Annotated in this window: 58 protein-coding genes, 3 tRNA genes and 1 riboswitch (2 of these 62 only partly in view); of the genes, 30 read left to right on the top strand and 31 right to left on the bottom strand. The window is 70.6% G+C overall.

Features of this window, described 5'->3' with window-relative positions; translation table 11 throughout:
- Together ABT294_RS23995 and ABT294_RS23990 are read right to left on the bottom strand one after the other, a co-directional pair.
- Positions 1-132, bottom strand: the start of a protein-coding gene (locus tag ABT294_RS23995) for an NAD(P)H-dependent glycerol-3-phosphate dehydrogenase (RefSeq protein ID WP_350808467.1). Its footprint begins 879 nt before the window's first position; 132 of the gene's 1,011 nt are visible here — the first part of the coding sequence; its start codon is at positions 130-132; its stop codon lies beyond the left edge, outside the window.
- 4 nt (positions 133-136) lie between these two features.
- Complete coding sequence (locus ABT294_RS23990; RefSeq protein ID WP_350808466.1) at positions 137-799, bottom strand: lysophospholipid acyltransferase family protein; 663 nt, start codon at positions 797-799, stop codon at positions 137-139.
- A gap of 120 nt (positions 800-919) precedes the next feature.
- On the opposite strand from ABT294_RS23990, the gene cofC reads away from it, so the two are divergent.
- Entirely contained in the window at positions 920-1,555 is a 636-nt protein-coding gene (gene cofC / locus ABT294_RS23985; RefSeq protein ID WP_350808465.1) for a 2-phospho-L-lactate guanylyltransferase, read from the top strand.
- Here cofC and ABT294_RS23980 read toward each other — a convergent pair.
- Complete coding sequence (locus tag ABT294_RS23980; protein ID WP_350808464.1) at positions 1,530-2,735, bottom strand: MFS transporter; 1,206 nt, start codon at positions 2,733-2,735, stop codon at positions 1,530-1,532. The two genes, cofC and ABT294_RS23980, sit on opposite strands and share 26 nt — an antisense overlap.
- A 56-nt stretch (positions 2,736-2,791) precedes the next feature.
- On the opposite strand from ABT294_RS23980, the gene ABT294_RS23975 reads away from it, so the two are divergent.
- Positions 2,792-2,995: a hypothetical protein gene (locus ABT294_RS23975; RefSeq protein WP_350808463.1), complete on the top strand. Its 204-nt coding sequence runs from the start codon at positions 2,792-2,794 to the stop codon at positions 2,993-2,995.
- A 70-nt stretch (positions 2,996-3,065) separates the two neighbouring features.
- Here the strand turns inward: ABT294_RS23975 and ABT294_RS23970 are convergent, their stop codons facing one another.
- The 4 genes from ABT294_RS23970 to leuC all read right to left on the bottom strand — a co-directional run bounded on the left by ABT294_RS23970 (position 3,066) and on the right by leuC (position 5,672).
- Positions 3,066-3,365: an HU family DNA-binding protein gene (locus ABT294_RS23970; protein ID WP_350808462.1), complete on the bottom strand. Its 300-nt coding sequence runs from the start codon at positions 3,363-3,365 to the stop codon at positions 3,066-3,068.
- Positions 3,366-3,464: 99 nt separating this feature from the next.
- A complete protein-coding gene (locus ABT294_RS23965) occupies positions 3,465-3,704 on the bottom strand; it encodes an SCO5555 family protein (RefSeq protein ID WP_350808461.1) in 240 nt (79 codons plus the stop codon).
- On the bottom strand, positions 3,683-4,270 hold the full coding sequence (gene leuD / locus ABT294_RS23960; protein ID WP_350808460.1) for a 3-isopropylmalate dehydratase small subunit: 588 nt from the start codon (positions 4,268-4,270) through the stop codon (positions 3,683-3,685). The genes ABT294_RS23965 and leuD overlap by 22 nt, the downstream gene beginning before the upstream one ends.
- 16 nt (positions 4,271-4,286) lie before the next feature.
- Positions 4,287-5,672, bottom strand: coding sequence for a 3-isopropylmalate dehydratase large subunit (leuC, locus tag ABT294_RS23955; RefSeq protein WP_350808459.1), 1,386 nt, complete (start codon positions 5,670-5,672; stop codon positions 4,287-4,289).
- Between the two features lie 266 nt (positions 5,673-5,938).
- Between leuC and ABT294_RS23950 the strand changes: the two genes are divergently transcribed.
- Positions 5,939-6,655, top strand: a complete 717-nt coding sequence (locus tag ABT294_RS23950) for an IclR family transcriptional regulator (RefSeq protein WP_350808458.1) — start codon at positions 5,939-5,941, stop codon at positions 6,653-6,655.
- Positions 6,656-6,713: 58 nt separating this feature from the next.
- On the top strand, positions 6,714-8,429 hold the full coding sequence (locus ABT294_RS23945; RefSeq protein ID WP_350808457.1) for a hypothetical protein: 1,716 nt from the start codon (positions 6,714-6,716) through the stop codon (positions 8,427-8,429).
- 116 nt (positions 8,430-8,545) lie between these two features.
- On the opposite strand, the gene ABT294_RS23940 is transcribed toward ABT294_RS23945, so the two are convergent.
- From ABT294_RS23940 to ABT294_RS23925, 4 genes are all read right to left on the bottom strand, one after another.
- Positions 8,546-8,618: transfer RNA gene (locus ABT294_RS23940), tRNA-Glu, on the bottom strand.
- Between the two features lie 19 nt (positions 8,619-8,637).
- Positions 8,638-8,713, bottom strand: a tRNA-Glu gene (locus tag ABT294_RS23935).
- A gap of 80 nt (positions 8,714-8,793) precedes the next feature.
- On the bottom strand, positions 8,794-9,306 hold the full coding sequence (locus ABT294_RS23930; protein WP_350808456.1) for a hypothetical protein: 513 nt from the start codon (positions 9,304-9,306) through the stop codon (positions 8,794-8,796).
- A gap of 107 nt (positions 9,307-9,413) precedes the next feature.
- Positions 9,414-9,485, bottom strand: a tRNA-Gln gene (locus tag ABT294_RS23925).
- A gap of 161 nt (positions 9,486-9,646) precedes the next feature.
- Between ABT294_RS23925 and ABT294_RS23920 the strand changes: the two genes are divergently transcribed.
- Complete coding sequence (locus ABT294_RS23920; RefSeq protein WP_350808455.1) at positions 9,647-11,614, top strand: M3 family metallopeptidase; 1,968 nt, start codon at positions 9,647-9,649, stop codon at positions 11,612-11,614.
- 64 nt (positions 11,615-11,678) lie between these two features.
- Here the strand turns inward: ABT294_RS23920 and ABT294_RS23915 are convergent, their stop codons facing one another.
- Positions 11,679-12,836 (bottom strand): cytochrome P450 family protein, encoded by a 1,158-nt coding sequence (locus ABT294_RS23915; protein ID WP_350808454.1) that lies wholly within the window; start codon positions 12,834-12,836, stop codon positions 11,679-11,681.
- 305 nt (positions 12,837-13,141) lie between these two features.
- On the opposite strand from ABT294_RS23915, the gene ABT294_RS23910 reads away from it, so the two are divergent.
- The 3 genes from ABT294_RS23910 to ABT294_RS23900 all read left to right on the top strand — a co-directional run bounded on the left by ABT294_RS23910 (position 13,142) and on the right by ABT294_RS23900 (position 15,139).
- Entirely contained in the window at positions 13,142-13,630 is a 489-nt protein-coding gene (locus ABT294_RS23910) for a MarR family winged helix-turn-helix transcriptional regulator (RefSeq protein WP_350808453.1), read from the top strand.
- 333 nt (positions 13,631-13,963) lie between these two features.
- Complete coding sequence (locus tag ABT294_RS23905; protein ID WP_350808452.1) at positions 13,964-14,401, top strand: GNAT family N-acetyltransferase; 438 nt, start codon at positions 13,964-13,966, stop codon at positions 14,399-14,401.
- 198 nt (positions 14,402-14,599) lie between these two features.
- Entirely contained in the window at positions 14,600-15,139 is a 540-nt protein-coding gene (locus ABT294_RS23900) for a hypothetical protein (RefSeq protein ID WP_350808451.1), read from the top strand.
- A 220-nt stretch (positions 15,140-15,359) separates the two neighbouring features.
- On the opposite strand, the gene ABT294_RS23895 is transcribed toward ABT294_RS23900, so the two are convergent.
- The 5 genes from ABT294_RS23895 to ABT294_RS23875 form a co-directional block, all read right to left on the bottom strand.
- On the bottom strand, positions 15,360-15,875 hold the full coding sequence (locus ABT294_RS23895; RefSeq protein WP_350808450.1) for a GNAT family N-acetyltransferase: 516 nt from the start codon (positions 15,873-15,875) through the stop codon (positions 15,360-15,362).
- 351 nt (positions 15,876-16,226) lie between these two features.
- Positions 16,227-16,928, bottom strand: coding sequence for an alpha/beta hydrolase (locus ABT294_RS23890; protein WP_350808449.1), 702 nt, complete (start codon positions 16,926-16,928; stop codon positions 16,227-16,229).
- A 225-nt stretch (positions 16,929-17,153) separates the two neighbouring features.
- Entirely contained in the window at positions 17,154-18,323 is a 1,170-nt protein-coding gene (locus ABT294_RS23885) for an rRNA adenine N-6-methyltransferase family protein (protein WP_350808448.1), read from the bottom strand.
- A gap of 7 nt (positions 18,324-18,330) precedes the next feature.
- Positions 18,331-19,242 carry a radical SAM/SPASM domain-containing protein gene (locus ABT294_RS23880; protein WP_350808447.1) on the bottom strand — a complete coding sequence of 304 codons (912 nt, stop codon included), beginning with the start codon at positions 19,240-19,242 and terminating at the stop codon, positions 18,331-18,333.
- Positions 19,239-19,541, bottom strand: a complete 303-nt coding sequence (locus ABT294_RS23875; protein ID WP_350808446.1) for a hypothetical protein — start codon at positions 19,539-19,541, stop codon at positions 19,239-19,241. Before ABT294_RS23875 ends, ABT294_RS23880 begins: the two co-directional genes overlap by 4 nt.
- Before the next feature lie 334 nt (positions 19,542-19,875).
- Here ABT294_RS23875 and ABT294_RS23870 point away from each other — a divergent pair, with 334 nt between their 5' ends.
- From ABT294_RS23870 to ABT294_RS23860, 3 genes are all read left to right on the top strand, one after another.
- Positions 19,876-20,613, top strand: a complete 738-nt coding sequence (locus ABT294_RS23870; RefSeq protein ID WP_350808445.1) for a helix-turn-helix domain-containing protein — start codon at positions 19,876-19,878, stop codon at positions 20,611-20,613.
- Positions 20,610-21,104, top strand: coding sequence for an NUDIX domain-containing protein (locus ABT294_RS23865; protein WP_350808444.1), 495 nt, complete (start codon positions 20,610-20,612; stop codon positions 21,102-21,104). Before ABT294_RS23870 ends, ABT294_RS23865 begins: the two co-directional genes overlap by 4 nt.
- A 334-nt stretch (positions 21,105-21,438) precedes the next feature.
- Positions 21,439-21,873: an MATE family efflux transporter gene (locus ABT294_RS23860; protein WP_350808443.1), complete on the top strand. Its 435-nt coding sequence runs from the start codon at positions 21,439-21,441 to the stop codon at positions 21,871-21,873.
- Here ABT294_RS23860 and gltX read toward each other — a convergent pair.
- Complete coding sequence (gene gltX / locus ABT294_RS23855) at positions 21,767-23,098, bottom strand: glutamate--tRNA ligase (protein ID WP_502912113.1); 1,332 nt, start codon at positions 23,096-23,098, stop codon at positions 21,767-21,769. The genes ABT294_RS23860 and gltX overlap by 107 nt on opposite strands.
- 34 nt (positions 23,099-23,132) lie before the next feature.
- Positions 23,133-23,909, bottom strand: a complete 777-nt coding sequence (locus ABT294_RS23850) for a fumarylacetoacetate hydrolase family protein (RefSeq protein ID WP_350808441.1) — start codon at positions 23,907-23,909, stop codon at positions 23,133-23,135.
- 203 nt (positions 23,910-24,112) lie between these two features.
- Here ABT294_RS23850 and ABT294_RS23845 point away from each other — a divergent pair, with 203 nt between their 5' ends.
- The 5 genes from ABT294_RS23845 to ABT294_RS23825 are packed head-to-tail and all read left to right on the top strand — an operon-like array spanning position 24,113 to position 26,427.
- A complete protein-coding gene (locus tag ABT294_RS23845; protein ID WP_350808440.1) occupies positions 24,113-24,604 on the top strand; it encodes an Asp23/Gls24 family envelope stress response protein in 492 nt (163 codons plus the stop codon).
- Positions 24,601-24,894 (top strand): Asp23/Gls24 family envelope stress response protein, encoded by a 294-nt coding sequence (locus tag ABT294_RS23840; RefSeq protein ID WP_350808439.1) that lies wholly within the window; start codon positions 24,601-24,603, stop codon positions 24,892-24,894. Before ABT294_RS23845 ends, ABT294_RS23840 begins: the two co-directional genes overlap by 4 nt.
- Positions 24,891-25,286, top strand: a complete 396-nt coding sequence (locus ABT294_RS23835) for an Asp23/Gls24 family envelope stress response protein (RefSeq protein WP_350808438.1) — start codon at positions 24,891-24,893, stop codon at positions 25,284-25,286. The genes ABT294_RS23840 and ABT294_RS23835 overlap by 4 nt, the downstream gene beginning before the upstream one ends.
- On the top strand, positions 25,283-25,855 hold the full coding sequence (locus ABT294_RS23830; RefSeq protein WP_350808437.1) for a DUF6286 domain-containing protein: 573 nt from the start codon (positions 25,283-25,285) through the stop codon (positions 25,853-25,855). The genes ABT294_RS23835 and ABT294_RS23830 overlap by 4 nt, the downstream gene beginning before the upstream one ends.
- Positions 25,852-26,427, top strand: coding sequence for an alkaline shock response membrane anchor protein AmaP (locus ABT294_RS23825; protein ID WP_350808436.1), 576 nt, complete (start codon positions 25,852-25,854; stop codon positions 26,425-26,427). Before ABT294_RS23830 ends, ABT294_RS23825 begins: the two co-directional genes overlap by 4 nt.
- Here ABT294_RS23825 and ABT294_RS23820 read toward each other — a convergent pair.
- Positions 26,424-27,020, bottom strand: a complete 597-nt coding sequence (locus ABT294_RS23820; protein WP_350808435.1) for an HD domain-containing protein — start codon at positions 27,018-27,020, stop codon at positions 26,424-26,426. The genes ABT294_RS23825 and ABT294_RS23820 overlap by 4 nt on opposite strands.
- 108 nt (positions 27,021-27,128) lie before the next feature.
- Between ABT294_RS23820 and ABT294_RS23815 the strand changes: the two genes are divergently transcribed.
- Positions 27,129-28,763, top strand: a complete 1,635-nt coding sequence (locus ABT294_RS23815; protein ID WP_350808434.1) for a heparinase II/III family protein — start codon at positions 27,129-27,131, stop codon at positions 28,761-28,763.
- Positions 28,764-28,773: 10 nt separating this feature from the next.
- Here ABT294_RS23815 and cimA read toward each other — a convergent pair whose 3' ends face one another.
- Complete coding sequence (gene cimA, locus ABT294_RS23810) at positions 28,774-30,351, bottom strand: citramalate synthase (RefSeq protein WP_350808433.1); 1,578 nt, start codon at positions 30,349-30,351, stop codon at positions 28,774-28,776.
- A 180-nt stretch (positions 30,352-30,531) separates the two neighbouring features.
- Positions 30,532-31,176 (bottom strand): DsbA family protein, encoded by a 645-nt coding sequence (locus ABT294_RS23805; protein WP_350808432.1) that lies wholly within the window; start codon positions 31,174-31,176, stop codon positions 30,532-30,534.
- A 115-nt stretch (positions 31,177-31,291) separates the two neighbouring features.
- Here ABT294_RS23805 and ligD point away from each other — a divergent pair, with 115 nt between their 5' ends.
- Positions 31,292-32,281 carry a non-homologous end-joining DNA ligase gene (ligD, locus tag ABT294_RS23800; RefSeq protein ID WP_350808431.1) on the top strand — a complete coding sequence of 330 codons (990 nt, stop codon included), beginning with the start codon at positions 31,292-31,294 and terminating at the stop codon, positions 32,279-32,281.
- A gap of 37 nt (positions 32,282-32,318) precedes the next feature.
- Positions 32,319-32,963: an O-methyltransferase gene (locus tag ABT294_RS23795; protein WP_350808430.1), complete on the top strand. Its 645-nt coding sequence runs from the start codon at positions 32,319-32,321 to the stop codon at positions 32,961-32,963.
- Between the two features lie 21 nt (positions 32,964-32,984).
- Here the strand turns inward: ABT294_RS23795 and ABT294_RS23790 are convergent, their stop codons facing one another.
- Together ABT294_RS23790 and ABT294_RS23785 are read right to left on the bottom strand one after the other, a co-directional pair.
- Positions 32,985-34,082 carry a branched-chain amino acid aminotransferase gene (locus ABT294_RS23790; RefSeq protein WP_350808429.1) on the bottom strand — a complete coding sequence of 366 codons (1,098 nt, stop codon included), beginning with the start codon at positions 34,080-34,082 and terminating at the stop codon, positions 32,985-32,987.
- 175 nt (positions 34,083-34,257) lie between these two features.
- Positions 34,258-35,304, bottom strand: a complete 1,047-nt coding sequence (locus ABT294_RS23785; RefSeq protein ID WP_350808428.1) for a 3-isopropylmalate dehydrogenase — start codon at positions 35,302-35,304, stop codon at positions 34,258-34,260.
- 99 nt (positions 35,305-35,403) lie between these two features.
- Positions 35,404-35,540, top strand: a riboswitch (cyclic di-AMP (ydaO/yuaA leader).
- A 52-nt stretch (positions 35,541-35,592) separates the two neighbouring features.
- Here ABT294_RS23785 and ABT294_RS23780 point away from each other — a divergent pair.
- A complete protein-coding gene (locus ABT294_RS23780) occupies positions 35,593-36,150 on the top strand; it encodes a C40 family peptidase (RefSeq protein WP_350808427.1) in 558 nt (185 codons plus the stop codon).
- A gap of 12 nt (positions 36,151-36,162) precedes the next feature.
- On the opposite strand, the gene ABT294_RS23775 is transcribed toward ABT294_RS23780, so the two are convergent.
- Entirely contained in the window at positions 36,163-37,326 is a 1,164-nt protein-coding gene (locus tag ABT294_RS23775) for an ROK family transcriptional regulator (protein ID WP_350808426.1), read from the bottom strand.
- A gap of 101 nt (positions 37,327-37,427) precedes the next feature.
- Here ABT294_RS23775 and ABT294_RS23770 point away from each other — a divergent pair, with 101 nt between their 5' ends.
- Genes ABT294_RS23770 through ABT294_RS23755 form a run of 4 tightly spaced genes read left to right on the top strand, consistent with a single transcriptional unit; the run spans position 37,428 to position 41,319 of the window.
- Positions 37,428-38,513, top strand: a complete 1,086-nt coding sequence (locus ABT294_RS23770) for a sugar ABC transporter substrate-binding protein (protein ID WP_350808425.1) — start codon at positions 37,428-37,430, stop codon at positions 38,511-38,513.
- On the top strand, positions 38,514-39,233 hold the full coding sequence (locus ABT294_RS23765) for an ATP-binding cassette domain-containing protein (protein ID WP_350808424.1): 720 nt from the start codon (positions 38,514-38,516) through the stop codon (positions 39,231-39,233). It abuts the gene before it with no gap.
- Positions 39,230-40,414 (top strand): sugar ABC transporter permease, encoded by a 1,185-nt coding sequence (locus ABT294_RS23760; RefSeq protein ID WP_350808423.1) that lies wholly within the window; start codon positions 39,230-39,232, stop codon positions 40,412-40,414. The genes ABT294_RS23765 and ABT294_RS23760 overlap by 4 nt, the downstream gene beginning before the upstream one ends.
- Positions 40,411-41,319, top strand: a complete 909-nt coding sequence (locus ABT294_RS23755; RefSeq protein WP_350808422.1) for an ROK family protein — start codon at positions 40,411-40,413, stop codon at positions 41,317-41,319. Before ABT294_RS23760 ends, ABT294_RS23755 begins: the two co-directional genes overlap by 4 nt.
- 574 nt (positions 41,320-41,893) lie before the next feature.
- On the opposite strand, the gene serA is transcribed toward ABT294_RS23755, so the two are convergent.
- Positions 41,894-43,483 carry a phosphoglycerate dehydrogenase gene (serA, locus tag ABT294_RS23750; RefSeq protein ID WP_350808421.1) on the bottom strand — a complete coding sequence of 530 codons (1,590 nt, stop codon included), beginning with the start codon at positions 43,481-43,483 and terminating at the stop codon, positions 41,894-41,896.
- Between the two features lie 239 nt (positions 43,484-43,722).
- Between serA and ABT294_RS23745 the strand changes: the two genes are divergently transcribed.
- A complete protein-coding gene (locus ABT294_RS23745) occupies positions 43,723-44,577 on the top strand; it encodes a hypothetical protein (protein ID WP_350808420.1) in 855 nt (284 codons plus the stop codon).
- A gap of 76 nt (positions 44,578-44,653) precedes the next feature.
- Here the strand turns inward: ABT294_RS23745 and ABT294_RS23740 are convergent, their stop codons facing one another.
- From ABT294_RS23740 to ABT294_RS23730, 3 genes are read right to left on the bottom strand one after another with little or no spacing between them, the layout of a single operon-like run.
- Positions 44,654-47,251, bottom strand: coding sequence for an FtsX-like permease family protein (locus ABT294_RS23740; protein WP_350808419.1), 2,598 nt, complete (start codon positions 47,249-47,251; stop codon positions 44,654-44,656).
- Positions 47,248-47,928 carry an ABC transporter ATP-binding protein gene (locus ABT294_RS23735; RefSeq protein ID WP_350808418.1) on the bottom strand — a complete coding sequence of 227 codons (681 nt, stop codon included), beginning with the start codon at positions 47,926-47,928 and terminating at the stop codon, positions 47,248-47,250. The genes ABT294_RS23740 and ABT294_RS23735 overlap by 4 nt, the downstream gene beginning before the upstream one ends.
- Complete coding sequence (locus ABT294_RS23730; protein ID WP_350808417.1) at positions 47,925-48,440, bottom strand: PadR family transcriptional regulator; 516 nt, start codon at positions 48,438-48,440, stop codon at positions 47,925-47,927. Before ABT294_RS23730 ends, ABT294_RS23735 begins: the two co-directional genes overlap by 4 nt.
- 88 nt (positions 48,441-48,528) lie before the next feature.
- Between ABT294_RS23730 and ABT294_RS23725 the strand changes: the two genes are divergently transcribed.
- The 5 genes from ABT294_RS23725 to ABT294_RS23705 all read left to right on the top strand — a co-directional run bounded on the left by ABT294_RS23725 (position 48,529) and on the right by ABT294_RS23705 (position 52,938).
- The gene (locus ABT294_RS23725) at positions 48,529-49,080 is read left to right on the top strand and encodes a DUF1707 and FHA domain-containing protein (protein ID WP_350808416.1); all 552 of its coding nucleotides are present in this window, start codon (positions 48,529-48,531) and stop codon (positions 49,078-49,080) included.
- 137 nt (positions 49,081-49,217) lie between these two features.
- The gene (gene dacB, locus ABT294_RS23720; protein ID WP_350808415.1) at positions 49,218-50,762 is read left to right on the top strand and encodes a D-alanyl-D-alanine carboxypeptidase/D-alanyl-D-alanine endopeptidase; all 1,545 of its coding nucleotides are present in this window, start codon (positions 49,218-49,220) and stop codon (positions 50,760-50,762) included.
- An 89-nt stretch (positions 50,763-50,851) separates the two neighbouring features.
- Positions 50,852-51,115, top strand: coding sequence for a type II toxin-antitoxin system Phd/YefM family antitoxin (locus ABT294_RS23715; protein ID WP_350808414.1), 264 nt, complete (start codon positions 50,852-50,854; stop codon positions 51,113-51,115).
- A gap of 341 nt (positions 51,116-51,456) precedes the next feature.
- Positions 51,457-52,266, top strand: coding sequence for a CAP domain-containing protein (locus ABT294_RS23710; protein WP_350808413.1), 810 nt, complete (start codon positions 51,457-51,459; stop codon positions 52,264-52,266).
- Between the two features lie 261 nt (positions 52,267-52,527).
- A complete protein-coding gene (locus tag ABT294_RS23705) occupies positions 52,528-52,938 on the top strand; it encodes a hypothetical protein (protein ID WP_350808412.1) in 411 nt (136 codons plus the stop codon).
- A gap of 14 nt (positions 52,939-52,952) precedes the next feature.
- Here the strand turns inward: ABT294_RS23705 and ABT294_RS23700 are convergent, their stop codons facing one another.
- Together ABT294_RS23700 and ilvC are read right to left on the bottom strand one after the other, a co-directional pair.
- Complete coding sequence (locus ABT294_RS23700) at positions 52,953-53,327, bottom strand: STAS domain-containing protein (RefSeq protein WP_350808411.1); 375 nt, start codon at positions 53,325-53,327, stop codon at positions 52,953-52,955.
- Between the two features lie 185 nt (positions 53,328-53,512).
- Positions 53,513-54,301, bottom strand: the 3' portion of a protein-coding gene (ilvC, locus tag ABT294_RS23695) for a ketol-acid reductoisomerase (RefSeq protein ID WP_350808483.1). It continues 195 nt past the right edge of the window; only the last 789 of its 984 coding nucleotides appear in the window; the start codon falls outside the window, past its right edge; its stop codon occupies positions 53,513-53,515.

Here is a 54,301-nt window from a genome sequence, read left to right as displayed (position 1 = left end):
GTGGGCCCGGTTCACGGACTCCACCGTCTCCTGGCGCCGCCCCCACAGCGTGGTGCGGTTCCCGGCCTCGGCCAGGATCATCGCGAACGTGGTGCCCCACGAGCCGGTGCCGAATACGGCCGCGTTGGTCATGCCATCACCGCCTGGCGGGGTCGTAGGGAGTGTCGGGCGCCTTCTCGCCGCGCAGCTCGGCGAGCTGCGCGGTGATCGCCGCCGTGATGTCGGCCGTCGCCTCGCGCAGCACGTCCGCGTGCGGCGGCCTGCCCTGGTACTTCGACAGGTCGACCGGCGGGCCCACCTGCACGTGGAACGTCTTGCGCGGGAACAGCCTGGGCTTCTTCTCGCCGTACGGCAGCAGCTCGTGGGCGCCCCAGTGGGCCACCGGGATCACCGGCGCGCCGCTCTCCAGCGCCAGCCGCGCGGCGCCCGTCTTGCCCACCATGGGCCACAGCTCGGGATCTCTGGTGCAGGTGCCCTCGGGGTAGAACAGGATCGCGCCGCCGTCGCTCAGCCGCTCCTCCGACTCCTTCAGCGAGTTGATCGCCTCGCTGCTGCCCCTGGCGACGGGGATGGCGCGCAGGGAGCGCACGGCGTGGCCGAGGAGGGGCACGCGGAACAGCCCGCCCTTGGCCAGGATGATCGGCCAGCGCCCGTGGTTGTACAGGAAGTGCGACAGCAGGACGGGATCGGTCCACGACAGGTGGTTCGCCGCGATGATCACGCCGCCGGTGCGCGGGATGCGCTCGCCTCCCCGCCAGTCGTGTTTGACCAGGAGCCGCGACAGTGGTTTCACGATCACGACGGCCAGGGTCTCCCAGAATCGCGATGGTCGCGTGGGGCGCCTCATGCTCTCCTCCATCGGTTGAGCCCCAAGTCTCCCGGTTGGCCGCGCGGGATGTCGAGGCGCGATGCTTAGCCTATGAGCATCCGCTGGTCACTGGTCATTCCAGTGAAGACGCTGGTCGCGGCGAAGACCCGGCTGGCCGCCGCCACGGGCCCGCACCGCACGCGGCTTGCCGTCGCCGTCGCCTGTGACACCGTCTCGGCGGCGCTCTCCTGCCCGCTGGTGGCGCGGGTAGTCGTGGTGACGGCCGATCCCGCCGCCGCGGGCCCGCTCGCGGCCCTGGGCGCGGACGTCGTCCACGACCCCGACCGCGGCCTGAACACCGCCCTGCGGACGGGCGCCGCGCACGCCGTGGAGGTCGCGCCCGGCGACGCCGTCGGCGCGCTCCAGGCCGACCTGCCCGCGCTGCGCCCCGGCGAGCTGGCCACGGTGCTGGCCGCGGCGGCGGAGTTCGACCAGGCGTTCGTGCCCGACGCGCTCGACGTCGGCACCACCTTCTACGGGGTGCGGCCCGGCCTGCCGTTCACGCCGCGCTTCGGCGGCGAGTCGCGGGCCAAGCACCTGGCGGGCGGGGCCAAGGAGCTGTGCCTCGACGGCGTCGACTCGGTCAGGCGCGACGTCGACACCCCCGACGACCTGCGCGCGGCCGTCGCCCTCGGCCTCGGACGGCACACCGCGGCCGTGGTCAGCCAACTGTGGCCAGCGTCCTGATCCTGGGTGAGGTGACGACCGCCAGGTGCGACAGGCCGAGGACGGCCGCGCCCACGGCGAACGCCGCGTGCGCGCCCAGCCACTCCCCCAGCGCGCCCCCCGCCAGCCCGCCCACCGGCCCCGCGCCCCACATGAGGAAGCGCATGCTGGCGTTGACCCGGCCGAGCAGGTGCTCGGGGGTGACGCGCTGGCGGTAGCTGAGCTGGGTGACGCCGAACACCACGCTGACCGCCCCGAACAGCAGGGAGGCCAGCGGGAAGAACAGCAACCGCCAGCCCGGCCCCGTCGCCAGGGCCGGGAGGTAGAGGACGGTGGCGAGCACGGCGGAGCCGTACAGGGCTCTGCCGGTGCCGAAGCGGGCGGTGACCCGTCCGACGAGCAGCGCGCCCACGAGGGAGCCGACGGCCGAGGCCGACAGCAGCAGGCCGTACTGGGCGGCGCGCACGCCCAGCTCCCTGATCAGGTAGAGCGGGAGGGCGACGGACATGACGCCGTTCGCCATCATGACGAGCGCGCCGCCGACCGCGATCCTGCGCAGCACCCGGTCGCGGGCGACGAACCCGACGCCTTCCGCGACCTGCCGGCGCAGCCGGCCGTCGCCGCGTCCCGGCGTCTCGGTGGCGCGTACGCCTGACAGCAGCAGCGCCGAGAGCAGGTAGCTGGCCGCGTCGGCGAGCAGCGCGAACGGCGCGGTGAGCAGGTTGACCAGCCAGCCGCCGAGGCCCGGCCCGGCCAGGAGGGAGACCTGCCGGGTGACCTCCAGCGTCGCGTTGCCGCGTTCGAGCCCCTCCCTGGGGACGATGGCGGGCAGGAAGCTCATGTGCGCGACGTCGAAGAAGACCGTGCCCAGGCCGAGGACCAGGGCGACCGCGAAGAGCTGCGGCAGGCCGAGCACGCCGAGCCAGGCGGCGACGGGGACGGTGAGCAGCGCCAGGCCGCGCACCACGTCGGACCAGATGAGGATCGGCCGCCGTCGCGCCCTGTCCACCCACACGCCCGCGGGGAGCCCGAGCAGCAGGAAGGCCGCCATCTGGGCGGCCGACAGCAGGCCGAGCTGGAAGGCGCCCGCGTCCAGGGTCAGGACGGCGGTGAGCGGCAGGGCGACGGCGGTGACCTGGGTGCCCATCTGGGTGATGCCGTTCGCCCAGACGAATCGCCGGAAGTCCCCGTTCTGTCGCATGACTGGCGATCCTCGCCCCTCGCTGGCCGGGGGGCAAACCGTTTACGCTGGTCTGCGTGCAGGCGACGGTGCGTACTTTCGACGAGGCGACACGGTCCGGCTCGGTCTTCCTCGACGACGGGACCGTGCTGGAGTTCGACCCGCCCGCCTTCGACGCGGGCCCGCTGCGGCTGCTGCGCACGGGGCAGCGGGTCAACCTGGGAATGACGGGCGACCGGATCACCTACGTCACCCTGTCGACGTTTCCCGTCCCCGGCTGAACGGGCAGCCCCAGGAAAGGCGAACGCCCGAGCGCCATTAAGGCGGCTCGGGCGTCGGCTTCCGTTGCGGTTACTTCTTCTTAGCGGCCTTTTTGCCGCCGGCGTTCACCATTTCCTTGAAGTCGGAGCCGGGGCGGAACTTCGGCGCCCAGCTCTCGACCACCTTGATTTCCGCGCCGGTTGACGGGTTCCTGGCCGTCCTGGCCGGCTTGTGCGCCATCTCGAACGCGCCGAAGCCCGTGATCGAGACCTTGTCCCCATTGGCGACAGCCTTCTGGATGGCGTCGATGACCGCGTTCACAGCCTCCGTGGCCGTCTTCTTGTCGCCCACCCGGTCCGCGATGGCGTCGACGAGTTCCCGCTTGTTCATGAAAGTTGTGCTCCCCCAGTTACGGCGCGGGGTTCCAGCTCACAAGTTCGACGTAGAAACCCCTTACGCGCTCGAAAGTAGGCGGGATTGCGGGGGAACTCAATCACCTAGCGTGTTTTCGGGTGCGCGTGGCGTGTCATCCATGGAAGCGAGAAAGACCAGCAGCCGGGCCGCCGCCCTTTCCGGGTCGCGCTTGGCCAGGTCGCAGATCGCGAGATAGCGGCGGGCCGGCCGCTCCCTTTCGGCGGCGGGCAGCGCTTTGACGCGGCGGTGCGCCTCACGCAACCGCCGCGCCAGCTCGTCGTCTTCGAGGTCGTCTAGACGGTCTTCGGCAGCCATGGCTGCCGACCATTCTCGTACGCCGCCACCTCGTCGGCGTGACGCAGGGTCAGCCCGATGTCGTCGAGGCCCTCCATCAGCCTCCAGCGGGTGTAGTCGTCGATCTCGAACGCGACGACCTCGCCGGCCCAGCGCACCTGGCGGTTCTCCAGGTCGACGGTCACCTGGAGGGCCGGGTCGGCCTCCACGGCGGCCTGCAGGGCCTCGACCTTCTCGCCCGGCAGGACGACCGGCAGCAGGCCCATCTTGGTGGAGTTGTTGCGGAAGATGTCGCCGAACCTGGCGGCGATCACGACGCGGAAGCCGTACTGCTGCAGCGCCCACACGGCGTGCTCGCGCGAGGAGCCGGTGCCGAAGTCGGGGCCGGAGACGAGGATCGAGCCGCCCTCGTACGACGGGTCGTTCAGCACGAACGTCGGGTCCTCGCGCCAGGCGGCGAACAGGCCCCTCTCGAAGCCGGTGCGGCTGACCTGCTTGAGCCAGACGGCCGGGATGATCTGGTCGGTGTCGACGTTGCTGCGGCGCAGCGGCACCGCCGTACCGGTGTGGGTGACGAATGCGTCCATCGGAACGGTTCTCCTGTCAGAGGTCGGCGGGGGCGGTCAGGCGGCCGGTGACGGCGGTCGCGGCGGCGACCTGCGGCGACACCAGATGGGTGCGGCCCCCCTTGCCCTGCCGGCCCTCGAAGTTGCGGTTGGACGTGGACGCGCTGCGCTCTCCCGGCTGCAGCGTGTCGGGGTTCATGCCGAGGCACATCGAGCAGCCCGCCTCGCGCCACTCGGCGCCCGCGGCCTTGAACACCTCGTGCAGCCCCTCCTGCTCGGCCTGCAGCTTGACCAGCATCGAGCCGGGCACGATCAGGGTGCGGGTGGTCACCTGGCGTCCGCGCAGGATCTCGGCGGCGGCGCGCAGGTCCTCGATGCGGCCGTTGGTGCACGAGCCGACGAAGACGGTGTCGACCTCGATCTCGCGCAGCGGCGTGCCCGCGGTCAGCCCCATGTACTCCAGCGCCCGCTCGGCGGCGGCGCGCTCGATCGGGTCGCCGAAGCTCTCGGGGGCGGGCACGGACTCGTCCAGCGGCAGGCCCTGGCCCGGGTTCGTGCCCCAGGTGACGTACGGCGTGAGCGTCGAGGCGTCGATCTCGACGACCTTGTCGAACACGGCGTCGTCGTCGGTGCGCAGCGACTTCCAGTACTCGACGGCCTGGTCCCAGGCCTCGCCGGACGGCGCGTGCGGGCGGCCCTTGAGGTACTCGAACGTGGTCTCGTCCGGCGCGATCAGGCCGGCGCGGGCGCCCGCCTCGATCGACATGTTGCAGACGGTCATGCGGCCCTCCATGGAGAGCTTGCGCACGGCCTCGCCCCGGTACTCGACGATGTAGCCCTGGCCGCCGCCGGTGCCGATCTTGGCGATGATGGCCAGGATCAGGTCCTTGGCCGTGACGCCGGTGGGCAGCTCGCCGGAGACCTCGATGGCCATCGTCTTCGGCCGGTAGGCGGGCAGGGTCTGGGTGGCCAGCACGTGCTCGACCTCGGAGGTGCCGATGCCGAACGCGATGCCGCCGAAGGCGCCGTGCGTGGACGTGTGGGAGTCGCCGCAGACGATCGTCATGCCCGGCTGGGTCAGGCCGAACTGCGGGCCGATGATGTGCACCACGCCCTGCCCGGCGTCGCCCATCGGGTGGAGCCGGATGCCGAACTCGGCGGCGTTCTTGCGCAGGGTCTCGACCTGGGTCTTGGACACCGGGTCGGCGATCGGGCCGAGCACCGTCGGCACGTTGTGGTCTTCGGTGGCGATCGTGAGATCGGGCCTTCGCACGGTCCTGCCGGCGAGACGGAGACCGTCGAACGCCTGCGGGCTGGTCACCTCGTGGATGAGGTGCAGGTCGATGTAGAGCAGGTCGGGTTCGCCCTCGGCACGGCGCACGACGTGCTGCTCCCAGACCTTCTCGGCCAGTGTGCGGCCCATGATCTCCTCCTGCTTATTTGCGATGCTCCGCATCGCGGTTCGGTCGCTCGGACCCGGTCTCTTCCCTTGTCGCTACGGTCGCTGCGCTCCTCAGTCCAGAGACCGGCGCTCCCTCACGGCTTATGTGCGATGCTCCGCATCGCGGTTCGGTCTCTTCCCTTGTCGCTACGGTCGCTCCGCTCCTCAGTAAAGAGACCGGCGCTCCCCCGCGTGTGGAGTTTGCCTCCGACTTGCTTTCTCATATGTCGAGACGGCAGTATCGGTCTATGGACAACTCTAGCGGAGTCGGAGTACTCGACAAAGCCGTTCTGGTTCTCAACGCCCTCGAAGCCGGCCCCGCGTCGCTTGCTCAGCTGGTTCAGGCCACCGGTCTGGCCCGTCCGACGGCCCACCGGCTGGCCGTCGCCCTTGAGCATCACCGCATCGTGACCCGCGACACACAGGGCAGATTCGTTCTCGGCCCGCGTCTGTCGGAGTTGTCCACGGCGGCCGGAGAGGACCGGTTGCTGGCGGTCGCCGCGCCGGTGCTGATGCAGCTTCGTGACCTGACCGGCGAGAGCGCGCAGCTGTATCGCCGCCAGGGTGACGAGCGGGTGTGCGTGGCGGCGGCCGAACGGGCCAGCGGCCTGCGCGACACCGTCCCCGTGGGGTCCGCGTTGCCGATGACGGCGGGGTCCGCGGCGCAGATCCTGCTGGCGTGGGAGGAGCCCGACCGGCTGCACCGCGGGCTGCGGGGCGCCAAGTTCACGGCCGCCACGCTGGCGTCGGTGCGGCGCAGGGGGTGGGCGCACAGCGTGGGCGAGCGCGAGCAGGGCGTGGCCAGCGTCTCGGCGCCGATAAGGGGCAGCGGGGGCAAGGTGGTCGCGTCCGTCTCCGTGTCGGGGCCGATCGAACGGCTGACCAGGGCGCCCGGCAGGCTGCACGCGGTACCGGTGATGGCGGCCGCCGAACGTATCACGGAGGCCATGCGCCGCACGTCATGATCAGCAAAAGCGTTTATTTGGGGAGCCGACTGCCTCGCGGGCGCACTAGCCTGAGTGGGTGACAGATCGCATCGAGGTAGCCGCCACTGAGCTGCGACCCCTGCTCGAAGAGTTCATCATGTGGGCGCGTAAGCACGCGCCTGACAGCGACCCCGAGCTCGTGGGGCCAGCCGCACTCTGGCACCGCCTCGCCTTCTCGCAGGACCTCGGCACGTGGAAGCGTGCCGACCTGCGCAACCTGCTGCTCGACCGCATGCCGAAGGTCGTCGACGATCCCGACGCCGCCGCCGACGGGATGCTGCCCGCCGTCGACGCGTACCTGACGTTCCTCGACCAGACGGGCAGGCTGAGCAAGGGCTCGCACTCCCTCGCGGAGCTGCGGGCCGAGCTCGACGACGTCGAGGACGAGTTCGTCGAGCTCATGGAGGACCTGCTCGACGAGGGGGACGACGACGGCGACGGCGACGAGGAAGCCGGCGACCTCGGCGACTTCGAGCCGTTCGCCGACGAGCTGGCCGACCTCGACACGATCAGGCTGCGTCCCGACTCCGAGCTGGCAGCGGCGGCCCGTGAGGCGCCGCTGATCACCAAGGCGCGCGACCTGGCCCTCTGGGTCGGCTCGGGCCGCAAGGTGGGCGAGGAGACCCTGCTCTCCGACGCCGAGGTGGAGGACGCACTGACGGCTGTCGGCCTGCCGAAGCCCGAAGCCGACGGGCCGCTGGCCGAGGCCGTGCCGCAGCTGTGGAACATCTGGAACCTCGCCGTCGATCTGGAGTTCCTGGAGCCCGGCGAGGCCAACACGGTCGCCGTCCAGGACGACACGGCCGAGTGGCCGTTCGACGACGACGAGGACGTCCTCGACGCCTGGATGCTGGGCCTGCACTCGGTCGACTACGGCGACCCGGAGCTCGACGACGAAGACCTGACCATGGCGCTGGCGGGGCTCACCCGCGGCGTGCTGGTCAGGCTGCTGCTGGCAGGCGGCTCGCGCGAGCGCGGCGAGCTGGAGCAGGAGCTGTCCGAGGCGGCGGCCGACCTCGACGAGCTGGGGTCCGACGCCTGGGAGGCCGCGGGCGACCCGCTGGCCACGGCGATCGACTGGCTGGTCGGCTACGGCATGGCCGAGGTCTCCGGCACCACCGTCAGCCTCACCGCGCTGGGCACGGAGGGCGTGGTCCACCTCGTCGACGACTCCGACATCGAGCTCGACGCGCGTCCGGCGATCGAGTCGATGAGCGCGCACGAGCTGCTGGCGCTCAGCGCCGAGCTGCCGGAGGAGGAGGCCGACGCCGAGTTCGCCGCCTGGATGCAGCTGCGCGAGCCTGAGAAGGCCGCCGAGGAGCTGCTGGCGGCCGCCGCTGAGGACGAGTCCGACGCGCTCATCCGGGTGCAGGCGGCCAGCGTGGTCGGCACGCTGGGCGAGGCGGCCGTCCCCGCCTGGCAGGAGGTGCTGAAGGTGCCGTCGCTGCGTCCGTACGCGGCGACGCATCTGAGCCAGCTGGAGGTGGAGGGCGCTCCCGAGCCGACGCAGGACGACACGCACTGGCTGATTCTCGACATGTGGACGATCTCGGCCGGGCTGGGCCGCTCCGAGTTCGTGAGCAGCCTGCGCGACATCGGGCCCGAGCTGCTCAACAACCTGCTCGAGGTGATCTGGAAGATCCCGCACGCGCACGTGGAGGAGCTGCTCGACCTGATCTCGCAGGTCCATCCTGACAAGCAGGTCGCCAAGGCGGCCCGCCGGGCGCTGTTCAAGGCCCGTTCCAACGCGTGAGCCGCTGAGGGGCTGGAGTCGAACTCCAGCCCCTCAGCCGGGTCACTCCGGGAATCGTCGGCGCGAAAAAGAAAAACCGCCCGGCGATAAACGCTGGGCGGTGATGAGGTGAGACGTAGTCCCGACCGGATTCGAACCGGCGCTACCGCCTTGAGAGGGCGGCGTCCTGGGCCACTAGACGACGGGACCTTCGCAGCTTGCTGGACAGTGGTAGTCCCGACCGGATTCGAACCGGCGCTACCGCCTTGAGAGGGCGGCGTCCTGGGCCACTAGACGACGGGACCCTGTCCACAAGCGATTTTGCCGGGCCTCCCCGGCAACGCAGGTAACTCTACCGCACCCCATGGAGCACTCCAAACCACTATCAGGCCAGCAGATCGGGCCTGTGGCGGCGCACCCAGTCGCCCATCGGCCCGCGCTCCCAGAGCGGATCGACGGCGCCCAGCGGAATGGCGAGCCACTGCAGGCCGGTCTCCGGGTCGACGGGCACGCGGGCGAGATGGTCGCGCATCCAGCGGGGCATGCGGGCGGGGACGTCGCGCTCACCCCAGCCGACGAGCCCCACCGACTGCATGGCGCCCGCGCGGACGCGAAGGCCCCCAGGACGGCCGATCGTGCGCGGGCTGGCCATCCGACTCCGGACGACGTCGACGCGCTCGATACGGGGCCAGCTGAGGCGCAGGCGGTAGCCGTAGGCGTCGGACATCTCCACCCCTTGCGGCGAGAAGCGGACCACGGTGCCCGCCACCATCCGGCGGTACTTGACCACCAGGACGCCGCCGAGCGCGGCCGTGGCGGCCACGCCGATCACCAGGCCGGCGACCGAGCTCTGGGTGAGGAGGGCGCCGAGCAGGAGGCAGACCGGAAAGAAGAGCACCAGCGGGGGGACGAGGGGGGCGGCGAAGGAGAGGAATGAACCTCTTCTGATCCGGAATTCATCCATAAACCAAAAAGCGGACATCTCAATGAGACATCCGCTAGAAGCTGGGGTACCAGGACTCGAACCTAGACTAACTGAACCAGAATCAGTCGTGCTGCCAATTACACCATACCCCACCGTTCCGAACCCCTTGGGGCGCGTTCGGCGACGTCCGAAAGAATAGCCCAGCTTGGCGGCATCACCAAAACGATTGGCCAACGAGCTCTCCACGGCGCGCCGCGCGCACCCGGCATGCGAAGCTGAGGAGGACAAAACACCACGTGGAGGAGCGCAAGCGTTGGCCGAGAACCCGTTGTTCGCCCCCAGCAGCCTTCCCTACGAGCTGCCGCCGTTCGAGGAGATCCGCGAGGACCACTTCCTGCCCGCCTTCGAGCGCGGCATGGCCGAGCAGCTCGCCGAGGTCGACGCGATCACCTCCAACGCCGAGGCCCCCACCTTCGACAACACGATCGCGGCCCTGGAGCGCTCCGGGCGGACCCTCGACCGCACGGCCACCGTCTTCTACAGCCTGTCCGCGTCCCACGCCACCGACGGCATCAGGGAGATCGAGAAGCGGATCTCACCCGAGCTGGCCAAGCACAGCGACGCCATCAGGCTCAACCGCGCGCTGTGGGCCCGCATCAAGCAGGTGAGCACGGAGAACGCCGAGGAGGCGTGGCTCCTGGAGAAGTATCGCGAGGACTTCGTCAGGGCGGGGGCCGACCTGTCGGAGGACGAGCAGGCCAGGCTGAAGGAGCTCAACGAGGAGCAGTCGAAGCTCTCCACCGAGTTCTCCCAGAACCTGCTCGCGGCGCTCACCGGCTCCGCTCTGGTCGTCACCGACGCCAAGGAGCTCGACGGGTTCGACGAGGCCACGATCGAGTCGCTGCGCAAGGACGGCGAGTACGTCCTGCCGCTGCTCAACTTCACCAACCAGCCCGCCCTGACCCAGCTGACCGACCGCGACGTGCGCCGCCGGCTCTACACGCTGAGCGTCGAGCGGGCGCCGGAGAACTTCGAGCTGGCCGTCAGGCTGGCCACGCTGCGCGCCGAGCGGGCCGCGCTGCTCGGCTTCCCGACCCACGCCGCCTACAAGGTGGCCGACCAGACGGCCAAGACTGTCGAAGCGGTCGAGGAGATGCTCGGGCAGCTCGTCGGCCCGGCCGTGCGCAACGCCCACAAGGAGGCCGAGGCGCTCAGCGAGCAGGCCGGGTTCGCGATCGAACCGTGGGACTGGTCGTTCTACTCCGAGAAGGTGCGGCAGGCCCGCTACGACTTCGACGCCGCCGCCATGCGCCCGTACTTCGAACTCGACCGCGTCTTCCGCGACGGCGTGTTCTACGCGGCCACCCGCCTGTACGGGGTGACGTTCACCGAGCGTCCCGAGCTGAAGGGCTACCACGAGGACGTCAGGTTCTTCGAGGTCCGCGACGAGGACGGCGGCGAGCTGGGCCTGTTCGGGCTCGACCCGTACGCCAGGCCGACCAAGCGCGGCGGCGCCTGGATGAACAACCTGGTCGACCAGTCGTACCTGTTCGGGACCAGGCCGGTGGTGCTGAACAACCTGAACGTCACCAAGCCCGCCTCCGGGCCGACGCTGCTGACGTACGACGAGGTCAACACGGCCTTCCACGAGTTCGGGCACGCGCTGCACGGGCTGTTCTCCGCGGTGCGCTTCCCGCGCGTCTCCGGCACCCGCGTGCCGCGCGACTTCGTGGAGTACCCGTCGCAGGTGAACGAGATGTGGGTGACGTGGCCGGAGGTCCTGGCCAACTACGCCAAGCACCACGAGACGGGCGAGCCCATGCCCGCCGAGCTGGTGGAGAAGATGAAGGCCGCCGAGCAGTTCAACCAGGGCTTCATGACGGTCGAGTACCTGGCCGCCACGCTGCTCGACTGGGCCTGGCACAAGCTGACCCCCGGCGAGAGCGTCGAGGACGCCGAGGCGTTCGAGGCGGCGGCCCTCCAGGCCGCCCAGATCGACGTCCCGCTCGTCAGGCCGCGTTACCGGACCAACTACTTCGCGCACGTCTTCTCCGGCGGCTACAGCGCCGGCTACTACTCCTACATCTGGAGCGAGGTGCTCGACGCCGAGAGCGTGGAGTGGTTCAAGGAGAACGGCGGGCTGAAGCGGGAGAACGGCGACCACTTCCGCCGGGAGCTGCTGTCGCTCGGCGGCAGCCTCGACGCGCTGACGGCCTTCCGGAACTTCCGCGGCCGCGAGCCGCGCATCCAGCCCCTCCTGGAACGCCGCGGCCTCCTCTAGCCGCGGCCCGCCCGGCGCACCCTGCATGGGGTGCGGCGGGTGGCCGGCAGCGCGCGTCGGCGGGTCAGCCTCGCAGCGTGATCGGGAGGGCGGTCAACCGGCATCCCTGGATCCCGCCGACGCCGATCTGCCGGAGTTCGGCGAACGGCACCGCGAGGCGCGCGTCGGGAAAGTCGCTCCGCAGGACGTCCACGATCGCGCCCAGCTCCAGCTGGGCGAGCTGCGCGCCGGTGCAGTAGTGCGGGCCGGCGCCGAAGGTGAGGTCCGGCCCGTTCGACCGACCGGGGTCGGTGTTGATGCCCTGGATGTCCACGAGGACGGGCGACCGGGCGGGCAGCCGCACCCCGGCGAGCTCGATGTCGGTGGCGGTGAACCGCCAGAGGGTGAAGGGCGCGGGCGGGTGCCGGCGCAGCGTGTCCCGGACGAGCTCGCCGGTCGCGATCCTGCCCGCCACATCGCTGTCGGCGTCCAGGACGTACGCGAGCAGGAAGCCCAGTGAGGCGTCGGTGGTGAGCTGACCGGCGAAGATCAGTGTGAAGAGCAGGTAGTGCACCTGTGCCTCGGTGAGCTCGTCGGGCACCCGCTCACGCAGCTCGACGGCGAGGCCGTCCTGGCCGTCCTGGAGCGCGGCGCCGGCCAGGTCCGCGAACGCGGCCATGGCCATCCCCACCTCCTCGGGGTCGTCGCTGTACATCCGCCGGCAGGCCACGATGGCCTGGTCGACCCGCGCGAGCGGCACGCCGAGCACGTCGCAGACGACGCTGAGGGGGAAGCGCGTGGCGAAGTCCGCCATCAGGTCGACCGTGCCGCCGGCGGCGGCGAGCCCGGTGAGCAGCTCGCGGGCGATCGTGGTGATCCGCTCGGCGTAGTCGTGCATCCGCCGGGCCGTGAAGAGCGGGGCGTGCGCGCGGCGCAGCGCCTCGTGCGCCGCGCCGTCGAGGGTGGTGAGGGACGGTTGCGCCGCGGCGGTCGGTTCGAGCCCCGCGGTCCGCGGGTCCCACCCGGCCGGCGCGTACGCGGGGTCCTTGACGATGCCCGGGTGAGTGAGTACCTCGCGGGCCAGGGCGTAGTCGGTGACGATCCACACCTGGCCGCCGGCCGGGGCGTCGGCGCGGACGATCGGCCCCAGAGCACGCAGGGCGGCGTGGGCAGGATGGGCCTCGCCGATGCCGCGGACGGTGACGGCGAACGGGTCGATGCCGGCGTGCGGCGCGTTGAACATCTGGGCTCCTAGGAGGCTGTCCGGATCTTGAGTGGGGGCGCGGGTCGGCGGCCTTGGGCGGGCCGGTTACGTCCGGGAAGCATGCTGGTGACGCCCGCGAGGAAGGCCCTCCTGGCGGCCTGCCGGCAGGAGCAGCGGCGCGACGACGATCAGCCCCGGCCATCGGCGAGCAGGGGAAGGAGTGCGCAATCGAGATACCTCCACCATAAAGTAATTCCATGGTGAAGGTATATTTGGGACGATAGGTTGTCAAAGCGTGCCGCTGGCGGGATTCGCCGGCACGAGAAGGGAACCGGAGGGCCCAGATGGAGAAACCGATGGCCGGCGGCGTCGCGGCGCAGCGTGTACGGCTGGCGGAAGGACTCAGGGCCTACGGCGCGAGCTTCACCGAGCTGGGCCGCCGCTTCGCGGCCCTGCTGGGCGTGCACTCCACCGACGCCTTCGCCCTCCTGGAGATCGCTTCGTCCGAAGCGAGGGGCGCCCCGCTGTCGCCCGCCCTCCTCAGCAGGCGCATCTCACTGTCCTCGGGCGCCATGACCGCACTGCTGAACCGCCTCGAACAGGCCGGGTACATCACCCGCAGCCGCGAGCACACCGACCGGCGGATCGTCACCCTGCGCAGCAGCGCGCGCGTCAGGGAGCTCGCCGACGACTTCTTCAGGCCCGCGAACGAGCGCCAGAACGCGATCCTGTCCCAGTACCCGCCGGAGCTGCTCGAGCAGTTCGAAGCGGTACTCGACCAGCTGAGCACCGCCATCGACGACACTCTCGCCGAACCCCCACCCGGCTCCTGACCCACCTCACCCTGTCCGTCGAGCCGCCCAGCCCACGGCCACAGACCACCGGGCCAGACGCCGCCGATCCCGCGCAGCCACCCGTGGCGCACGACGAGCCGACGCCCGGGAGGCCGCGGCACCGCCGTGCGTGCCTCCCTCCCCCAGGGACCTGCGACTCACAAGCGCAACCGGACTGCACCGAACCGGCTGGCGCGATCCTCGGACTGCGCCGGCCGCACCTACGAGCGGCGGTCGGCGCTCGCAGGCGACGTGCCCTCGCATGACGGGTGGCTACTTGACGCGGTCTCCAGACGCGTTCCTGGCCGATCTCCTGCGAGTAAGGTCGGGCTCGTGACCGTCGAGATCGAGATCCTGCGCGAGGCGAGCGACGAGGCGGTGGCCGCGTTCGGCCGGCTGCTGCCACAGCTGTCGGCGACCGCGGCGACGGTTGATCGTGAAGCCCTGGCGCGGCTGGTGGCCTGCGACACGACGACCGTCCTGGTAGCCCGCCTGCACGGTCAGATCGTGGGGAGCCTGACCCTGGTGGCCTTCCCGCTGCCCTCCGGGCTCCGCGCGCGCGTCGAGGACGTCGTGGTGGACGAGGTCGCGCGCGGGCAGGGCGTGGCGGCGGCGCTGCTGGACAAGGCGGTCGAGCTGGCCGGGCGGGCCGGAGCCCGCACCGTGGACCTGACGTCGCGGCCGTCCAGGGAGGCCGCGAACCGGCTCTACGAGCGTGTGGGCTTCCGACGGCGGGAGTCGACGGTCTACCGGTTCGTCCCGGCCGGATAGGCGGAGCGGGCACCGGTCCGTCTCCGGGAGCGGTGAGCGCCCGGTCACCTGCTGAGCTCTTCGACCGACCGGAGGCACCTGGGAGAGCACACGGAAGGGCCGGCACCGGGGCTCGGCCGTACGCGTCGGTCTGAATCCTCCACGAGCGGACCTGCACCCGAACTATGGTGTGGAACTCTCGATCATGGAGGTAGCACTATGAAGCACACGATTACCCTGCGAATCGGCCGGTCGGCACTGGTGACCGCGCTGGCTGGAGGGCTCGCGCTGGCCGGCGTCGCCCCGGCGGCGAACGCCGCCCCCACCGCCTCCGCGGCCCAGCAGATGACGATCGGGCCGTTCGGGTACGGCCCCCTGAAACTCGGGATGCCCCTCGCGCAGGCCAAGGCGACCGGGAAGATCGTCCGCAAGACCATCAACGCCCGCACCACGTGCTCGGCCTGGGACCTGAAGGAGCAGAAGTACGACGGCGACCGGGCGGGGGTGTTCATCTCCAAGACGCAGGGCGTGGTCACCATCTCCGCGCCCAGCAACGTCAAGACGCCCCAGGGCATCGGCAGGGGCTCCACCCCCGCGCAGTTGAAGGCCGCCTACCCCAACCTGAAGCAGAGCCGGCTGTACGGCACCCCCATCGCCGCCGTGCCGGGCAACCCCAAGGCGATCTACGTCTTCCTCGCGTCGAAGAACATGGTCGTCGGTGTGACCCTGGTCCTGACCGCACAGACCTGCCTCCGGTAGCGGCCCGTCGCGCGAGCTCGGCCGGCGTCTTCGGCACGACGTGCGGCGAGTCGTCGGGAACCAGCTCGCAGGGCGCCACCGGGTCTGCCAGTACTGCTCCACCCGTAGACGGGATCTTCGAGATCCCGATCACCTGTGTTCGACACAAGCGGACGCGTGCGGCGACCGGCTGGGTCGGTGTGGGATCGGCAGCGGCGTGCCGCCGCCGATCCCACGGTGGTTACCGCTGGGCCGGCGCCACGGCGAGGTACAGAGCTGTGTTCTGCTCAGCGTCGCTGCGCGAGCGCAGGAAGCCGGCCTTTTCCAGCACGCTGACCGAGGCAGGGTTCGACAGTTCCACGTTGGCGTGGACCGTGTGGACGCCTGGCGCGGTGAGGGCGAACTCGGTCAGGGCACGCGTCGCCTCGGGGGCGTAGCCGCGGCCCCGCCGGGAGGCCACGACGCCGTACCCGATCTCCAGGGTGCCGTCGCTGGGCGGCCAGAACAGGCCGATCGAGCCGACCACCAGGCCGGTGTCGCGCTCGATGATCTGACGGTGGCCGTACTCGCCCAGCCACGCGGGGTGCTCGGCGAACAGGCCGGCGATGACCTGGTCACCCTCGGCGGGGAAGTCCTCGGCCCAGTGCGCCGGCCGGGCGCCGTCCAGGACGGCGCTGACCTCGGCGGGGGTCCACGACCGCAGGATCAGGCGGTCGGTGGTCAGGTCGGTGTCGGTCACCGAGAAGAAAGAAGACATGTGAGACTCCTGGTCGTTCGTACGACCCGGACCGCGCGCTAAGGTCGCGCGGACCGGACAAGGGCATGCTGAAGAAGGCTGCTGGCAGCCATATTCATCAACCTCCCTCGTCACATAGCGATCAGGCGTCTCTCGCGCCGTCAGGCGGCGGGCTCCCGCCCTGCCTCCCAATCGGAACATGGCACTGGTCCGGGTAACCGCCACAACGGCACGAGTTGTCCGGTGAACCCTACACAATCGTCGCTGCCCTGGCGTGATCACGTCCTTGGTGCGGTGGGGTGCGTGATGCCGTGTTCGAGGACGACTGTTACGGCCTAAGGCGTGGAGGTGCGCACGCGTCAGCGCGAACGCTCACGCCGCCGCGGCGGCGAGCAGGATCCGCGCCAGCTCGCGCGGCTGAGAGAACATCGGCCAGTGACCGGTGTCCATCTCCACCAGCCGCCAGTGCTCGCTGGTCAGTAGCTTGGCCACGTCGCCGTTCGGCTCGTCGCCGTCGAGCAGGCACTTGACGTACGTCGCCGGAAGCTCGCCGAGCGGGCGTGCCAGCACGGCGGGCTCGGTGAGCGTGGCGCCCGGGTGCGGCGTCGAGCCGCCCACGATCCGGGCGATCTGCCCGTCGGTGAGCCCCTGACCTTCGTAGTCGGCCGCGGTCAGCGGCGCCCAGAAGCCCTCGTGCTCGGCGATCGAGGACTCCACCATCGCCCGGCCGTCGTCAGACCAGCTGGACACGAACGACTCGCCGTCGGCCGGCACGTTGGAGTCGACGAAGACCACCCGAGCCAGCCGGTCGCCGATCCGCTCGGCGGCCTGCCCGACCGGGATACCCGAGTAGCTGTGCCCGACCAGGACGACGTCGCGCAGATCGTGCCGTTCGACCTCGTCGACGATGTCCTGCACGTGGGTCTGCAGCCTGGCCGGCACACCCTGCTTGTCAGCGAGGCCCGACAGCGTCAACGGATGGGCGCCGTGGCCGGCCGCACGCAGCTCCGGCACCACCTCGTCCCACGCCCACGATCCGAGCCACGCGCCTGCTACCAGTACGTATTCCGCCATGACGGCAACCTAGCGGAGCCGTCCGACAATCCCAGACCGGCCGCTACGCGAGCCCCCACGCCGAGGTGCCGGCCGAACCACCTCCGGAACGCGGGTCTGGTCGAGGCGGTCCATGAGCTGTGCTGATCAGTGAGGCGTTCGATGCATGCCCCCTGCGTGTACGCGTACGCGGTGAGCGGGTGTGGTCGCCGGCGGCAGGTATCGAGGCCGCTGGACGAGTTGGACTCACTCCTTGAAGCGCCCCAGCCGGATGGACTGGCCGTCGGCGCTGACCCTGGCGGTGAATTGCTCGCGGTCAGGGCAACCGTCTCGTAGCCACCTCGTGTAGGTCTCCTCGAAGTCGTCCCACAACCGTGATCTGCCTCCTTGGATGACCTCCGTGCCGGTTTCGCCGGGGTGTGCCGTGGCCAGCGCCCAGCCGTCGCCTTCGAGGTCGCGTAGCCGCATGACCCACGCCCATCCGTCGTCCTGCTCCTCCCAGCCCGCAGTGGTGACGGCCACGTGCGGAGCCTGAGCGGCGAGGAAGAGCCCGAATCCGTGAGGGAGCGCCTGGTGGGGGGCGCGCGGGTCCAGCCGGATCGCGCTCATGGCGCGCTGCTCGGAGTACGGCGGCCAGGCGGGCCGCCGTTGCGACCGCATCATCATGAAGCTCGCGCCCTCGTGAAACCGGCCGACCGCGGTTCCGTCGTCGAGCACGTCCAGGCGCAGTTGCTCGCCCCAGTGGCCGGATGGCGGCATGTACGGCATGACGATCACGCCGCCAGGCCGAGTCTGTTCGACCCACGCGTACGGGATGTCGCGCACACCGCAGGTGACGTGCACCCGGTCGTACGGCGCCCGGTCGAGGGCTCCGAGAGCGCCATCACCCACGAGCGTGAACGGTGAGAACCCGGCTACCTTGAGATTGCCTGCGGCAGCCTCGGCCACGACGGCGTCCACTTCGATCGTGGTCACCTGGTCGGCGCCGAGCCGCCAGGCGAGCATGGCGGCGGTCCAGCCGGTGCCGGTGCCGATCTCCAGGACGTGGTGGTGCGGCCTCAGCTCGAGCAGGCGCAGGAACTCGGCGGCCACGTGCGGGGAGGACAGCGACGAGGTGGGGCTCGCGTTGGTGTCTGTGACGTCCGCGCTGCCGTCTCCGCGCTGGGTGACGATCGCGCTGTTGCTGTAGACGGCGTCCCACCAGGTGCCCGGGTCGACATCGCGGTCGATGGCGTGCATGGGGCGGTTGTCCTGCGGGTCGGCCCAGGCCCGGCGAGGCACGAACAGATCGCGCGGCACCTGATGCAGCGCTTCGAGCCAGGCGCGGCCGTCCTGTTCGGCGGGGTCGAGCACTCCGGCGCTGATCAGATAGTCAGCCAGCGCCTGGACGCGTCCTCGGCGGGTGCGGTTGGGCACCGTGACATCACCCCTTCGGTTTGCAGGAGACACTCGGCTTGCAGGCGGGGGCGGGGGGCTGGTTCGGATCGCACCTGCCCTTCGGGCTACAGGAGTCCGGGTCATGCATGCCCGGATCGCAGCCGGGATTGCAGCTCGGCTCACATGGTCGGTGTGCGTCGAGCACGGGCCTGATGTCGCGCGCGGTGATCTGCCGCACCTGGCCCAACAGGGAACGGAGCGGGACGTGCCGGACGTCGCCGGCGGACAGCCACCGGCCAAGAGGGCATGGCGTCACGGTGCCGTCCGGCAGGATGGCGGCGACGCCGTCGCCGCAGCGCCCGCACAGTTCGGAGGCCTCGCCTGCCCGGAGCGCTGGGCGGCCCAGAAGGCGCATCCGGTCCACACCCAGGTTGGTGACACCGAGGTCGGTGAGCAGGGACCTGGCCTGCTCGACCCGCTGGCCGTCCCCGAGATCGACGAGCCCGACACGCAACGGGATGCCTCGCCGTACGGCCTTGCCGATGTTGGCCTGGGTGCGTGGCAGCGTGTCGCGGCCGGTGATCCGCGTGTGCTGGATCGGATCGTCGCTGTAGAAGGACGTGGCAAGGCGCACGCCCGGTTGGGCGAGCACCTGCCACATGGCGTCTGAAACGTGTACGAGGTTGGAGTACACCTCCGCCTGGAGACCCGAGGCGAGCGCGTGGCCGATCAGCGTGGGCAGCGCCCGGTAGAGCAGGGGCTCGCCACCGATGAACTGCACCAGCCGGACGCCGAGATCGGCGGCCTGGTCGATGACGTCGGTCCAGTCGGCGACGGTCATGCTGCCGTCCGTACCGGTGGGGCCGGAGTCGGCGTAGCAGTGTGCGCAGGCGAGCTGGCACCTGCCGGTGATCTCCAGGCAGAGGAGGTCGAGGGCTGGCTGGGGGATGGTGGTCACGATGTCCGTTCCTCCTTGGGGTGAGAGATCTGCGGCAGGGACCGCGATCCGCCTCTTGAGCCGCGCCGCTTGATCGCTGGGGCGACTTGGGCGTTTCTGTGGCGGTGGGCGAGGACGAGGTCGTCCCACACGCCTCGCGCCTGCCGGTAGGTGCCGCGTCCGGCCTCTTCATAACCGCGCTCGCCGTGGCGGAGCACGAGGAACAGTCCGCCCTGGCAGGCCCACTCGTACTCGCCGCAACAGCTGGTCTCGGTGACGCGAAGCCGCTCGCCCTGCCGCTTGAAGCGCTCCCATTTCATGCCGGACCATCCATTCGTATGGGGTGCGACGGCAGGAACAGAGGTGGGCCGTCGTACCCGTTTGAGGCCCGGTGCGCGCCCGGATCGCGCACCGGGAGATCGAAAGCCGGAGCCTGCGTACTCCGGCCAGCACCAGTCGGCGATAGACGAACGGCCCGGCCGGTGTTCGATCGGCCCCCGCGCCAGCCGCAGGCAGGCCAGCCAGTCGCCGACGCTTTCCATGGCAGCAGGATGTGGTCGTGGGGCCGGACAGCGCTGCACCACCCCTAGACATCTGCCGACACCTTGCGGTCAACTAGGTGGGCAGGGATGTCCTGAGACGGGATTGATCGCCATGGTGAACGAACGACTCCGCCGAACCATGCTCCGCGCAGGGTTGGATACCCAGCAATTGGCGGACGCGGCACAGGTCAGCGTGAAGAGCGTCGAACGGTGGCTGCATGGCACATCAGTGCCCTACCCGAAGACCCGCTACAGGGTGTCGGCCATCCTTGAGGAGGACGAGTCATATCTGTGGCCCGACGCCATCAACAAGGCATCTCTCGTAGGCGCGGAACTGGTGGGCAGCTACCCGCGCCGGAACGACGTTCCGCGCCATCTCTGGACCGAGACCCTGCGCGGGGCCGAGCGGAACGTGGATCTTCTGGCGTTCGCGGGCCTCTTCCTCACGGAGGAGCATCCCGACTGGATTCCGACACTGGCCGCCAAGGCGGAGGCGGGGGTGCGTGTGCGTCTCCTGCTCGGTGATCCGGAGGGGGCGCAGTTGGCATCGCGAGACACCGAGCACCAGATTGGAGGCGGCGTGGCCGGCCGGGTGGCCGCAGTGCTCGCCTACTACGGGCAGCGCATGCCGCCGAACGTGCAGATCCGACTGCACGACACCCCGCTGTACAACTCGATCTACAGGTTCGACGACGAGATGCTGGTCAACGTCCACGTGTACGGGATCCTCGCCGCATATACGCCGACGCTGCATCTGCGCAGACTCGATGGGGCATGGTTCAACACATACCTGGAGTCGTTCGAGCGGGTCTGGGCCTCCGCGCGGCCGTGGGATCGGGGATCGACGTGAAGAAGAGCCGACGCGTCGACTTCTGGCAGGACCCAGCAGCGCCGAAGCCGACCAGCCGCAAGGCGTCGGCCAGTGTGTTCGTTCGAGATGACGTCGGCCGGGTACTGCTGCTGCGACGTACCGACAATGACCTGTGGACCATCCCCACGGGCGGGGTGAAAATGGGCGAAACCGTCGCGGGGGCTGGGGTTCGCGAGTGCGAGGAGGAGACCGGCCTCGTCGTACAGGTGACCGGCCTGGTCGGTATCTTCTCCACCCCTGAGCATGTGATCGCCTACATGCACGGCGACAAGGTGGACGAGGTGCGGCAGCCCATCAACATCTGCCTTCGAGCCCGCGTGGTGGGCGGCTCGATGGCACCTGATCCCGCAGAGGCACAGGAGGTTCGCTGGGTCGCGCCCGACGATCTCGCGCGGTACGACATCCATCCAGCGATACGTCTGCGAATCGGCCGGGGTCTCGAAGACGGGGCGGAGCCCTATCTCGATTGAAGCCCACGCGCCCCCACGATGAGACACGGATGGCTGAGAGCGACCGCACCTCCCACGGTGGCGACCTGCAACTAAGCCGTGTTCCTACTCTCCGGGGATGGCGACCAGTCAGCGTGGCGATCCGCCAATCGGCCGCTGCGGCGGCCGGGTCATCCGCCCGGCGCCCCAGGGCCGGGGGGTGCGGGGGGCCGGCAGGCCACCTGCCGGGGGTGCGGGGGCTTGCCCCCGCACAGCACAGCCCGAGCCGGGACGCGCGAAGCGCGCCTGTCGCGAGGACCATGCCGTTGATCCTCGCGAGCCCCGCGCTCCCCGGTTACGCCAGGGTTTCGAGGCGGTGGCGGAGCCCGCCGGCTCGCCGCTCTGGCTGGGCCTGGGCGCGGGCGTGGCGGTGGCCCTGGCGCTGAACGCGGTGGCGGTGCCCGTCGCCGGGATGTTCACCAGCGGCTCGGCGGCCGTGAGCTTCCTGCGCTGGATGACGCTCTACCTGGCGCCCTTCGGCGGCCTGATCGCCGTCGGCGGCGTGCTCCAGGCGAGCGGGAGGGGCGGCCGCCTGCTCGCCGCCACGCTGGCGGGTTTCGCCGTGCAGCTGCCCCTCGCGTACCTGCTGAGCTCGTGGCTCGGGATCGAAGGCGTGTGGCTGTCGATGGCCGCCGGGGCCTCGGTCAGCCTCGCAGGCGCGCTAGCGCGGTCCGGATCCGCTCTTCGGTCCGCTCCCGTCCGAGCACCTCGATCGACTCGAACAGCGGCAGGCCGACAGTGCGGCCGGTGACCGCGACGCGGACCGGCGCCTGGGCCTTGCCGAGCTTGAGCCCGTGGGCGGCGCCGACCTCCTCTAGCGCCTCCTTGAGCGACTCAGGGTCCCAGCTGAGCGCGGGGAGGCGCTCCAGGTAGCCGGCGAGGATCTCCTCTGCGGCGGTCTTCATCGCCTTGTCCCAGGACGCCTGGTCGAACACCGGCTCATCCAGGAAGAGGAAGTCGACGTTGTTCCTGATCTCCGACAGCACCGAGATGCGGGTCTGGGCCAGGGGGGCGACCTTGCTGAACAGCTCGCGGTCCCAGTCGGCGTCGAGGTAGGTCGCGCAGCGCTCCTCGAACGTCTCGACCGGCAGGGCGCGGATGTACTCGCCGTTGAAGGCGCGCAGCTTCTTCTCGTCGAAGAAGGCGCTGGACGCGTTGACGTCCTCCAGCTTGAACAGCGGGACCATGTCCGACCACGGCATGATCTCGCGGTCGTCGCCGGGACCCCAGCCGAGCAGCATGAGGTAGTTGACCGTGGCCTCGGCCAGGTAGCCCTCGGCGCGGTAGTCCTCGAGCGCCACCTTGTCGCGGCGCTTCGACAGCTTCTTGCGCTGCTCGTTGACGATCACCGGCAGGTGCGCCCAGACCGGCGCGCTCGCGCCCAGCGCGGGCCACAGCAGCTCCTGCTTGGCCGCGTTGCCCAGGTGCTCCTCGCCGCGTACCACGTGCGTGATGTTCTGCGTGATGTCGTCGACGGCGTTGGCCAGCACGTACAGCGGGGAGCCGTCGGTGCGGGCGATGACGAAGTCCTCCTGGGCCTCGTTCGGGAACTCCACGCGACCACGGACGAGGTCGTCGACCACGGTGACGCCCTCGTCGGGGGTGCGGAAGCGGACCGCGCCCTCGGTCAGGCCGCGCTCGCGGCAGTGGCCGTCGTAGCCCTTGTGCTCGGAGCCGGTGCGGGCGACGAGCTGCTCACGGGTGCAGTCGCAGTAGTACGCCTTGCCGTCGGCGAGCAGCTTGGCCACGGCCTCGCGGTGCTGCGGCTCGTACGCCGACTGGAAGTACGGGCCCTCGAAGGCCGGGTTCGTGCCGTTGATGCCGATCCAGTCGAGTGCCGAGATGATGCCCTCGGTCCACTCGGGACGGTTCCTGGTGGCGTCGGTGTCCTCGATGCGCAGCACGAACCTGCCGCCGGACTGCTCGGCCAGCGCCCAGTTGAACAGCGCGGTGCGGGCGCCGCCGACGTGGAACATGCCGGTGGGAGACGGGGCGAAGCGCACCCGTAGATCAGTCACGGGAGACCACCTTGTTCGTGAGAGTGCCGATACCTTCGATGCCGACGCTGACCTCGTCGCCGACCTCGAGCGGGCCGACGCCGGCCGGGGTGCCGGTCAGGATCACGTCGCCGGGGATCAGCGTCATGACCGCGCTGACGTAGGCGACCAGTGCGGGGATGTCGTGGATGAGCTGGTTGGTGCGCCCGCTCTGCCGCACCTCGCCGTTGACCGTGGTGGTCAGCGCCAGGTCGCTGGGGTCGAGGTCGGTGCGGATCCACGGGCCGAGCGGGCAGAAGGTGTCGAAGCCCTTCGCCCGGGTGAACTGGACGTCCTTCTTCTGCAGGTCGCGAGCGGTGACGTCGTTGGCGCAGGTGTAGCCGAAGATGACGTCCTTGACCCGCTCGACGGGCACGTCGCGGCAGAGCCTGCCGATCACGACGGCCAGCTCGCCCTCGAAGTCGACGCGGTGCGACAGCGCCGTCGGGTACGCGATCGCCTCGCCGTGGCCGATCACGGAGGTGGACGGCTTCATGAACAGGAGCGGCTCTTCGGGCACCTGGTTGCCCAGCTCGCGGGCGTGCTCGGCGTAGTTCCGGCCGATGGCGACGACCTTGCTCGGCAGCATCGGCGCGAGCAGCTTCACTTGTGACAGCGGCAGCCGCTCCCCGGTGAGCTGCACGTCGCCGAACGGGTGACCGGACACACCGGAGACGAACTCCTCGCCCGGGCCGCCCTCGACCACGCCGAACGACACGCCTTCGCCTGTGGAGTACCTCGCTATACGCACCCGACAAGGCTATCGCCGCCGCCACTGGATTCGGCCCATCGCACACCCTGGTCACCGGGAGGCCGTTACTGCGACACCTGAGTAACACGCAAGTCAGAACGCCCCAAAATCACCCCTAAAGTCTGTTTTGTCGGACATTATCCCTGGTCAGGTGGATATTTCGTTAGATGAGGGCAAACGACGAACGCTGGGGGTGACGGATCGTGGCGGACACGATACTCAAGAATCAGACTTCGACCGTCCCGAAGCAGGGGGGCGGTCCCGGCAGCGCGCTCGTCACCGACAAGGGCACCACCAGCATCGACGACGTCGTCGTGGCGAAGATCGCCGGGCTCGCCGCGCGCGAGGTGTCCGGCGTGCACGCCATGGGCGGCGGCGCGGCCAGGGCGCTCGGCACCATGCGCGGCATGGTCGGCGCCGAGGCCAGCGTCACGCAGGGCGTGTCGGTGGAAGTAGGCGAGCGGCAGGCGGCCGTGGACCTCGACCTGGTGGTCGAGTACGGCATCGCCATCCCCGAGCTGGCCGCGGCCGTGCGCAGGAACGTCATCAACGCGATCGAGCGCATGTGCGGCCTGGAGGTCACCGAGGTCAACATCAGGGTGGACGACGTCAACCTGCCCGACCAGGAAGAGCCCAGGAAGAAGGAGCGCAAGAAGGAGGAGCCGGAGCAGGAGCAGGAGTCGAGGGTCCGATGACGGACGCCCGGACGATCGCCGACCGCGCCCGCTCCTGCCCCGGAGTGGCGGGGCTGTCAGGCGGCCCCTTCGGGGTGGTGGCCACGTATCTGCCCGGCGAGCGGATCACGGGCGTCTCCGTGACCGACGACGAGGTGGCCATCGCCATCGTGGCCCGCCTCACCGAACCGCTCCCCGAAGCCGAACCGCTCCCCGATACGGCGGATCGGCTGCGCCAGGCGGTGGCGGACCTGACCGGGGACCGCCGGGTGAACGTGCGGATCCACGACGTGGTGGAGGAGTCCCGATGACCACCCCGTCCGCCGCCGACCCGCGGGCCGCGACCCGGCCGCAGGTGCCGGAGCAGCGTCCCGCTCCCGCGCGCCTTCCCGAGGAGCGACGGGGACGCACCGAGGTGAGCGACAGGGTCGCCGCGAAGATCGCCCGGTGCGTCGCGAGAGAGCTGCCCGAGGTGCTCGACGTGGGCGAGCGCGACGGCCTGCCGTGGACGCGCTCGCCCGGCGCCGAGGTACGCGACGACCACGTGACGATCGCCCTGGACGTGGTCGTCGCCTACCCGGCGCCGCTGCGCTCGACCGCGGGGCGGATCAGGCAGCACGTGGCCGCGCGAGTCGGCGAGCTGACGGGGCTGCGGGTCCAGCGCGTGGACGTGGCCGTGACCGACCTGCGGGTGACGGCATGATCGCGCCCGTGAACCGGGCCGCCGACCGGGCGGCGGTGCGCGCCTTCCGCCCGCAGCGGACGATCCCGGCCGTCGTCGTGGCCGTGCTGCTCACGCTGCTAGGGCTGGCCGTGGCCGCCGAGACGATCTCGGCGCTGGCCGGTCACCCGCTGCGGTGGATCCCGTACGACCGGATGCTCGCCTGGGCCACCACGACGCCGTGGCAGTCACCGGCCTTCCTGGCGATCGCCGCCCTCGTGACCCTCGTCGGCCTCGCGCTGCTGGCGCTCGCGGTGGTGCCCGGACGCCCGCGGATGGTCCCGGCGCGCACCGGCGACGCCGATCTGATCATCGGGATGCGGCCCAGGAGCTTCACCAGGGCGCTGGCCCACGCCGCCGAGGAGGTGCCCGGCGTCCACTCCGCCACGGCCAGGATCCGCGGCCACGCCGTCGCCGTCACGGCGACCACGTCCGGCTGGGACGAGCAGCACTTCGAGGCGGCCGTGCGCGACGCGGTCCTGACCAGGATGGCGGCGCTGAGCCCGGTCGAGCCGTACCAGGTGCAGGTCAAGCTGAAGGAGCGCAGGTGAACCGCAGGACGGGACGCGGCAACAGGCTGGGCCTGGCCCTGGTCGGGCTGGTGCTCACCATCCTGGGCGTGCTGGCGCTGATCAGGGCGGCGATCGCGCCGCCGGGCACGCCGGTCGTGTACGGCGGTGGCACCGGGCCGTTCTTCGCCGCCGCCTCCCCGTGGATCTGGTGGGCCGTCGCCCTGGTGTCGATCGTCGTGGCGCTGCTCGGCCTGCGCTGGCTGATCGTCCAGGGGCTCGGGCAGGCGCCTCGCGCGCTGCGGCTGGAGAGCGGCCCCGGAGGCGTCACGGACGTCTCGGCCGGCGGCGTCGCGCACGCGGTCGCCGCCGACCTGGCGTCCAGCCCCGCCGTGCTGCGCGCCGGCGCCGACCTGGCGGGCACGGACCGGCGCCCGGAGGTGCGGCTGCGCCTGGTCACGGACGAGCAGGCGCCGATGCGCACGCTCACCGACCACCTGGCCGGGGTGACGCTGCCGCGCATGCGCAGCGCCCTGGAGACCGACCGGGTGCCGACGGTGGCCCGCGTCACCCTGGAGCCACCGCAGGCCTCCCCCCACCGGGTGCTGCGTTAGCGGTCGAGCGGGTTGGCGGCGACGCGCTCGACGAAGCCCGCGCGGACGAACTGGCCGGCCAGGCTCGACGGCTTGCGCGTGCCCTGCTCGGTGACGCAGGCCGTGAACTCCTTGGCGATGTCCAGCCGGGGGTGGCGTTCCAGGACCTCCTCACGCAGCGGCGTGGGGATCTCCTCGGTGCGGCGGCCGGAGATGTCCATGCCGGTCGAGAGCTCCAGCAGGTGGCCCTCCGGGTCGTCCTCCAGCCGCACCTCGTCCCACATGTGGCGGACGATCACCTCGGCGGCCCTGACCCGCCGCTCGGCGGACCAGCCCGCGCCCGCGCAGAAGGCCCACGCGACGTGCCCGCCCGCCTCCTCGAACGGCACCGTGTGGCTGTCGAACTCCGCGGTCAGGCCGAGGTCGTGCAGCATCGCCGACACGTACAGCAGCTCCGCGTCGAAGGTGATGTCGTGCGTCGCGGCGTAGGCCGCCGCCCACAGGTAGGCCCGCACGGAGTGGTTGAGCAGCGAGGGCGAGTGGTAGCGGCCGGCCACCTCCAGCGCGCCGCGGCACGCCGGGGTGTCGGGAATGACGAGGTCGTCGAGCTTCATGCCTCAAGCATGTCGTGGAATGCTAACGATCTGGAACGCAACTTGACCAGTTGATCGCGATTCGTACAGCATGTTCCGCCCCCATCTTTTGGTCCGGAAGGAACTGGCGTGCGCCGCGTCGCGATCCCCCTTGCTCTCACACTCGCCTTAGGCGGGATGGTGAGCCCAGCGCATGCCGACACGTCGGTGAAGCGCACCGCGCAGTGCCAGGGCGACTGGATCCCCGGGACACCGACCGCCGACGACGTGATGCGCGGCGAGATCTCCCTCGTCGGCCTGCCCGGATACAAGATCGGCAAGAAGATCAACTGGGGGGCGAGCCCGTACCACAACCGCTCCTGGGAGTTCGTCTTCCAGTCGCTGCGCTGGATGGGGACGCTCGTCGTGGCCTACGAGAACAGCGGCGAGGAGCGCTACCTCGACCGGGCCAAGGAGATCGCCAAGGACTGGGTCACCCACAACAGGCGCGGCGCCAAGGGCACCAAGCCGTACGTGTGGAAGGACCACCCGGTCTCGCTCCGCTCGCAGGCGCTCGTCTGCCTGAGCATGCACGTCAAGGACGACTGGCTGAAGCAGAGCCTGGCCGAGCACGCCAAGCTGCTGTCCGACCCGAGGCTCTACAAGAAGGGCCACAACCACGGGATGGACCAGGACATCGCGCTCATGGGCATCGGCTGCCGCTACGGCCGCAAGGACTGGGCCGACCTCGCGTCCCGGCGGCTGACCGGCACGGTCAAGCTCGACGTCGACTCGCAGGGCGCGCTCATGGAGCAGGCGCCGCGCTACGCCGTCTACGTCCACGGCAGGCTCGAGGTGGCGATGGCCAACATGAAGGCGTGCGACCGCAAGGTGCCCGGCGAGATCGTCAAGCGCGCCGACGCGCTGAAGGACTTCGTCGCCCACTCCACCGAGCCCAGCGGCTACATGGCGCCGATCGGCGACGGCAGCGCCGAGACCGAGCCCAAGATGGAGACGGGCACGCCGAAGGAGAAGGTCAAGGTCTACAAGGCCGGCTACGTGTACGGCCGGACCGAGTGGGGCAAGCCCGACTCCGCGTACTACACGATCAGGTTCGGCCCGGGCATGAAGTTCCACGGCCACGAGGACCACCTGGGCGTCACCTACTACGCCCAGGGCCGCGACGTCCTGGTGGACGCCGGGTTCCACTCCTACGAGAAGAGCGCCTACCGGTACTGGACGCTCTCCCCCGAGGCGCACAACATCCCGATCGTCGTGGGCGGGCGCTTCCGCCCCCGCACGGCCAGCAAGCTCACCAGGACCAGGTACGGCAAGGACCAGCAGGCCTTCCAGCTCACCGACAAGGCGTACGGGGCCGCCCGCACCCGCTCGGTCCTGGTCAACCACGGCCAGGACCTGATGGCCGTGCTCGACACCGCGTCCGGCGGCAAGAAGATCAGCAACCTGTGGCGGTTCGACCCGTCGCTCAAGGTCGTCTCCAACCGGGGCGGCCGGGTCGTCCTCGGCGACGGGAAGTTCAAGGTCACGCTGGTGCAGCTCACCTCCTCCTGCTCGCCGGTCGGCGGGCAGAAGGTGGAGCGCGGCGGCAAGCTCGGCTGGGCCTCGCCGACCTACCTGTCGAAGCAGCCCGCCACCGTGGTGGTCTCGCCGGCCGCCAAGTCCCTGCTCACCGTGATCGTGCCGGGGACGGACGCGCCGAAGGTGTCGTGCTCGGGCTCGAAGATCGAGGTCCAGGGCGTGACCTTCGCCACCAGCCTGCTGTAGCCGTGCGGGGTCAGGTGGTCTCGCGGCCCGCGCGCAGCAGGCCGTACGTGACCGCCTGCTCCAGCGCCTGCCAGGACGCGTCGATGACGTTCTGGCCGACCCCGACCGTGGCCCACTCGGCCGTGTCGTCGCTGGACGTGATGAGCACGCGGGTGATCGCCCCCGTGCCGTGGGTGCCTTCGAGGATGCGCACCTTGTAGTCGACCAGCTCCAGCTTGGCCAGCTCCGGGTAGAGCTTCTCCAGGCCCAGCCGCACGGCCCGGTCGAGGGCGTTGACAGGGCCGTTGCCCTCGCCGGTGGCGACGATCCGCTCGCCCTTGGCGTGCAGCTTGACCGTGGCCTCGCTGACGAGGTCGCCGCCCTTGGTGCGCTCGACGATCACCCGCCAGGACTCGACCTCGAAGTGCCGCCTGCGCTCGCCGTGGACGGTGTCGCGCAGCAGCAGCTCGAAGGAGGCGTCGGCGGCCTCGAACGTGAACCCCTGGGACTCGAGCTCCTTGACCCGGTCCACGAGGGTCTTGGTGGACTCGGGGGTGAGCTCGTAGCCCAGCTCGCGGCCCTTGAGCTCGACGGAGGCGCGGCCCGCCATGTCGGAGACCAGCATCCGCATGTCGTTGCCCACGGCGGCGGGGTCGATGTGCTGGTAGAGGTTCGGGTCGACCTTGATGGCGCTGGCGTGCAGCCCGGCCTTGTGCGCGAACGCGGACATGCCGACGTAGGGCGCGTGCGAGTTCGGGGTGACGTTGGTGACCTCGGTGATCGCGTGGGCGATGCGGGTCATGTCGGCGAGGGCGGCGGGGGGCACGAGGTCGAAGCCGCGCTTGAGCTGGAGGTTGGCGACGACGGTGAACAGGTTGGCGTTGCCGGAGCGCTCGCCGTACCCGTTGGCGCAGCCCTGCACGTGCGTGGCGCCCGCCTTGACGGCGGCGAGCGTGTTGGCGACGGCGCAGCCGGTGTCGTCGTGGCAGTGGATGCCGACCCTGGCGCTGGTCTCGACGGCCCGCGCCACGACCTCGCCGAGTTCGTCGGGGAGCATGCCGCCGTTCGTGTCGCACAGGGCGATGACGTCGGCGCCCGCCTCGGCGGCGGTGCGCAGGACCTCCAGCGCGTAGGCTGGGTTGGACTTGTAACCGTCGAAGAAGTGCTCGGCGTCGAGGAAGACTCGCTGTCCCTCCGCACGGAGGTGAGAGACCGTATCGCGGATCATCGCGAGGTTCTCCTGGAGAGTCGTGCGGAGGGCCAGCTCCACGTGCCGGTCGTGACTCTTGGCGACAAGGGTCACGACCGGCGCGCCGGATTCGCGCAGTGCGGCTACCAAGGGGTCGTCGGCTGCCTTCACACCGGCCCGGCGGGTCGCGCCGAACGCGGCTAGCTGCGCGTGCTCCAGGTGCAGCTCTGTTTGAGCGCGCCTGAAAAACTCGGTGTCCTTGGGGTTGGCGCCGGGCCAGCCCCCTTCGATGAAGCCGACGCCCAGTCCGTCCAGATGGCGCGCGACGGCGAGCTTGTCGGCGACGGTGAGGTTCAGGCCCTCCTGCTGTGCGCCGTCACGCAGCGTCGTGTCATAGACGTGAAAGCGGTCGTCGGCCATGGTTGTTCGTCTCCCTGGAAACAAAAAGACCCCTCACGGACGTGAGAGGTCTGCGCGCTGGCGTTGCCCTTTTTCAGCCAGCGCGCCTGCCGATAATGAGCAGACCGTAGAACATGGTGCTTGTGAGTCTGCCATACGTACTCACCATTTGGCACATCGATCTCATGCTCTGGGACGCCCTCAGACCGTGACGCCGTCTCCGCCGGTGATGGCACGCTCCAGCGCGACGGGGTCGAAGGCCAGCTCACCCAGCATCTGACCGTTGAGCAGGACGGTCGGCGTGCCGTCGATCCTGATCTTCGCCGTCTCCTCGAGGTGCGCCTTCGCGTACGACTGCGAGGTGACGCAGTCGTCGACCGAGGCCCCCGCCCTCCTGGCCGCGCCGACCAGTTCCGCCACGGTGAAACCCGAGGCCACGCCGTGCGGGGCGGGCTGCATCGCGAACAGCTCGTCGCGGAAGCGCAGCCAGTTGGCCTCGGGCACGCACCTGGCCGCCGCCGCGGCCCTGATGGAGTTCGACCGCATGGGCTCGTCCTGGAAGATCGTGACGGTGTGGAAGACCAGCTTGACCTTGCCTTCCAGGGCCAGCTTCTCGAGGGTGGCGTTCACCCTGGAGTGCAGCTCCTTGCAGACCGGGCAGTCGAAGTCCTCGTACAGGTCGAGCACGGGCGCGCTGCCGCCCATGTCGGCCAGCACCATCGTCCCGTCCGGTTGCCGGGTCAGCCGTACGCCCTGCGCCGACTCGCCCGGCTGTGTGAAGGCCATCACCACGACCACGGCCAGCACCGCGATGGCGGCCACCACGGCCGCCAGCCTCTTCGTCATCCGCCGCCCCTTCGTTGATCGCGCAGACCCTATCCGAATCTCCGGACAGCGGGCATGACGGGGTATTCACCGAGCTTTGCCAAAAACTGACTTTCGCCGGGGTATGCCCCGGTTCATGGCGCACCTGCCCGCCTACCAGCCCATGCTGGCACAGCTCGGAAGCCTGCCACCGCCTGCCCAGGAGGACAGGTGGTGCACCGAGATGAAATGGGACGGGGTCAGGGCGCTGGCCTACGTCGAGGGGCGGGCGCTGCGGCTGACGTCCCGCAACGGCAAGGACATCACGCCCGCCTACCCCGAGCTGTACCCGATCGCGGGCGCGGTCGGCGGGCACGACGTGGTGCTCGACGGCGAGATCGTGGCGTGGGACGAGCAGGGCAGGCCGTCGTTCGGGGCCCTCCAGCCGCGCATGCACCAGCGCAACCCCGCCCAGGTGGCCGAGCTGGCCAGGTCCACGCCCGTCACGTACCTGGTGTTCGACATCCTGCACGTGGACGACACGCCGTCGGTGCGCAGGCCGTACACGGAGCGGCGCGAGCTGCTGAAGAGCCTGGTGATGCCGGGGTACCGCTGGGAGGTCCCGGTCGAGTTCGACGACCACGCGCAGGAGGCGCTGGAGGCCAGCGTGCGGCTGGGGCTGGAAGGCGTGGTGTGCAAGCTCCGGTCGGCCCCCTACCGGCCCGGCAGGCGGTCCGCCGAGTGGACGAAGGTGAAGAACGTCCGGACGGCCGAGGTGGTGATCGGCGGCTGGAAGCCCGGAGCCGGGCGGCGCTCCGGCCTGATCGGGTCCCTGCTGCTCGGCGCGTACGACCCTGCCGGGCGGCTCGGCTACGTCGGGCACGTCGGCACCGGCTTCACCGAGGCGATGCTGCGCGACCTGCGGGAACGGCTGGCGCCGCTGGAACGTCCCGACTCGCCGTTCACCGTGCCCGTGCCGCGCGAGTTCGCGAGGGACGCGCGCTGGGTCGAGCCACGCCTGGTCGGCGAGGTGCAGTTCATGGAGATCACCGAGGACCACCGGCTGCGCCACCCCTCCTGGCGGGGGCTGCGCCCCGACCGGGTCCCGTCGGAGGTCGACTGGGCCGAGCGGCGCGACGTGGGATGAGCTCGCGTCGCCCCCTCGCGCGGACGACAATGATCGGATGAAGGGAAACCTGCTCGACCCCAACGTGGCCCAGTACATCCTCGACCACACCACGAAGCCTGACCCGCTGCTCGAAGCCCTGGCGAAGGAGACCGTCGCGGCGACCGGCGACAGCGCCGGCATGCAGATCTCCGCGGATCAGGGCAGGCTGCTCACCATGATCACGCAGCTGGTCGCGCCGGACGTCGCCGTCGAGGTCGGGACGTTCACCGGCTACTCCTCGCTCTGCATCGCCCGCGGGCTGTCAGGTGGCACCCTGCACTGCTTCGACGTGAGCGAGGAGTGGACGTCGATCGCCCGCCGCTACTGGGAGACGGCGGGCGTGGCCGACCGGATCACGCTCACGATCGGCCCGGCGCGCGACACGCTCGCCGCCTTCCACGAGCGCGTCGACCTGGCCTTCCTCGACGCCGACAAGCCCAACTACCCGGCCTACTACGAGCTGCTGGTGGACCGGCTGCGGCCCGGGGGGCTGCTCATGGTCGACAACACCCTCTGGAAGGGCCGTGTCGCCGACCCGGCCGACAACGGGCCGGCCACCGTCGTGATGCGCGAGTTCAACGATCTGGTGGCCGAGGACCCGCGGGTGACGGTCGTCGTGCTGCCTGTCGCCGACGGGCTCACGCTCGTCCGCAAGAACTAGCCGCCACCCGCGCGGCCCGGGTCAGCTGACCTTGTGGACCCAGCCGTGCTTGTCCTCCCGGGTGCCGTACTGGATGCCGACCAGCTCCTCGCGGATCCGCATGGTCACCGGGCCGGGGGCGCCGTCGGCGATGGTCCAGGCGCGGTCGGCGCCCTTGACCGAGCCGACCGGGGTCACCACCGCGGCCGTGCCGCACGCGAACACCTCGGTCAGCTCGCCCGACTCGCTCGCCGCCTGCCACTCGTCGGTGGAGATGAGGCGCTCCTCGGCCTCCAGGCCGAGGTCGGCGGCCATGGACAGGATGGAGTCGCGGGTGATGCCCGGCAGCAGGGTGCCGGTCAGCGCGGGCGTGACGAGTTTGCCGCCGAGGACGAAGAACAGGTTCATCCCGCCCATCTCCTCGACGTACTTGTGCTCGTGCGCGTCGAGCCAGACCACCTGGTCGCAGCCCTGCTCGACGGCCTGCCGCTGCGCGACGAAGGCCGCCGCGTAGTTGCCGCCGCACTTGGCGAAGCCGGTGCCGCCGGGCGCGGCGCGGGTGTACTCGGTCGACAGCCACACCGAGACGGGCTTCACGCCGCCGGCGAAGTACGAGGCCGCCGGTGAGGCGATCACCATGTACCGGTACTTCCGCGACGGGTAGTTGACCCCCAGCCCGACCTGGGTCGCGATGATGAACGGCCGCAGGTACAGGCTGTGCCCCTCGGCGGTGGGCACCCAGTCGCGGTCGGTCTGGACGAGCACTTCCAGCGACTCGACGAACGTCTCCTCCGGCAGCTCCGGCATGGCCATCCGGACGGCCGACTGGTTGAAGCGGGCCGCGTTGGCGTACGGGCGGAACGTCACGATCGAGCCGTTGCCCTGCCGGTACGCCTTGAGCCCCTCGAACAGCTCCTGCGCGTAGTGGAAGACCGCGGTGGCGGGGTCGAGCAGGAGCGGCCCGTACGGCTGGAGCCGCGCGTCGTGCCACCCCTCGCCCTCGGTGTAGTCGATGGAGACCATGTGATCGGTGAAGACCTGCCCGAATCCGGGACTCGCCAGTACCTGCTCCCGCTCGGCCGCGGTACGCGCGTGGTCGGATAGCTGCACGTCGAAGCTGAGCTTCTGAGCGATGGTCATGACGAACGTCCTTCTCTCTGCGATCTCGACAGCACTGCGCGGGGCAGTACGTACTTCCTATTGTCTCGCTATTTGGAATGGCAAGGGGTGGGTGGGGGGTTGTGATCGTGCGGACACCAAAAAGCGCCTGGCAGTCCGTCACCGGACCGCCAGGCGCTTGCGGAGCTAGGCGGCCCTAGCTCGATACTCGCGCGGTGATGTCGTCGCCGATCTCGTGCGTGGTGCGACCCGCCCACCCGGTCAGGCGCTCCAGGATGTCGTCGGCGACGGCCTGCTCGACCTTGGCCGCCTCGGCGCGCAGGCCGAGGTGGTCGAGGAGCATGGCGGCCGACAGGATGGTCGCGGTCGGGTCGGCCTTGCCCTGGCCGGCGATGTCGGGGGCGCTGCCGTGCACCGGCTCGAACATGCTGGGCGCGGTGCGCTCAGGGTTGATGTTGCCGCTGGCGGCCAGGCCGATGCCGCCCGCGATGGCCGCGCCGAGGTCGGTGATGATGTCGCCGAAGAGGTTGTCGGTGACGATGACGTCGAAGCGCTCGGGCTGGCTCACGAAGAACATCGAGGCCGCGTCGATGTGGTAGTAGTCGGTGCTGACCTCGGGGTACTCCTCGGCCACCCGGTTGACGGTGCGCTGCCACAGGTCGCCGGCGAAGGTCAGCACGTTCGTCTTGTGGATGAGGCTGAGTTGCTTGCGCGGGCGCGACTTGGCCTTCTCGAAGGCGTACCGCACCACGCGCTCCACGCCGTAGGCGGTGTTGAGCGACTCCTGGGTGGCGATCTCGTACGGGGTGCCGCGGCGCATGACGCCGCCGGTGCCCGCGTACAGACCCTCGGTGCCCTCGCGGATCACGATCATGTCGATGTTCTCGGTCGGCGTGTCGGCCAGCGGGGTCTCGACGCCGGGGAAGAGCTTGACCGGGCGCAGGTTCACGTAGTGGTCGAACGCGAAGCGCAGGCGGAGCAGCAGGTCGCGCTCCAGGATGCCCGGCGGGACACTGGGGTCGCCGACGGCGCCGAGCAGGATCGCGTCGTAGCCGCGCAGCTTTTCGAGCACGGAGTCGGGGAGCGTCTCGCCGGTTCGGTGGTAGCGGGCGGCACCCAGGTCGTAGTGGGTGGGCTCCAGCTTGACTCCGACCGCTTCGAGGACCTTCAGCCCCTCTGCCACGACCTCGGCGCCGATGCCGTCGCCAGGAATGACCGCCAGGCGGATGTTACGCGACTCCATGGACGGTACCTTACCGGCTCGTCTCGGCTGACGAACACACCGTCTCACTGTCCGGACGGTCCGTTTTAAGCTATTTGCGACCTTTTGACCGTTTCGTTAGAGTCCGTCAGGCCTAATCCACGCAACGGCTGCGTGGAGCCGGGGACCCACTTCACCTGGGGCGAGTCGGCATCGCCGTAGGGCTACTTCCAGGCCCGAGCCCGTCAGCTAACCCGGTCGGCCAGATGGAAGGACACTCCCCTGTCTCGCATCGCCGTCCTCGTCGTCCTGGGAGCAACAGCCGCCGGAATGGCCCTCGCCTCCCCTGCCAACGCCGACTCCGACACCCCCGACAGCATCCCCAGTTCCTCTCCCACCACCACCCTCACCGGCTCTCAGCTCAAGCAGCTCCAGATCAAGAAGACCCCGACCCCCGCCTGGAAGGTCGCCCTCAAGTTCGCCATGAAGAAGCGCGGCATCCCCTACGTCTGGGGAGGGACGAGCGACAGCGGCTACGACTGCTCCGGGCTCATGCTCCGGGCGTACGGGAAGGCGGGGATCGAGCTCCCGCGCACCGCCGCCGAGCAGTACAACGCCTTCTCCAAGAAGATCAGCTGGAACCACCTCAAACCCGGTGACCTGGTCTTCTTCCACGGCCTCGGCCACGTGGGCATGATCTCCCGCCCCGGATACATGGTCCACGCCCCGCACACGGGCGACGTCGTGAAGGAGGAGCAGCTGTCGGACTGGCGCAAGGACTCCTTCGTCGGCGCCGTCCGTCCCGACCCCAAGGGCGTCAAGCTCTGGAAGGAGATCAGCAAGCAGCGCGCCACACCGGCCCCTGCCATGCCGACAGCGACGTTCTGACCCGTAGCGGCCTCATCCCCGGCGAGCGTCGAAGATGAGGTCCCAGGCGCGGGCGCGCGCGTGGGCGACAGCGCCGAGCAGGACGCCGCTGTCGCCCAGCGCGCTCGCCACCACCACCGGACGCAGCGGCCCCAGCTCGGCCACGCGGCTCTCGATCGCGGCCCCGAGCAGGTCGAGGTTGCGCCCGACGCCGCCGCTCAGCACGATCACCTCGGGGTCGAGCACCGCCGCCACCGCCACCAGCAGGCCGCCGATCCGCCGCCCCTCGGCCTCCACGACCGAGCGGGCCACCGGATCGCCGGTCGCGGCGGCGGAGAACACCTCCTTGGCCGTGGCGAGGTCGAGCCCGGCCGCGCGGGCGGCCCGCACCACGCCGGGCGCGGCGGCCACGGCCTCGGTGGCGCCGTGCGCCAGCGCGTCGTCGGACGGGATCGGATCCTCGGCCGCGGGGACGTACGACACCTCGCCGGCGGCGCCCCGCGCCCCGACGTACAGCTCGCCGTTGACCACGATCCCCATGCCCACCCCGGTGCCGATGGAGACCAGCGCGAAGTTCGCCTTGCCCTGCCCCTCGCCGTAGACGTGCTCGCCCACGGCCGCCAGGTTGATGTCGTTCTCGATGACGAGATCGACCTCCAGCGCCGAGCGCAGCCGTTCGGCCAGGTCGGGCCCCGGCAGGTTGGGGGCGAACTCCAGGCGTCCGAGCGCCGGGTCGTACACGCCGGGCGAGCCGACGACCGCGCAGGTGATCGAGGACCAGTCGAGCTCGGCCTTCTCGGCCGCGGCCCTGGCCAGGTCGCCCACCAGCACGGCCAGCTCGGCCGAGCTGCGCGCGGTGTTGCGGCCGTCGGTGCGGCCGGCGAACGTGCCGCGCAGGTCCGCCACCGCCACCCTGATCCAGTCGCGGCCGATGTCGACGCCCGCCACGTGCGCGGACGCCGCGTTCATGTCGTAGAGCGAGGTCACCGGCCCCGGCCTGCCCGACACCTCGCCGACCAGGTGCACCAGGCCGTCCTCTTCCAGCCCGGCGAGCGCGGCCGAGACCGTGGGCTTGGACAGCCCGGTGATCTTGGCCAGGTCGGCCCGCGACGCGGGGCCGTGCTCGTGAAGGTGGTCGAGCAGACGGCGCTCGTTCAGCACCCGCAGCAACCGCGGATTACCCAGCTCACCCCGCATGTGACGTCCTCCTCCAGGCAAACTCTAGCCAACAACGCTGGTAGTAAACTACCTTTCTTACCAGCACCGGGGGCCGGCACACTCGAAAGGGACGATGTGCGATGCACCGAGCCTGGCTATTCCTCCCCGCCGCAGCGGTCCTGCTGGCCGCCGCCTGCGGGAACAACACGACGACAGCGAACCCGAAACCCCAGGACCAGCAGGGCGGCAAGACCATCGCGCTCTTCCTGCCCGAGTCGAAGACCACGCGCTACGAGGCCTTCGACCGCCCGCTGTTCGAAGCGAAGGTCAAGGCGCTCTGCGCCGACTGCAAGATCCTCTACAGCAACGCCGAGCAGGACGCCGCCAAGCAGCAGCAACAGGTCGAGGCGGCGCTGACCCAGGGCGCGAACGTGCTGGTGCTCGACGCCGTCGACGCGAACGCGGTGGCCCCGCTGGTCAACCAGGCCAAGCAGAAGAAGATCCCGGTGGTCGCCTACGACCGGCTGATCTCCGGCATCGACTACGCGTACTTCGTCTCGTTCAACAACGTCCGGGTGGGCGAGATGCAGGGTCAGGCCCTGCTCGACGCGATGAACGCCAAGGGCACCACCGCCAAGGGGCAGATCGTGATGATCCACGGCTCCCCCACCGACCCCAGCTCGGCCGACTACAAGAAGGGCGCCAAGAGCGTCCTGGACGGCAAGGTCAAGGTCGGCAGGGAGTTCGACACCCCCGACTGGAGCCCCGACAAGGCCCAGCAGCAGATGGAGCAGGCGATCACCGCCATCGGCAAGGACAACATCGTCGGCGTGCTCTCGGCCAACGACGGCATGGCGGGCGGCGCGATCGCGGCCATGAAGCGCGCGGGCTACAAGCAACTACCGCCCATCACCGGTCAGGACGCCGAACTGGCGGCCGTCCAGCGCATCCTCACCGGCGAGCAGTACATGACCATATATCTGGACATCAGGGCTGAGGCGGAGAAGTCCGCCGAGCTGGCCGTCTCCCTCGTCAAGGGCGAGCAGCCGACCGCCACCAGCAAGGTCAACAACGGCACGGCCGACATCCCCGCCTTCCTCCTCGACCCCATCGCCGTCACCGCCGACAAGGTCAAGGACACCATCGTGAAGGACGGCTTCTACACGGCCGACCAGATCTGCACCGGCGAGGTCAAGGCCGCCTGCGCGAAGGCGGGCATCCAGTAAATGCTCTCGGCGACAGGCATCTCCAAGCGGTACGGCGCGGTCCAGGCCCTCGACGGCGCGAACCTGGACCTGCGCGCAGGCGAGGTCACGGCCCTCATGGGCGACAACGGCGCCGGCAAGTCCACCCTGGTCAAGACCGTCTCCGGGGTCGTCGTCCCGGACGAGGGCACGATCACGCTCGACGGCCGTCCCGTCAGGATCGCCAACCCGCACGACGCCCAGGCGCTCGGCGTCTCGACCGTCTACCAGGACCTCGCGCTCTGCGAGAACCTCGACGTGGTGGCCAACCTGTTCCTCGGCACCGAGCGGCGCCGCTGGTCGCTGCTGCGGCACATCACGATGGAACGCGCCACCCGTGAACTGCTCGACCAGCTCGACGTCCGCATCAGGGACATCAGGGTCCCCGTGGCCATGCTGTCAGGCGGTCAGCGCCAGTCGGTGGCGATCGCCAGGGCGCTGATCGGCGAGCCGCGGCTGGTCATCCTGGACGAGCCCACCGCCGCCCTCGGCGTGGAGCAGACCGCCCAGGTGCTCGCCCTCATCGGGCGGCTGCGCGAGCGCGGCCTCGCGGTGCTCGTCATCTCGCACAACCTGGCCGACGTGCGAGCGGTGAGCGACCGCGTGGTGGTGCTGCGCCTGGGACGCAACGCGGGCGACTTCACCACGGCCGAAGCCTCGCAGGAGGACATCGTGGCCGCCATCACGGGAGCAGGGGCATGACCGACACCTTGGTACGCAAGCCGTACACCCCGAAAGCCACGGTCGAGCGGCTGCGGCAGGGCGACGTCGGCGCGTGGCCCGTCGTCGGCGGGCTGGTCGCCATCGCGATCGTGTTCAGCCTGCTCAACGAGCGCTTCCTCGCGCCGGAGAACCTCACCAACCTGGCTCTGCAGATGGCCGCGACCGGGACGATCTCGCTCGGCATCATCATGGTGCTGCTGCTCGGCGAGATCGACCTGTCGGCGGGCTCGGTCAGCGGCCTGTGCGCGACCGTGATGACCATCGTCCACGTCAAGCAGGGCTGGAACCCGCTGCTGGCCATCGGGCTCGCGCTCGCGGTCGGCGCCGGGATCGGCCTGGTCCACGGGCTGATGTTCACCAAGCTGCGGATGCCGTCGTTCGTGGTCACGCTGGCAGGGCTGATGGGCTGGCTCGGGCTGCTGCTCTACCTGCTGCGCGAGGGCGGCACGATCAACCTGCCGTTCACCGGGTTCATCTCGAAGCTGAGCGACACCTGGTTGCCGTCCTGGCTGTCGTGGGTGCTGGTCGCGGGCCTGGTGGCCGTCTCGGGAGGGGTGGCGCTGGCGTCGCGGCGGCTGCGGCTGGCCGCCGGGCTGTCGGTGACGCCGCTGTGGTGGCTGCTCGTCCGGACGGGCGGGCTGCTCGTGCTGCTGGCCGCCGCAGTGGTGATCATGTCGGCGGACCGGGGCGTGCCGCTGTTGCTGATCATCTTCGGCGCCCTGGTCGTGCTCTTCGACCTCATGCTCAGGCACACCGTGTTCGGCCGCCACCTGTACGCCGTCGGGGGCAACGCCGAGGCCGCCAGGCGCGCGGGCATCAACGTGACACGGATCAGGATCCTGGCGTTCATGCTGGCGTCCACGCTGACGGCGGCGGGCGGCATCCTCGCGGCCAGCCGCCTGTCGGCGGTCAACCAGCAGTCGGGCGGCAGCGACATCCTGCTCATGGCGATCGCGGCGGCGGTCATCGGCGGCACCTCCCTGTTCGGCGGGCGCGGACGCGCCTACGACGCGCTGCTCGGCGTCCTGGTCATCCAGTCGATCACCAGCGGCATGTACCTGCTCAGCGTCGACTCCTCGGTGCGGTTCATGGTGACGGCCGCGGTGCTGGCGCTGGCGGTGGCGATCGACTCGCTCGCCCGCAGGGGCGCCGCCCGGTGAGCCGGGTCCTGGGCATCGACGTGGGAGGCACCAAGGTCGCCATCGGCGTGTCCGGCTCCGACGGGCCGGCGTTCTCGGAGCGCGTCCGGCTCGACACGGGGGGCGACACGCTCGCGCGGGCGCTCGCCGCCGCCCGTGCGCTCGACGCCGCACCGTCCGCCGTGGGCTTCTCGACCTGCGGTGTCATCCGGGACGGGGTGGTGCGGCTGGCGCCGAACGTCCCGGGGTGGGAGGGGCTGGAGCTGCCGAGGCTGCTGCGTGAGGAGTACGGCGCCGTTCCGGTGGCGATCGACAACGACGTCAACGCGGCGGCGGCGGCCGAGCTGCGGTGGGGGGCGCTGCGCGGCGTCTCGACCGGCGTCTACCTCAACCTGGGGACGGGCCTGGCGGCGGCGCCGGTGGTGGACGGCCGGGTGGTGCCGGGGGCGCACGGCGCGGCCGGCGAGATCGGGTACCTCCAGGTGACGCCCGGCGAGCCGGCCTTCGCCGACGGCCGCGTCCCTCTGGAGGAGCGCGTCTCGGGCAGCGCGCTCGCCGCCCGCGGCACCGCCCTCCTCGGCCGGACGACGACGGCGGCGGAACTGCTCCACCTGTCCGGCCGACCGGTCTCAGCGCCGGCCACCGGGCGACAGGCGCGGGCCGTCGCTCTCGTGGACGAGGCGCTGCGGACGCTGGCCATGAGCGTGGCCAACCTGTGCGTGGTGCTCGACCCCGAGGTGCTGGTGGTGGGGGGCGGGATGATGGGGGCGGCCGAGCTGATCCTGCCGCGGCTCGCCGCCGAGCTACGCAGGGCGGTCCCGTTCCCGCCGGAGGTGCGGGCCGCGCGGTTCACCGACGACGCGCCGCTCCTCGGCGCCCTGGCCCTCGCCCACACCGCCGCCCACGCTGCCGGACTGTCGGCCTGATCAGCGGAGAACCTCGCACAGCCCGCGCGAACACGGGTCGGCCGAACGCCGACGGGCGGGCTGTGCCGGTCGGGACAAGCGGCGGACCTGGCCGCCCGCTGCCCGAGGAAGCGTTAGCGGACGGAGTTCTGGGGGGCGCCGCCGTTGTCGCGGCGGTCCAGCGCGGTCTGCAGCGCCTCGCTGGCCTCGGTCTCGTGGTCGTCGGCGTGGTTCCAGGAGTACATCTCGTACATGGTGTGACTCGTCTCTTCTCGCGGAGGCGTCATGGGGAAAGCCGGACTCCGGTCGCGAATCCAACCGGGCCTGAACTCGTGAGGTCCGGATCACGGACCGGACGAAAGGGACTTAATGGCCGACGCAACGCCGCAGCACCGCGGCGGGTCGTCGACCTGCCCTAACAGGCCCCGCCGCGGCAGGTAATAAGTACGAGAACCTGGCGCATTTCTCGTAACAGTACCTGGTGGCGGCAATGCTGTCTCGTAGGATGTCCAACTATCTCGCATGCTGAGACAAGAAACGGCTGCCACCCGGGACGATCCCGGGCGGCAGCCGTTGGCGTGAGCGGAGGAGGCGGTCAGTCCTCCAGGTCCACCGAGCGGCCGCTCTCGGCGCCGATCTCGGCCACGATCTGCTCGGTCACGTCGGCGGGAATCGCCGAGTCGACGGTCAGCGCGATCAGCGCCTTGCCGCCCTTGACGTCGCGGGCCACCTGCATCGAGGCGATGTTGATGCCGTGCTCGCCGAGCAGCCGGCCGACCACGCCGACGATGCCGGGACGGTCGGTGTAGGTCAGGAACGACAGGTGCGCGGTCGGCTCGATCTCCATCTCGTAGCCGTTGACCTCGACGATCTTGGTGATCTGCCGGGGACCGGAGAGCGTGCCGGAGACCGAGACCTGGCGGCCGTCGGCGAGCACGCCGCGTACAGTCACCACGTTGCGCCAGTCGGGGCTCTCCGAGCTGGTGACCAGCTCGACGGTGACACCGCGGTCCTTGGCGAGCAGCGGGGCGTTGACGTAGGTCACGGAGTCCTCGACCACGTCCGTGAAGACGCCCTTGAGCGCGGCCAGCTCGATCACCCGCACGTCATGGGAGGCGATCTCACCGCGCACCTCGACGTCCAGCTTGGTCGCGACCTCGCCCGCCAGCGCGGTGAAGACCCGGCCGAGCTTCTCGGCCAGCGGCAGGCCGGGCTTGACGTCCTCGGCGACCGCGCCGCCCTGGACGTTGACCGCGTCGGGCACGAACTCGCCCGCCAGCGCCAGCTTGACGCTCCTGGCGACCTGGGTGCCGGCCTTCTCCTGGGCCTCGTGCGTGGAGGCGCCCAGATGCGGGGTGACGACGACCTGGTCCAGCTCGAACAGCGGGCTGTCGGTGCAGGGCTCCTTGGAGAACACGTCGAGCCCCGCCCCGGCGACGCGCCCCTCCTTGATCGCCGAGTACAGCGCGCCCTCGTCGACGATGCCGCCGCGGGCCACGTTCACGATCCGCACGCTCGGCTTGACCTCGTGCAGCTCCTTGTCGCCGATGAGCCCGATCGTCTCCTTGGACTTGGGCAGGTGCACGGTGATGAAGTCGGCCTGCTTGAGCACCTCTTCGAGGCTGAGCAGCTTGACGCCCATCTGCGCGGCGCGGGCCGGCGGCAGGTACGGGTCGTAGGCGATCAGCTCGACGCCGAACGGCTGGAGGCGCTGGGCCACGAGCTGGCCGATCTTGCCGAGACCGAGGATGGCCACGACCTTCTCGTCGAGCTCCACACCGGTGTACTTGGACCGCTTCCACTCGCCGTTCTTGAGCGCGGCGTGGGCCTGGGCGGTGTTGCGCGCGCTGGCCAGGATGAGCGCGATCGTCTGCTCGGCGGCGCTCGTGATGTTGGAGGTCGGCGCGTTGACGACCATGACACCGGCCTTGGTCGCCGCCTCGACGTCGACGTTGTCCAGGCCGACACCGGCGCGGGCCACCACGCGCAGCTTGGACGCCGCGGCGATCGCCTCGGCGTCCACCTGGGTGGCGGAGCGGACGATCAGCGCGTCCACGTCCGCGAGGGCGGGCAGCAGCTGGGAACGGTCGGCGCCGTCGGTGTGGCGGACCTCGAAGTCGGCGGCCAGCACAGCCAGGCCAGCCTCGGACAGCTCTTCTGCGACCAGTACGACGGGCTTGTTCACGGGTGTGGATCCTTAGGGCATGCGGCGGGCGGGAGGGACACGGCGACGGGTCCCTCGGATCCCACCGATTCTATCCGCGCTTGTGAATGTGTTCACGAGGGACCCCAGGATATGGAGACGGCCTGGGCCGTACCCAGGCGAGAGCAAAGTCATCCACTCCGCTCCCATCTTTGTCTTGATCGGGAGATTTATTCACCATTAGCCTGATAAGCCGTGACCGACTACCTATGGTTCGTCATATGAGCATCGGGAATCCTGCGCTTGCCGACGTGCTCGCCCAGCACGGCGGCCCGCACCGCCTGCTGGCAGCTCTCGCTGACAGCGGAGTCCTGGTGGCCGTGCGACCTGACCGCTCCGTCGTGCTGGGAACGACCCAGGCCGGCGATCGCGTGCTGCTCGGCTACACCAGCTCTGCCACCTACGCCAGGCACCGTGGCAGTCATTCCCTGTCGGCCTGCGACGCCGACACCATTCTCGACATCCAGCGCGTCACCGGCGTGCGGGAGATCGTGATCGACGCCGCGGGGCCGGCGGCCGCCGCCGTCCCCATCGACGACCTCCAGCGCTTCCTCACCACGACCAGGACGGGGCCCACGCCGGTCCTGTCGGGCGCCGCCCCCGCCGCCTACGCGACGGGCGCGATGGCCATGGTGTCGCGGGGAGGCGCGCTCGCGCAGGTCGCCCCGCCCACCCCGGACGCACCCGCGCTGCCCTGGATCCCGGCGCCCCGGCCGCACCTGTCGGGCCCGATGCAGCAGGTGGACCCCGGCTACCGGCGGTGCACGCACCCGATCCTGCCCGCGCTGCGCCAGGCGATCGCGCAGCTGCTCATGGACTACCCACTGGTGCACCACGTCTGGATCTCCGAGGCCCGCACCGCGTCCGGCGTCACCGGCATCATGCTGCACGTCAAGGTGCACATGTCGGCCGCCGAAGACGTGGTCCGCGACCTGCACCGCGGCGTCCGCGCCCGGCTGCCGCAGTTCGCGGCGAGCGGCGCGCCGATCCTCATGGCGCGGGTGGCGGACTCCCGCAGCGAGCGCCGGATGATCGAGATCGGCGCGCACGTGGTCTGCGCGAACGTCTGCGACTAACCAGGACGACCGCGGCCCTGGCGGAGGGCCGCGGTCCCCTTGCCGGTCGTCTCTCTGGCGTGCCGGTGCCGCCGTGTCACACCAGACGGCGTGCCAGCACCAGGCGCGTCCGCGTGAACAGCCCGGCCACCAGCGCCGCCAGGACGGGCAGGCCCAGCACCACCCCGGCCAGGAACAGCCAGGGCACGGCGATCGTGGTAGAGCCGGGGTCGAACAGGGACTCTCCGGGGAACCCGCCCATCCGTGTCATGGGCCAGGTGAGCGCGATCCCGACGGCCACGCCCGCGACCGTCCCGACCAGCGCGCCGAGGCCCGCGATGTAGCCGGCCTGGGCGGCCACGACCAGCCTGCGCGTCCGTGACGGACCGCCGACGGCCGACAGCGTGTCGAGGTCGCGGCGCATGTCGGCCGCCGCCAGGCCGGTCGCCGCGAACGTGCCGCCGAGTACCAGGATGAGGGCCCCGCCGAGCAGTATCCAGAGCTGCGAGATGCTGCTGTCGTCGGGCTTCTCCTCCAGGAAGGTGTAGACGTCCTTGCTCACCGCTCTGAGGTCGCGCTGGAACCTCGCCATCTCGTCCCGGCGATGCAGGGCGTCACGGTGCAGGGTGTAGAGGTCCCGTTGAGCGAGGGTGAAACCCGCCGACCTCACGGGCGCCGCCGGGAGTACGGCGCCGCGCTGTCTCGGCTCGGCTCCGGGGGCGACGACGGCGGGAATGCGGAACTTGGCGTACTCCTGGGGAGTGCTGTCATCGGCGGTCAGCACGCTTATGACCAGGGCGCCGTCGCGCACCAGGTTCGGATCGAACACGACGGCCTTGCCCGCCGCCAGCGCCGCCACGGCCTGTGGGTCGCGCCGTCCCTGGAGCAGGGCGAGCAGCCGCTCGTCCCCGATCGGCAGGGGGCCGCTGTAGTCCGGATCGGAGCCCGGACCACGCAGCACGACTTCCAGGGCGACGGTGTGCCCCGTCTTGTCGTACGCCTGCATCGCGGGAGTCAGGGGCAGCCCCGGCAGCTTCTGCTCAACCGCCTGGCGGATCCTGACCCAGCCCTGGTCGTCGACCCCGTTCCCGCTGATCACCAATGTTCCCTCGGGTGCGGACGGGCGGGCCACCTTCTCGACGGCGGCGGAGGCGCTGGTGACGCCGATGCCCATGGCGACCGCGCCCATGGTGGCCGCCATGACGGCGGCCGTCGCCGAGGCGGTGCGGACCCGGTGGCGGGCGGCGTCCCTGATCGACAGGCGTGCCGGCAGCGGGAAGCGGGGGGCGAGCCGCGCGGTGACGCGGATCAGCCACGGCGTCAGGGCGATCAGCCCGAACACGACGGGCACGGACGTCGCCAGGATGGCGATCGAACCCCTGCGGGTGGCCAGCGCGGTCGCGGCGAGTCCGAGCACCAGCAGTACGGCCCCGGCGACCGGCAGCCCGGCGCGGTCACGGACCTCGTTCTCGCGTCCCGCCAGCACTTGGGCTGGGCTCTGCCTGGCGGCCTGCACGGCTGGCACGACGGCCGCGACCAGCCCGCTGACCAGGCCGAGCACGGCGACGCAGAGCACCTGGAGCCATGGCACGTCCGGCGGGCCGAGCGAGCCCAGCCACCGCGCGGCGAGGGGCGCTCCGAGCAGCGCGGCACCGACGCCCAGTGCGGCCCCCAGCAGAGCCGCCGACCCTCCCAGGACGAGGCCGTCGGCCAGCACGATCCTCCGCAGGTGCGCGGGGGACCCGCCCTGGGCCGCGATCACGGCCAGTTCCCTGCGCCGCCGCCGCAGGCCCACGGCGAAGGCGGGCCCCGCCAGCAGCACGGTCTCCATCACGATGAGCAGCACGCCGATTCCGAAGCCGACGACGGCGGAGCTGGAGTCGATGGCGCCCAGTTCGATGGGGGGTAACATGCGCGCGTCCGCGTACCGGTGGACGGGGGCGGGCGGGTTCTCGATCACCGCGCGGGAGCTGACGCGCAGCCCCGCGTCGTTCAGCCGCCGCACGTCCTGCCACTGGACGGGGGCGGGCGTGTCGGCCAGCCAGCCGGTGCCGGCCCCGTCGTTCTTGTCGAGCAGCAGCACGTTCCGCAGGCTCACGGCCTCCAGCTGGTTCGGTTTGTGCGGGTGCTCGATGACGCCCACGACCCGCACGGGACGGTCGCGCCGGGTCACCTTGATCGTGTCGCCGAGCCGCACGCCCTGGTCGACCAGCGCGGGCGTGATCGTCACCTCGTCGGGGGTGGCGGCGAACCTGCCCTGCACCAGGCGGCGGATCCCGCGGGTCAGCGGGTCGCGCAGGTCCAGTTCCAGCGCGCTGACCTCGTCGTAGCCGTCGGCCAGGTGGATCTCCACGCTGCCCTCGTCGTAGGGGATCAGGCGGCCCGGGAGCAGGGTGTTGATCTCGGCCGCCGTGTAAGGCGGCTGCTGCCGCTGGGACTCGTTACCGTACGTGCTGTACTGCCTGCCGGCCGCGTCCTGGTTGACGGGGGCGCGCTCCCTGATCGTCCGGATCAGCGCGTCGGCCGTGCCCAGCGTGGAGGTGAGGCCCTCGCGCGGGCTGACGTCCCAGGTGGCCGCGCCGGTGAGCAGGGCCGAGAAGACCAGCACGGGCAGGCCGATCATCACCATGATGAGCGCGCTGCGGCCCCTGAAGCGCAGCGCGTCCCGCCTGGAGATGCGCAGGAAGACGCTCACCGGGCGCTCTCCAGCCCCGCCGAGGCGGAGTCGGTGAGCTGCCCGTCGCGCAGGAACACCACCCGGTCGGCCCAGGCCGCGTAGCGCGGCTCGTGGGTGACGAGCAGCGCGGCGGCGCCCGCGTCGCAGCGGTCGCGCAGCAGTTGCAGGATCTCGTCGCCCGTCGCCGTGTCGAGCGCGCCGGTCGGCTCGTCGGCCAGCACCAGGCGGCGCTCCCCGACCAGCGCCCTGGCGATCGCCACCCGCTGGCGCTGGCCCCCGGACAGCTCCTGCGGGAAGCGGTCGGCGACATGATCCACCCCGACCGCGGACAGCACGTCCAGCGCCTCCTGGCGGGCCTGCCTGGCCCGCACGCCGCCCAGTTCCCTGGGCAGCATCACGTTCTCCGCCGCCGTCAGGGACGGGATCAGGTTCAGGTCCTGGAACACGTACCCGACGCTGCCGCGCCTGAGCGCGGCCAGGTCCTTCACGGTCGCGAGGTCCTGGCCCTCGATCGTCACCCGGCCCGAGGTGGGCCTGTCGAGGCCGCCCGCCAGGTTGAGCAGTGTGGACTTGCCCGACCCCGACGGTCCCATCACCGCGACCAGCTCGCCCCGCGCGACCTCCAGGCTCACGCCCCGTAACGCCTGCACCTGGCCGTGTTCGCGGGTCACGGCCTCCAGACTCACCACAGTCATGTGTTCTTCTCCTTGAGAACGGCCTCGCAGTGGTCCAGCCAGCGCTGTTCCGCCTCGGCCTTGAAGATCATTGAATCGAGGACGAGCCGCTGGGCCAGCCCCTCCTTGGCGGCGGTTCGCTTGGCCCTGGTCAGGTCCTGGAGGGCGCGCATGGTGGCGGCGCGCTGGGTCTGGACCACCGCGGCCAGATCCGCGTCGCCCGCCGCGATGGCCATGGCCAGCTTGATGGCCAGCTCGTCCCGAGGCCGGTCGGACTGGTCGACGGGGGTGCTGAACCATCGCTCCAGTTCCCCCCGACCGGCCTCGGTGATCGTGTAGACGGCTCTGCCCTGGTCGTCGGCCCCTCCGGGCTCGACCAGCCCGTCACGTTCCATGCGCGAGAGCGTCGTGTAGACCTGGCCGATGTTCAGCGGCCAGGTCGCCCCCGTGGACGTCTCGAACTCCACCCGGAGTTGGTAGCCGTAACGCGGCCCATTGCTCAGTAACGCGAGCAGTCCGTGCCTGATCGACATGAATACCGAGTATGCATACTCAGTATGCTCATTGCAAGAGATCGCCGTATTCTGGACAGGACCCGCCGTTCAGGCCGATACTCTGGACATGAGCTCGACGCAGCCGCCGTTTCGCGCATCCGACGGGGAACGTGATCGCGCGATCGACGAGCTTCGCGACCGCGCCGTGGAGGGCCGGATCTCCCACGACACCTTCGTCGGCCGGGTGGACCAGGCGCTGCGCGCACGCAACCGGCACGAGCTGGACCAACTGGTCGCCGACCTGCCGCGGCGCCCCACGGTCAGGCAGCGGCTGACCGAGATGGTCTCCTCCGTCTCCGACTTCACCACCCGGTTGCAGGCGGCCTGGCGCAGGCCGCGGCTGCCCCGGCTGGCCCTGCCGGACGACGACCGCGTCCGCTACGTGGTCGGGCGCGGCGCCGCCTGCGACCTCGTCCTGTCGGACCTGACCGTCTCCCGGGTGCACGCCGAGCTGCGCCGCGCCGACGACGGCGAGTGGACCCTGGTGGACCTGGGGTCGCTGAACGGGACCCGGCTGAACGGCTGGCGGCTGGTCGGGCCCGCCAGGATCAGGTCGGGGGACGAGGTCTCCTTCGGCGACTGCGGTTTCCTGCTCACCTCGAGCCTGCAGTCCCTCTGACCCCCGAAAGCCCCCATCCCCGGATGGAACGCGCCGCCACACATCGGCCCGCCCAAAGATACGGATATTTGCGGATTACAAGCCGCTCGCGCTGACTCATGATCCGAGGCGAGACCCCCCAGTCCCTTGGAGACCCCATGCGGCGCACCTCAGCCTCCCTCGTCGCGGGCTCGCTCGTCGCGGCCCTCGCGTGGGCGTCCAGCCCCTCCTCCCCCGCGGTCGCGCTCGAGCCCTCAGCGGGCGTGGCCGACCTGACCCAGGACATCAACCAGATACTCGCCGACTCCCGGCTCACGATCGCCAGGGCAGGAGTGGTCGTCAAGAGCGCCGCCAACGGCGAGGAGCTCTACTCCACCGACGCCGGCAAGCTCATGACCCCCGCGTCCAACACCAAGCTGTTCACCTCCGCCGCCGCAGCCGAGACGCTCGGCCTCGACTACCGCTTCCCCACCACTGTGCTGAACACCGGACGCAAGGCCGGCTCGGTGCTGACCGGCGACCTCGTCCTGCGCGGCACCGGCGACCCGACCATGCTGGCCGAGGACTACGACGCGCTGGCCGCCAAGGTCGCCGAGGCGGGCGTCAAGGTCGTCACCGGCAAGCTGGTCGCCGACGACACCTGGTTCGACTCCGTCCGGCTCGGCAGCGACTGGGCCTGGGACGACGAGACCGCGTACTACGCGGCGCAGATCTCGGCGCTGACCGCGTCCCCGGACAAGGACTACGACGCCGGGTCGGTGATCGTGTCGGTGGCGGCGTCGGGCGACAAGGTCAAGGTCACCACCACGCCGGAGACCGACTACCTCAAGATCGTCAACAAGGCCACGGTCGGCTCCGAGACCGACGTGCTCATCGAACGGCAGCACTCCACCAACACGGTCGTGATCACCGGCACCGTCGCCGACCCGTACCAGGAGTGGGTCGCCGTGGACGACCCCACCCGCTACGTCTCCTCCCTGTTCCGCAAGGCGCTGGCCAAGCACGGCGTCACGGTGCTCGGGCCGACGGTCACCGGCGCGGCCCCGTCCGGGGCGTCCGAGCTGGCCAAGCACGAGTCCATGCCGCTGAGCGAGCTGCTCGTGCCGTTCCTCAAGCTGAGCAACAACATGCACGCCGAGATCCTCACCAAGGCCATGGGACGCAAGGTCGCCAACCAGGGCACCTGGGCGGCCGGGCTCAAGGTGTCCACGGACTTCGCCAAGGCCAACGGCGTGCAGGTGCTCAACATGCGCGACGGATCCGGCCTGTCGCGCCGCGACGGTTTCTCACCCGGCTCGATCGCGCAGCTCCTGACCGCCGTGCGCGGCAAGCCGTGGTTCAAGACCTGGTACGACGCGCTGCCCATCGCGGGCAACGCCGACCGCTTCGTCGGCGGGACGCTGCGCAGCCGCATGCGGGGCACGCCCGCGGCGAACAACGTGCACGCCAAGACCGGGTCGCTGACGGGCGTCACGTCGCTGTCGGGGTACGTCACGAGCGCCGAGGGTGAGCCGCTGGCGTTCTCCATCATGCTCAACCAGTACCTGTCGGGCTCGCCGAAGGACATCGAGGACAAGATCGCGGTGCGTCTGGCCCAGTTCTCCCGGAGCGCCGCCGTCAACGCTCCCACGCAGCTCCGTGAGGCGCCCGCCTCGACCTCGTCCGACCTCGAATGCTCCTGGCTCAAGCCCGCTGAGTGCTGACCGGAACGTCCCGGGTCTCGAACGCGAGGCCCGGGACCTCTATGACGGAAACTCGGCCGATAGTGCAGCTATCGAGGCAGCATGGTGCCGTGGAGACCATTCCCATCAGTGAAGCGAACGACCGCCTCACCGAGTTGGCCGCTCGTGAACACGACCACTTCACGCCCACCAGGAACGGGCGGCCACATGCCGTCATCGCGTCCGTGGCCGAGCGGGAGTCCCTGCAGGAGACCCTGGAGATCCTCGCCGATCCGGAGACACGTGCCGACCTGGCCGAGGCCGCGGCTGCGGAGGCACGCGGCGACGTGACCACCGAGGAGATGGCAGCCCGCCTCGGCAAAGCGAGCGTGTGAGCGACCGATACGCGGTCCTTCTGGGACCACCCGCTCGGCGAGCCCCACATCGGGGCTGCCCGAAGCCGTGGCGGCTGCCGCATGGGAGCTGATCACTGGAGCCCTCGCCCGAGAGCCGTGGCGTGCCGATCAGCGTCCGACTGAGCCGTGTGCACTTGCCCGCGCCAGCGGCCCCCCGGACGTTCGGAGGGGATCAAGGGTTTACCGAGGCCAGAGGGCGAGTTATTACGATTTGGACACCTGGGACTCCAGGTATTGGGGTGGCTTTTGCGGACAAAGGGGGCACGGACGCACCAGAATGCGGGTTCGACGCAGCGTCTAACCCCCCATCGGAGGACAACGTGCGCAGACAGCTCCAGGTACTCGCCTGCCTCGGAAGTCTGGCGGCAGTGAGCATCCCCGCGCCCGCCGCCCAGGCGGCGACCTCCTCGTGTCGCGTCGTGGCCGCCAAGCCGTCCCTCGACTCGAAGGGCATGGTGGCGGGCGCGGCCACCAGAGTCGGCTGTGACGGGCAGGCCCGTCTCCGGGTGCGCGTCATGAAGGCCGTCCCCGGGCCCGACCGGGCCGTCAAGAGCGGCTCCAAGACCATCACCAACGGACGGATCGTCGCGCGCGTCCGCTGCACCGACACCCCGCACCGGTACTACGTCGTGGCCCTCGACTCCAAGGGCGGGTCCAGCCGGTCCGGGGCGGTCACCCTGTCCTGCGAGAGCCCCACCACCGAGACCCCGACCCCGACTCCCACTCCGACCGCGACCGCCACCGGCACCGGGTCGTCGGTGGAGGACACGGTCGTCCAGCTCACCAACCAGGCCAGGGCCGAGAAGGGGTGCAAGCCGCTCGTCCACGACCCGAAGCTGCGCGCCGCCGCACAGGGGCACTCCGCCGACATGGCCGCCAAGGGCTACTTCGACCACACCGCACCCGACGGCCGGTCGCCCGGCGACCGGATCAAGGCGGCCGGGTTCGCGCCGATCAGCACCTGGGGCGAGAACATCGCCATGGGCCAGCGGACGGCGGACGCGGTCGTGCAGGGCTGGCTCAACAGCCCCGGGCACCGGGCCAACATCATGAACTGCGCCTTCACCCACATCGGCGTCGGCTACCACGCCAAGGGACCGCACTGGACCCAGGTGTTCGCCGCGCACTGACCCCACCTGCCAGGGAGCGCCGAGCCTCCGCCGCGCGCACAGCGCACGGATCCCACCGCCCGGACCGGCGCTCCTTCCCAGCGGGCCCGGCCGCGCCTCCCCCCGCACGCGGACCGCGGCCGGGCCCGCCCACCGAACCTGCCCCGCGAACGGGTCCTCCCTCCGAACCTGCCCCGCGAACGTGGCCTCCCCCTTGCCTCGTGATCAGGCCCCCGTACAGGGGAAGAACTCCTATGAGCGCACGCACTCGTAGGGGGGCCTATGCACTGGCACGCCTACACCTGGACAGGCGACGGCGAGGAGCAGGAGAGGCAGGACGAGCGCCGTCTCGACTCGCCGGAGTTCCTCAGTTCGCCGCTGCCGCCGATGCGCACGGGCGACTGGCTGGCGAAACCGTCCTCGCGGATCGTCGCCACCTTCGACGAGGTGGAGCCCGCCGTGGGCTGGCTGGCCGCCCAGTACGCGAAGCTGAGCGCCGCGCTCCCCCACCCGAACGGCGTCGGGCTGCGTACCCGGCTGGAGAACGCGTCCGAGGTGCTGCCGCGCGGCGTGGACGTGCAGTGGGGCGAATGGCTGTCAGGCGGCCGTTTCACCGCGGTGGCGATGATCTGCTGCCCGAACAGGCACACCGACCATCCCTGCCCGGTCCGCCGACCCGGGGTCCGCCACTGATCGGCCCGCGGTGGTCAGGACGGCGGCCGCGGGGTTTCCACGGTGGACAGGGCGGCCGTGAGCGCCTGGTCGACGGTGCCGTGCACAGGTAGATGCTCCTCGACCCGGGTGACCCGGACGAGCCTGGCGGGCATGGGTTGCAGCACGGCCAGCCGGACGGTGCCGCCGTGCCTGCCGGCGAAGGCGTGCACGTTCAGCAGCGCCCGCAGCCCGGCGCTGTCCATGAAGCGCACCTCGGCCAGGTCGAACACCAGGTGATCGCCCGGCTGCTGGCGCGACTCGCTGACGAAGACGTCGAACTGACCGACGGTCGTGTGGTCCAGGTCTCCGCCCGCGGCGATCACGGTCACGCCGGGCAGGTGCTGGCAGGTACAGGTCAGCCCGGCCATCAGAACTCCCAGCAGGCAGGGGAGGTGAGCGTTTCGGATCTTCCCGCCCATCGTATGCGCTCGGTTGGCCGCGCGGAACGATACTCGCGGTTCGATCATCCTCTCCGCCGGGGCACGCCACTCGATCGTCGCGCCCCTCACCTCGCCACGGGGCGGGGCAGGCGCCCCGTGGCGAGAGCAGGTGGTCAGGCCTTGAGCCAGCTCATCATCGGACGGAGCTTGGCGCCGGTCTGCTCGATCGGGTTGTTCGCCAGCTCCTCGCGGTGACGCTTGAACTCCGTCTGGCCGCTGTCGAACTCCTCGACGAGCTGCCTGGCGAAGGTGCCGTCCTGGATCTCGCCCAGGATGCGGCGCATCTCCTGACGGGTCTCGTCGGTGATGACGCGCGGGCCGCGGGTGTAGCCGCCGTACTCGGCGGTGTCGGACACCGACCAGTACATCTTCGAGATGCCGCCCTCGTACATCAGGTCGACGATGAGCTTCATCTCGTGGAGGCACTCGAAGTAGGCGACCTCCGGCTGGTACCCGGCCTCGATCAGCGTCTCGAAGCCGGCCTTGATGAGCTCGGACACGCCGCCGCAGAGCACGGCCTGCTCGCCGAAGAGGTCGGTCTCGGTCTCCTCGGTGAACGTGGTGCGCAGCGCGCCGGCCCTGGTGCCGCCGATGCCCTTGGCGTACGACAGCGCGAGGTCGAGGGCCTTGCCCGAGGCGTCCTTCTCGACGGCGACGAGGCACGGCACGCCGCGCCCGGCCTCGAACTGGCGGCGGACGAGGTGGCCCGGGCCCTTGGGGGCGACCATGCAGACGTCGACGCCCTCAGGGGCCTCGATGAGGCCGTAGCGGATGTTCAGGCCGTGGCCGAAGAACAGCGCGTCGCCCTCGACGAGGTTGGGGGCGACGTGCTCGGCGTACAGGTGGCGCTGGATGTGGTCCGGCGCCAGGATCATCGTGAGGTTGGCCTCCTCCACCGCCTC

The sequence above is a fragment of the Nonomuraea sp. NPDC000554 genome, from assembly GCF_040300065.1.
Lineage (GTDB): Bacteria > Actinomycetota > Actinomycetes > Streptosporangiales > Streptosporangiaceae > Nonomuraea.
This window is presented reverse-complemented; position numbering and strand designations above follow the sequence as displayed.

Excerpts from the sequence above, each read along its gene's own strand:
- ABT294_RS23780 (WP_350808427.1), top strand. The coding sequence starts at position 35,593 with ATGGCCCTCGCCTCCCCTGCCAACGCCGACTCCGACACCCCCGACAGC.
- leuC (WP_350808459.1), bottom strand. The coding sequence starts at position 5,672 with ATGGGCCGCACACTGGCCGAGAAGGTCTGGGAGCAGCACGTCGTGCGC.
- ABT294_RS23725 (WP_350808416.1), top strand. The coding sequence starts at position 48,529 with ATGAGCTCGACGCAGCCGCCGTTTCGCGCATCCGACGGGGAACGTGAT.
- ABT294_RS23900 (WP_350808451.1), top strand. The coding sequence starts at position 14,600 with ATGAAGCACACGATTACCCTGCGAATCGGCCGGTCGGCACTGGTGACC.
- ABT294_RS23775 (WP_350808426.1), bottom strand. The coding sequence starts at position 37,326 with ATGCGGGGTGAGCTGGGTAATCCGCGGTTGCTGCGGGTGCTGAACGAG.
- ABT294_RS23770 (WP_350808425.1), top strand. The coding sequence starts at position 37,428 with ATGCACCGAGCCTGGCTATTCCTCCCCGCCGCAGCGGTCCTGCTGGCC.
- dacB (WP_350808415.1), top strand. The coding sequence starts at position 49,218 with ATGCGGCGCACCTCAGCCTCCCTCGTCGCGGGCTCGCTCGTCGCGGCC.
- cimA (WP_350808433.1), bottom strand. The coding sequence starts at position 30,351 with ATGGCCGACGACCGCTTTCACGTCTATGACACGACGCTGCGTGACGGC.
- ABT294_RS23700 (WP_350808411.1), bottom strand. The coding sequence starts at position 53,327 with ATGGCCGGGCTGACCTGTACCTGCCAGCACCTGCCCGGCGTGACCGTG.
- ABT294_RS23950 (WP_350808458.1), top strand. The coding sequence starts at position 5,939 with ATGGACAACTCTAGCGGAGTCGGAGTACTCGACAAAGCCGTTCTGGTT.
- ligD (WP_350808431.1), top strand. The coding sequence starts at position 31,292 with ATGGCGCACCTGCCCGCCTACCAGCCCATGCTGGCACAGCTCGGAAGC.
- ABT294_RS23890 (WP_350808449.1), bottom strand. The coding sequence starts at position 16,928 with ATGGCGGAATACGTACTGGTAGCAGGCGCGTGGCTCGGATCGTGGGCG.
- ABT294_RS23735 (WP_350808418.1), bottom strand. The coding sequence starts at position 47,928 with ATGACTGTGGTGAGTCTGGAGGCCGTGACCCGCGAACACGGCCAGGTG.
- ABT294_RS23970 (WP_350808462.1), bottom strand. The coding sequence starts at position 3,365 with ATGAACAAGCGGGAACTCGTCGACGCCATCGCGGACCGGGTGGGCGAC.
- ABT294_RS23875 (WP_350808446.1), bottom strand. The coding sequence starts at position 19,541 with ATGAAATGGGAGCGCTTCAAGCGGCAGGGCGAGCGGCTTCGCGTCACC.
- ABT294_RS23760 (WP_350808423.1), top strand. The coding sequence starts at position 39,230 with ATGACCGACACCTTGGTACGCAAGCCGTACACCCCGAAAGCCACGGTC.
- ABT294_RS23745 (WP_350808420.1), top strand. The coding sequence starts at position 43,723 with ATGAGCATCGGGAATCCTGCGCTTGCCGACGTGCTCGCCCAGCACGGC.
- ABT294_RS23895 (WP_350808450.1), bottom strand. The coding sequence starts at position 15,875 with ATGTCTTCTTTCTTCTCGGTGACCGACACCGACCTGACCACCGACCGC.
- ABT294_RS23910 (WP_350808453.1), top strand. The coding sequence starts at position 13,142 with ATGGAGAAACCGATGGCCGGCGGCGTCGCGGCGCAGCGTGTACGGCTG.
- ABT294_RS23980 (WP_350808464.1), bottom strand. The coding sequence starts at position 2,735 with ATGCGACAGAACGGGGACTTCCGGCGATTCGTCTGGGCGAACGGCATC.
- ABT294_RS23840 (WP_350808439.1), top strand. The coding sequence starts at position 24,601 with ATGACGGACGCCCGGACGATCGCCGACCGCGCCCGCTCCTGCCCCGGA.
- ABT294_RS23870 (WP_350808445.1), top strand. The coding sequence starts at position 19,876 with ATGGTGAACGAACGACTCCGCCGAACCATGCTCCGCGCAGGGTTGGAT.
- ABT294_RS23795 (WP_350808430.1), top strand. The coding sequence starts at position 32,319 with ATGAAGGGAAACCTGCTCGACCCCAACGTGGCCCAGTACATCCTCGAC.
- ABT294_RS23785 (WP_350808428.1), bottom strand. The coding sequence starts at position 35,304 with ATGGAGTCGCGTAACATCCGCCTGGCGGTCATTCCTGGCGACGGCATC.
- ABT294_RS23835 (WP_350808438.1), top strand. The coding sequence starts at position 24,891 with ATGACCACCCCGTCCGCCGCCGACCCGCGGGCCGCGACCCGGCCGCAG.
- leuD (WP_350808460.1), bottom strand. The coding sequence starts at position 4,270 with ATGGACGCATTCGTCACCCACACCGGTACGGCGGTGCCGCTGCGCCGC.
- cofC (WP_350808465.1), top strand. The coding sequence starts at position 920 with ATGAGCATCCGCTGGTCACTGGTCATTCCAGTGAAGACGCTGGTCGCG.
- ABT294_RS23830 (WP_350808437.1), top strand. The coding sequence starts at position 25,283 with ATGATCGCGCCCGTGAACCGGGCCGCCGACCGGGCGGCGGTGCGCGCC.
- ABT294_RS23915 (WP_350808454.1), bottom strand. The coding sequence starts at position 12,836 with ATGTTCAACGCGCCGCACGCCGGCATCGACCCGTTCGCCGTCACCGTC.
- ABT294_RS23765 (WP_350808424.1), top strand. The coding sequence starts at position 38,514 with ATGCTCTCGGCGACAGGCATCTCCAAGCGGTACGGCGCGGTCCAGGCC.
- ABT294_RS23790 (WP_350808429.1), bottom strand. The coding sequence starts at position 34,082 with ATGACCATCGCTCAGAAGCTCAGCTTCGACGTGCAGCTATCCGACCAC.
- ABT294_RS23705 (WP_350808412.1), top strand. The coding sequence starts at position 52,528 with ATGCACTGGCACGCCTACACCTGGACAGGCGACGGCGAGGAGCAGGAG.
- ABT294_RS23730 (WP_350808417.1), bottom strand. The coding sequence starts at position 48,440 with ATGTCGATCAGGCACGGACTGCTCGCGTTACTGAGCAATGGGCCGCGT.
- ABT294_RS23820 (WP_350808435.1), bottom strand. The coding sequence starts at position 27,020 with ATGAAGCTCGACGACCTCGTCATTCCCGACACCCCGGCGTGCCGCGGC.
- ABT294_RS23805 (WP_350808432.1), bottom strand. The coding sequence starts at position 31,176 with ATGACGAAGAGGCTGGCGGCCGTGGTGGCCGCCATCGCGGTGCTGGCC.
- ABT294_RS23965 (WP_350808461.1), bottom strand. The coding sequence starts at position 3,704 with ATGGCTGCCGAAGACCGTCTAGACGACCTCGAAGACGACGAGCTGGCG.
- gltX (WP_502912113.1), bottom strand. The coding sequence starts at position 23,098 with ATGTTCCACGTCGGCGGCGCCCGCACCGCGCTGTTCAACTGGGCGCTG.